At 58.5% G+C, this 56692-nt stretch carries 52 protein-coding genes, 1 tRNA gene, 1 rRNA gene and 2 riboswitches (1 of these 56 cut by a window edge); of the genes, 24 read left to right on the forward strand and 30 right to left on the reverse strand.

The annotated features are described in order from the left end of the window. Window positions 1-114 precede the first annotated feature (114 nt). The 12 genes from rrf (at window position 115) to BMX55_RS13245 (ending at window position 11841) form a co-directional block, all read left to right on the forward strand. Window positions 115-227 (forward strand): 5S ribosomal RNA (gene rrf, locus BMX55_RS13190). A gap of 106 nt (window positions 228-333) precedes the next feature. Next, window positions 334-2415 (forward strand): ribonuclease catalytic domain-containing protein, encoded by a 2082-nt coding sequence (locus tag BMX55_RS13195; RefSeq protein WP_091458488.1) that lies wholly within the window; start codon window positions 334-336, stop codon window positions 2413-2415. 9 nt (window positions 2416-2424) lie between these two features. Beyond that, complete coding sequence (locus BMX55_RS13200) at window positions 2425-3285, forward strand: energy transducer TonB (RefSeq protein WP_091458490.1); 861 nt, start codon at window positions 2425-2427, stop codon at window positions 3283-3285. Next, window positions 3282-4160 (forward strand): shikimate dehydrogenase, encoded by an 879-nt coding sequence (gene aroE / locus BMX55_RS13205; protein WP_091458493.1) that lies wholly within the window; start codon window positions 3282-3284, stop codon window positions 4158-4160. Before BMX55_RS13200 ends, aroE begins: the two co-directional genes overlap by 4 nt. Beyond that, window positions 4141-4689, forward strand: coding sequence for a crossover junction endodeoxyribonuclease RuvC (gene ruvC / locus BMX55_RS13210; RefSeq protein ID WP_091458494.1), 549 nt, complete (start codon window positions 4141-4143; stop codon window positions 4687-4689). The genes aroE and ruvC overlap by 20 nt, the downstream gene beginning before the upstream one ends. Before the next feature lie 117 nt (window positions 4690-4806). Further along, window positions 4807-6444 (forward strand): methyl-accepting chemotaxis protein, encoded by a 1638-nt coding sequence (locus tag BMX55_RS13215; RefSeq protein ID WP_091458497.1) that lies wholly within the window; start codon window positions 4807-4809, stop codon window positions 6442-6444. Window positions 6445-6548: 104 nt separating this feature from the next. Then, the gene (locus tag BMX55_RS13220) at window positions 6549-6947 is read left to right on the forward strand and encodes a MerR family transcriptional regulator (RefSeq protein ID WP_091458499.1); all 399 of its coding nucleotides are present in this window, start codon (window positions 6549-6551) and stop codon (window positions 6945-6947) included. Window positions 6948-6981: 34 nt separating this feature from the next. Next, on the forward strand, window positions 6982-7449 hold the full coding sequence (locus BMX55_RS13225) for a PaaI family thioesterase (protein WP_091458501.1): 468 nt from the start codon (window positions 6982-6984) through the stop codon (window positions 7447-7449). A gap of 52 nt (window positions 7450-7501) precedes the next feature. Beyond that, window positions 7502-8692, forward strand: a complete 1191-nt coding sequence (locus BMX55_RS13230) for an isovaleryl-CoA dehydrogenase (RefSeq protein ID WP_091458503.1) — start codon at window positions 7502-7504, stop codon at window positions 8690-8692. Window positions 8693-8784: 92 nt separating this feature from the next. Further along, entirely contained in the window at window positions 8785-9447 is a 663-nt protein-coding gene (gene can, locus BMX55_RS13235; protein WP_091458505.1) for a carbonate dehydratase, read from the forward strand. Between the two features lie 47 nt (window positions 9448-9494). Further along, entirely contained in the window at window positions 9495-10688 is a 1194-nt protein-coding gene (locus tag BMX55_RS13240; RefSeq protein WP_091458506.1) for an acetyl-CoA C-acyltransferase, read from the forward strand. 22 nt (window positions 10689-10710) lie between these two features. Continuing rightward, window positions 10711-11841 (forward strand): acyl-CoA dehydrogenase family protein, encoded by a 1131-nt coding sequence (locus tag BMX55_RS13245; protein WP_091458508.1) that lies wholly within the window; start codon window positions 10711-10713, stop codon window positions 11839-11841. 56 nt (window positions 11842-11897) lie between these two features. Here the strand turns inward: BMX55_RS13245 and BMX55_RS13250 are convergent, their stop codons facing one another. The 4 genes from BMX55_RS13250 to BMX55_RS13265 form a co-directional block, all read right to left on the reverse strand. Then, the gene (locus BMX55_RS13250) at window positions 11898-13694 is read right to left on the reverse strand and encodes a methyl-accepting chemotaxis protein (RefSeq protein ID WP_177172908.1); all 1797 of its coding nucleotides are present in this window, start codon (window positions 13692-13694) and stop codon (window positions 11898-11900) included. Between the two features lie 107 nt (window positions 13695-13801). After that, window positions 13802-14293: an ImmA/IrrE family metallo-endopeptidase gene (locus BMX55_RS13255; protein ID WP_177172909.1), complete on the reverse strand. Its 492-nt coding sequence runs from the start codon at window positions 14291-14293 to the stop codon at window positions 13802-13804. A 14-nt stretch (window positions 14294-14307) separates the two neighbouring features. Beyond that, a complete protein-coding gene (locus BMX55_RS13260; protein ID WP_091458513.1) occupies window positions 14308-15096 on the reverse strand; it encodes an rRNA pseudouridine synthase in 789 nt (262 codons plus the stop codon). Then, window positions 15089-16750, reverse strand: a complete 1662-nt coding sequence (locus BMX55_RS13265) for an MBL fold metallo-hydrolase (RefSeq protein ID WP_091458515.1) — start codon at window positions 16748-16750, stop codon at window positions 15089-15091. Before BMX55_RS13265 ends, BMX55_RS13260 begins: the two co-directional genes overlap by 8 nt. An 85-nt stretch (window positions 16751-16835) precedes the next feature. Here BMX55_RS13265 and BMX55_RS13270 point away from each other — a divergent pair, with 85 nt between their 5' ends. From BMX55_RS13270 to BMX55_RS13280, 3 genes are read left to right on the forward strand one after another with little or no spacing between them, the layout of a single operon-like run. Beyond that, window positions 16836-17873, forward strand: a complete 1038-nt coding sequence (locus tag BMX55_RS13270; RefSeq protein WP_177172910.1) for a metallophosphoesterase — start codon at window positions 16836-16838, stop codon at window positions 17871-17873. 43 nt (window positions 17874-17916) lie between these two features. Further along, window positions 17917-18798: a diaminopimelate epimerase gene (dapF, locus tag BMX55_RS13275; RefSeq protein WP_091458520.1), complete on the forward strand. Its 882-nt coding sequence runs from the start codon at window positions 17917-17919 to the stop codon at window positions 18796-18798. Then, window positions 18795-19493: a DUF484 family protein gene (locus BMX55_RS13280; protein WP_091458522.1), complete on the forward strand. Its 699-nt coding sequence runs from the start codon at window positions 18795-18797 to the stop codon at window positions 19491-19493. The genes dapF and BMX55_RS13280 overlap by 4 nt, the downstream gene beginning before the upstream one ends. On the opposite strand, the gene BMX55_RS13285 is transcribed toward BMX55_RS13280, so the two are convergent. The 3 genes from BMX55_RS13285 to BMX55_RS13295 are packed head-to-tail and all read right to left on the reverse strand — an operon-like array spanning window position 19494 to window position 22446. Beyond that, complete coding sequence (locus tag BMX55_RS13285) at window positions 19494-21266, reverse strand: sensor histidine kinase (protein WP_091458524.1); 1773 nt, start codon at window positions 21264-21266, stop codon at window positions 19494-19496. A 38-nt stretch (window positions 21267-21304) separates the two neighbouring features. Continuing rightward, window positions 21305-22072, reverse strand: coding sequence for an HD-GYP domain-containing protein (locus BMX55_RS13290; RefSeq protein ID WP_091458526.1), 768 nt, complete (start codon window positions 22070-22072; stop codon window positions 21305-21307). 5 nt (window positions 22073-22077) lie between these two features. Next, the gene (locus BMX55_RS13295; RefSeq protein ID WP_091458528.1) at window positions 22078-22446 is read right to left on the reverse strand and encodes a response regulator transcription factor; all 369 of its coding nucleotides are present in this window, start codon (window positions 22444-22446) and stop codon (window positions 22078-22080) included. 153 nt (window positions 22447-22599) lie between these two features. On the opposite strand from BMX55_RS13295, the gene BMX55_RS16485 reads away from it, so the two are divergent. The 4 genes from BMX55_RS16485 (at window position 22600) to BMX55_RS13310 (ending at window position 26549) form a co-directional block, all read left to right on the forward strand. Next, complete coding sequence (locus BMX55_RS16485) at window positions 22600-22770, forward strand: hypothetical protein (protein ID WP_177172911.1); 171 nt, start codon at window positions 22600-22602, stop codon at window positions 22768-22770. A gap of 52 nt (window positions 22771-22822) precedes the next feature. After that, window positions 22823-23839: an LLM class flavin-dependent oxidoreductase gene (locus BMX55_RS13300; protein ID WP_091458530.1), complete on the forward strand. Its 1017-nt coding sequence runs from the start codon at window positions 22823-22825 to the stop codon at window positions 23837-23839. Window positions 23840-24386: 547 nt separating this feature from the next. Further along, the gene (gspF, locus tag BMX55_RS13305; RefSeq protein WP_091458532.1) at window positions 24387-25616 is read left to right on the forward strand and encodes a type II secretion system inner membrane protein GspF; all 1230 of its coding nucleotides are present in this window, start codon (window positions 24387-24389) and stop codon (window positions 25614-25616) included. An 18-nt stretch (window positions 25617-25634) separates the two neighbouring features. Continuing rightward, on the forward strand, window positions 25635-26549 hold the full coding sequence (locus BMX55_RS13310; RefSeq protein ID WP_091458533.1) for a 5'-nucleotidase: 915 nt from the start codon (window positions 25635-25637) through the stop codon (window positions 26547-26549). Between the two features lie 2 nt (window positions 26550-26551). Here the strand turns inward: BMX55_RS13310 and BMX55_RS13315 are convergent, their stop codons facing one another. From BMX55_RS13315 to BMX55_RS13335, 5 genes are all read right to left on the reverse strand, one after another. Further along, window positions 26552-26989, reverse strand: a complete 438-nt coding sequence (locus BMX55_RS13315) for a hypothetical protein (protein ID WP_091458536.1) — start codon at window positions 26987-26989, stop codon at window positions 26552-26554. A gap of 158 nt (window positions 26990-27147) precedes the next feature. Then, window positions 27148-27513: an iron-sulfur cluster insertion protein ErpA gene (gene erpA, locus BMX55_RS13320; protein WP_091458538.1), complete on the reverse strand. Its 366-nt coding sequence runs from the start codon at window positions 27511-27513 to the stop codon at window positions 27148-27150. Window positions 27514-27687: 174 nt separating this feature from the next. Continuing rightward, window positions 27688-28080 (reverse strand): 30S ribosomal protein S9, encoded by a 393-nt coding sequence (gene rpsI, locus BMX55_RS13325; RefSeq protein WP_091458539.1) that lies wholly within the window; start codon window positions 28078-28080, stop codon window positions 27688-27690. 9 nt (window positions 28081-28089) lie between these two features. Beyond that, complete coding sequence (gene rplM / locus BMX55_RS13330; RefSeq protein WP_091458541.1) at window positions 28090-28518, reverse strand: 50S ribosomal protein L13; 429 nt, start codon at window positions 28516-28518, stop codon at window positions 28090-28092. A 210-nt stretch (window positions 28519-28728) separates the two neighbouring features. Further along, the gene (locus BMX55_RS13335; RefSeq protein ID WP_143059682.1) at window positions 28729-30582 is read right to left on the reverse strand and encodes a serine/threonine protein kinase; all 1854 of its coding nucleotides are present in this window, start codon (window positions 30580-30582) and stop codon (window positions 28729-28731) included. Between the two features lie 83 nt (window positions 30583-30665). Here BMX55_RS13335 and BMX55_RS13340 point away from each other — a divergent pair, with 83 nt between their 5' ends. Beyond that, the gene (locus BMX55_RS13340) at window positions 30666-31559 is read left to right on the forward strand and encodes a 23S rRNA (adenine(2030)-N(6))-methyltransferase RlmJ (protein WP_091458622.1); all 894 of its coding nucleotides are present in this window, start codon (window positions 30666-30668) and stop codon (window positions 31557-31559) included. Here the strand turns inward: BMX55_RS13340 and BMX55_RS13345 are convergent, their stop codons facing one another. The 17 genes from BMX55_RS13345 to BMX55_RS13425 form a co-directional block, all read right to left on the reverse strand. Next, window positions 31560-32174, reverse strand: coding sequence for a septal ring lytic transglycosylase RlpA family protein (locus tag BMX55_RS13345; protein WP_245751454.1), 615 nt, complete (start codon window positions 32172-32174; stop codon window positions 31560-31562). A gap of 121 nt (window positions 32175-32295) precedes the next feature. Continuing rightward, window positions 32296-32910 (reverse strand): OmpW/AlkL family protein, encoded by a 615-nt coding sequence (locus BMX55_RS13350; protein ID WP_091458543.1) that lies wholly within the window; start codon window positions 32908-32910, stop codon window positions 32296-32298. A 111-nt stretch (window positions 32911-33021) separates the two neighbouring features. Further along, complete coding sequence (gene metF, locus BMX55_RS13355; RefSeq protein WP_091458545.1) at window positions 33022-33879, reverse strand: methylenetetrahydrofolate reductase [NAD(P)H]; 858 nt, start codon at window positions 33877-33879, stop codon at window positions 33022-33024. Further along, window positions 33876-34874 (reverse strand): TlyA family RNA methyltransferase, encoded by a 999-nt coding sequence (locus BMX55_RS13360; protein WP_091458547.1) that lies wholly within the window; start codon window positions 34872-34874, stop codon window positions 33876-33878. Before BMX55_RS13360 ends, metF begins: the two co-directional genes overlap by 4 nt. Before the next feature lie 24 nt (window positions 34875-34898). Next, window positions 34899-36332, reverse strand: a complete 1434-nt coding sequence (gene ahcY / locus BMX55_RS13365; protein WP_091458549.1) for an adenosylhomocysteinase — start codon at window positions 36330-36332, stop codon at window positions 34899-34901. 74 nt (window positions 36333-36406) lie between these two features. Next, window positions 36407-36487: riboswitch (S-adenosyl-L-homocysteine riboswitch) on the reverse strand. Continuing rightward, a complete protein-coding gene (locus BMX55_RS16870) occupies window positions 36444-38120 on the reverse strand; it encodes a methyl-accepting chemotaxis protein (RefSeq protein ID WP_177172914.1) in 1677 nt (558 codons plus the stop codon). It overlaps the preceding riboswitch by 44 nt. Before the next feature lie 12 nt (window positions 38121-38132). Next, a riboswitch (S-adenosyl-L-homocysteine riboswitch) is annotated at window positions 38133-38214 on the reverse strand. A gap of 8 nt (window positions 38215-38222) precedes the next feature. Continuing rightward, the gene (gmhB, locus tag BMX55_RS13375) at window positions 38223-38849 is read right to left on the reverse strand and encodes a D-glycero-beta-D-manno-heptose 1,7-bisphosphate 7-phosphatase (RefSeq protein WP_091458551.1); all 627 of its coding nucleotides are present in this window, start codon (window positions 38847-38849) and stop codon (window positions 38223-38225) included. A gap of 8 nt (window positions 38850-38857) precedes the next feature. After that, window positions 38858-39475, reverse strand: a complete 618-nt coding sequence (locus tag BMX55_RS13380) for a hypothetical protein (protein WP_091458553.1) — start codon at window positions 39473-39475, stop codon at window positions 38858-38860. Window positions 39476-39488: 13 nt separating this feature from the next. Then, the gene (gene glyS / locus BMX55_RS13385; protein ID WP_091458555.1) at window positions 39489-41627 is read right to left on the reverse strand and encodes a glycine--tRNA ligase subunit beta; all 2139 of its coding nucleotides are present in this window, start codon (window positions 41625-41627) and stop codon (window positions 39489-39491) included. Window positions 41628-41694: 67 nt separating this feature from the next. Further along, window positions 41695-45630, reverse strand: coding sequence for an Eco57I restriction-modification methylase domain-containing protein (locus BMX55_RS13390; protein WP_091458557.1), 3936 nt, complete (start codon window positions 45628-45630; stop codon window positions 41695-41697). A gap of 16 nt (window positions 45631-45646) precedes the next feature. After that, the gene (gene glyQ / locus BMX55_RS13395) at window positions 45647-46552 is read right to left on the reverse strand and encodes a glycine--tRNA ligase subunit alpha (RefSeq protein WP_091458625.1); all 906 of its coding nucleotides are present in this window, start codon (window positions 46550-46552) and stop codon (window positions 45647-45649) included. A gap of 213 nt (window positions 46553-46765) precedes the next feature. Next, the gene (locus BMX55_RS13400) at window positions 46766-47839 is read right to left on the reverse strand and encodes a type II asparaginase (RefSeq protein ID WP_091458559.1); all 1074 of its coding nucleotides are present in this window, start codon (window positions 47837-47839) and stop codon (window positions 46766-46768) included. Window positions 47840-48086: 247 nt separating this feature from the next. Beyond that, window positions 48087-49307, reverse strand: a complete 1221-nt coding sequence (gene fabB, locus BMX55_RS13405; protein ID WP_091458561.1) for a beta-ketoacyl-ACP synthase I — start codon at window positions 49305-49307, stop codon at window positions 48087-48089. Next, window positions 49304-49828, reverse strand: a complete 525-nt coding sequence (gene fabA, locus BMX55_RS13410) for a 3-hydroxyacyl-[acyl-carrier-protein] dehydratase FabA (protein ID WP_091458563.1) — start codon at window positions 49826-49828, stop codon at window positions 49304-49306. Before fabA ends, fabB begins: the two co-directional genes overlap by 4 nt. Before the next feature lie 77 nt (window positions 49829-49905). Continuing rightward, the gene (gene lnt / locus BMX55_RS13415; RefSeq protein WP_245751456.1) at window positions 49906-51495 is read right to left on the reverse strand and encodes an apolipoprotein N-acyltransferase; all 1590 of its coding nucleotides are present in this window, start codon (window positions 51493-51495) and stop codon (window positions 49906-49908) included. A gap of 8 nt (window positions 51496-51503) precedes the next feature. After that, entirely contained in the window at window positions 51504-52379 is an 876-nt protein-coding gene (locus BMX55_RS13420) for a CorC family transporter (RefSeq protein ID WP_091458564.1), read from the reverse strand. Window positions 52380-52470: 91 nt separating this feature from the next. Next, the gene (locus BMX55_RS13425; RefSeq protein ID WP_091458566.1) at window positions 52471-53196 is read right to left on the reverse strand and encodes a GNAT family N-acetyltransferase; all 726 of its coding nucleotides are present in this window, start codon (window positions 53194-53196) and stop codon (window positions 52471-52473) included. 113 nt (window positions 53197-53309) lie between these two features. Between BMX55_RS13425 and BMX55_RS13430 the strand changes: the two genes are divergently transcribed. Together BMX55_RS13430 and BMX55_RS16765 are read left to right on the forward strand one after the other, a co-directional pair. Beyond that, window positions 53310-53386, forward strand: a tRNA-Arg gene (locus BMX55_RS13430). 188 nt (window positions 53387-53574) lie between these two features. Further along, window positions 53575-53883 (forward strand): Arm DNA-binding domain-containing protein, encoded by a 309-nt coding sequence (locus tag BMX55_RS16765; RefSeq protein ID WP_245751458.1) that lies wholly within the window; start codon window positions 53575-53577, stop codon window positions 53881-53883. Here BMX55_RS16765 and ychF read toward each other — a convergent pair. Next, complete coding sequence (gene ychF, locus BMX55_RS13440) at window positions 53873-54967, reverse strand: redox-regulated ATPase YchF (protein ID WP_091458570.1); 1095 nt, start codon at window positions 54965-54967, stop codon at window positions 53873-53875. The two genes, BMX55_RS16765 and ychF, sit on opposite strands and share 11 nt — an antisense overlap. Before the next feature lie 87 nt (window positions 54968-55054). Between ychF and BMX55_RS13445 the strand changes: the two genes are divergently transcribed. Both BMX55_RS13445 and BMX55_RS13450 read left to right on the forward strand, forming a co-directional pair. Then, window positions 55055-56182, forward strand: coding sequence for an FAD-dependent monooxygenase (locus BMX55_RS13445; protein WP_091458627.1), 1128 nt, complete (start codon window positions 55055-55057; stop codon window positions 56180-56182). A gap of 39 nt (window positions 56183-56221) precedes the next feature. Then, window positions 56222-56692, forward strand: partial view of a DsbC family protein gene (locus tag BMX55_RS13450; RefSeq protein WP_091458571.1) — the 5' portion only. 270 nt of this gene lie beyond the right edge of the window; the window shows 471 of its 741 coding nt (coding positions 1-471); it begins with the start codon at window positions 56222-56224; its stop codon lies off the right edge, out of view.

Raw genomic sequence — 56692 nt, forward strand, 5'->3', positions numbered from 1 at the left:
AAAGAACCATCAAGGTCTGTTATGCCAAAAAAAGCGCAATCAAAACAAAAAAGCTGATAAGACTCTATGAATTTAGCTGTATTGCCTATAAAGCGATACAGCGCACAGTTTAAGCCTGATGACCATAGCAAGTTGGTACCACTCCTTCCCATCTCGAACAGGACAGTGAAACGACTTTGCGCCGATGATAGTGCGGGTTCCCGTGTGAAAGTAGGTCATCGTCAGGCTAATATTAAAGCATCCCCCTCTGATCCTATCGGTCAGAGGGGGTTTCGCTTTGGGGAAACCTTATAAAATGCTGCCTTTTTCACCAGTGCATGGGAAAATACGGCCATGCATGCATTGTTTGAAGATTCCGGCAAATTCTTCGCCGGTCGTATCCTGTCTGAAACCGATACTTCTGCCCAGGTAGAGCTGGAGTCGGGTAAACGGGTCAAGGTCAAGGCCACCCACCTTTTGTTGAAGTTCGACAAGCCCAGTCCTGTCGAATTGCTCTCTCAAGCGCAGCAGGTGGCCTCCAGCATTGAACTGGACTTGGCTTGGGAATTTGCCCCCGAAGAGGAATTTAGTTTTGTCGATCTGGCACGAGACTATTTTTCTGCGCAGGCGACGCTAGTGCAGCAAGCGGGAGCGCTGCTTTGTATGCAGGATGCTCCTCACTATTTTCGTCGCGCTGGCAAAGGGCGGTTTAAGAAGGCTTCAGCGGAGGTGTTGCAACAGGCCTTGGCGGCGATTGAGAAAAAGCAAGCCATCTTGCAACAGGTAGCCGATTGGGCCCAAGCCTTGGGTCAGGGGGATTGCCCGCAAGCGATCCGCGATCAGCTCTATAAAATTTTGTTTAAACCGGACAAAAATGCGCCGGAGTACAAGGCGGTGGTGGAGGCCAGCCGGGCTACGCACAAGGCACCGTTGGATTTGTTGCAGCAAGCGGGAGCGATTGATTCTGCGTACCAATTTCATTGGCAGCGCTTTTTGTTTGATAACTTTCCCAAGGGCACAGGCTTTCCCACACTGGAGGCACCCCTGCCGCCAGAAGACTTGCCACTGGCCCCGGTGCAAGCCTATTCGATTGATGATTCGCAGACCACCGAAATTGATGATGCCTTGTCGGTACAGGGGCTGGGTAGTGGGACGGTGGTGCTGGGCATTCACATTGCTGCTCCCGGCTTGGCGATAGTGCCCGGCACGCCACTAGATCAGTTGGGGCGCAACCGTCTATCGACGGTGTATATGCCAGGATACAAGATTACTATGCTGCCCGATGCGGTGGTGCAGATTTATACTTTGGATGAAGGGCGTGCCAATCCGGCAGTGTCCTTGTATGTGACGATCAACGAAGAGACTTTGGAGATTACCGGCACGCAAACCAAGTTGGAGCGTGTGCCGGTGGCAGCCAATCTGCGCCACGACCGGCTTGACCACATCGTGACCGAGGGTTGGTTGACAGACCCCACCATCGAAGTGCCAGAAACGCCCGAAGTGTTGCTGGGTTTGCGTGCGCAGTTGGCCTTTTTGTACCGCTTAGCCAAGCAACTGAAGGCGCAGCGCGAGGTGGTGCGTGGCAAGCCAGAAAACTTTAACCGGGCCGATTACAACTTCCGTTTGCAGGGCAATGATGGCGCGCAGCCTGATGGTTCGGAAACGGTGCAAATTAGCACTCGCCAACGGGGGGCACCGATGGACTTGATTGTGGCCGAAGCGGCGATTGTGGCCAACAGTACGTGGGGCGGCTGGTTGGCAGAATTGGGTGTGCCGGGTATTTACCGCAGCCAAGCCAGCATGGCACCGGGCGTCAAGGTGCGCATGGGTACCAAGGCTTTGCCTCATGCTGGTATTGGTGTGCAAAGCTATGCGTGGGCGACGTCACCACTGCGCCGTTATGTGGATTTGGTGAACCAGTGGCAAATTATTGCCTGTGTACGCCACGGCAATACGGCAGCACTTGCAGCACCTTTCAAACCCAAGAGTGCCGAATTGTTCTCCATTATCAGTAGCTTTGATGCTACCTATGGTGCTTACAACGGTTATCAGGCGAGCATGGAGCGTTTCTGGACGCTCAAATATCTACAGCAAAACGCTATCACCGAGTTGGACGCCACTGTTATCAAAGATGTGCCTGGAGGTCACTGCTTGGTGCGCGCTGACACTTTGCCGCTGGTGTTCTCGGTGCTGGGAGCGCAGAATTTGCCACGCGGTGCCCGTTTGCGCGTGAAGCTCGGGGCGGTGGATGAGATGGCCTTGGATGTGCATGGCACGCTGTTGGAGCGGCTGGACAATCCTGCTGAGGTCTCTGCGGTGGTGACCGACGGTGAGGAGGATGAAGAAGAAACCGTAGCCGGGCCGATTGCTATTGCGATGGATCTGAATGATACCGATACAGACAACCATGTGCCGCTGGCGCCCAGTGCCGGATAATGGGCCGCTGTGAAATCCCCTGCTTTTTTTTCTTCTTTGAGCGCTTTGCAGTGGGCATTGACGGTCTCGGTGGCCCTGCACGCTGTTTTACTGACGGTGCGTTTTGTTCATCCAGAGGCTTTTGAGCGGGTGTTTCAGGATACGCCGCTGGAGGTGATCTTGGTCAATGCGCGCTCGGATGAACGCCCTGACCAAGCGCAAGCCATTGCCCAGTATGCCCTAGCTGGCGGCGGTGAGGCTGCCCAAGGGCGGGCCAGCAGCCCTTTGCCGTATTCGGCGTTGACCAAGGTGGGGGATGACTACGAGGAGGCCCAGCGCCAGCTCGATGCCTTGCAAATGCAGCAAATGCGGCTGTTGGCCCAGTTGCGTCAGCAGTTGGCGGCTTTGCCACCCTCCGACCCCCAAAATGCCGTGGTGTCTCGGGCCGCACAAGAGCAGGAAGAAAAGCGCCGCCAGCTGCTCAAGCTGTTGGCTGAGATTGAAAAGCGTATCAACGATGAAAACGCGCGGCCCAAAAAGCGCTACATCAGCCCTGCCACCCGCGATGAGGTGTATGCCGTTTATTACGATGCCATGCGTCGCAAGGTGGAAGATAAGGGGACGGCTAATTTCCCAGAAAAAAATGGGCAAAAAATCTATGGTGAGCTGACGATGATTGTGACTGTCAACCACGATGGACAAGTGTTGGACACTGAAGTGGTGCAGAGTTCAGGCAATTTGCTGCTCGACCGCCGTGCCCAAGCTATTGCCCGTGCTGCGGGGCCTTTTGAGCCTTTTGGTCAGGCTATGCGCCGCCAAGCTGACCAGATTGCCGTAGTGTCACGCTTTAAGTTTACCCGCGACCAGACTTTGGAGACCAATGTGCAATGAGTGGCTGTACTGATCTTTATGCTGTCATGGGCCATCCGGTGGAGCACAGCCGCTCACCGTGGATTCATGCCCGGTTTGCACAATTGACGGGTGAGGCGCTGCGCTATGAGCGTCGATTGGTGCCACTCGATGGCTTTACCCAAGCGGTGCATGATTTTGCTGCCACGGGTGGCCGTGGTTGCAATGTGACGGTGCCGTTCAAGCTAGAAGCGGCTGCGCTGGCCAGCCACTGCAGTGAGCGCGTGTTGTTGGCTGGTGCCGCCAATACCCTGAGCTTCAGTGCAGGTGCTATCGTTGCTGACAACACGGATGGTTTGGGCTTGGTGGCAGATTTGACGCACAACGCCGGTGTGGTGCTGGCGGGGCGCGATGTGCTCTTGATTGGCGCTGGGGGGGCTGCTGCAGGGGCCTTGGGGCCGTTGCTGGCGTGTGGGCCACGTCGGGTGGTGGTGGCCAATCGAACCTTGGGGCGCGCCCAAGTGCTGGTGGCCGCCCATGCTGCGTTGGCCTCGTCGCATCATGTTCAATTGCTGGCTACGACACCACAAGGATTAGAGGCCGATTTTGACGTGGTGATTAACGCTAGTGCTAGCAGTTTGGCGGGTGATGCCGTGCCCGTGGCCGCTACAGTGCTGCGCCCTGGTGCGTTGGCCTACGACATGATGTATGGCGCTGCTGCCCAAGGTTTTTTGGATTGGGCCAGCGCCCACGGTGCGCAGGCCCGCGATGGTTTGGGCATGTTGGTAGAGCAGGCCGCTGAAGCCTTTGCTATCTGGCGTGGCGTGCGTCCGCCCAGTGCGCAAGTGCTGGCCGAATTGCGTGCGCTGCTGGAACCACCGCCCTCTGTGCCCAACCATGCGCATTCTGGGCATTGATCCGGGCTTGCAAACCACGGGTTTTGGCGTCATTGATGTGCAGGGCCAGCAACTGGACTATGTGGCCAGTGGCACTATTCGCACGACCAAGTTGGCCTTGGGCGATTTGCCGGGGCGCTTGAAGGTGCTGTTTGAGGGCATCACTGAGGTGGTAGCGCGCTACGAGCCGGATACCGCAGCGGTGGAGATTGTGTTTGTCAATGTCAATCCGCAATCGACGCTGTTGTTGGGGCAGGCCCGTGGCGCTTGCATCACGGCTTTAGTGGCTCGTGATTTGCCGGTGGCCGAATACACGGCACTGCAAATGAAAAAAGCCGTGGTGGGCCATGGCCGGGCAGCCAAGTCTCAGGTGCAAGAGATGGTGCGGCGTTTGCTGCAATTGCCCGGTTTGCCCGGTACCGATGCTGCCGACGCACTGGGGCTGGCCATTACCCATGCCCATGCGGGTGCTGCGATGGCGCGGCTGGGGTCTAGCACCACGTTGCAGCGCCGCCAACATGCCATGTTTAAGGCTGGGCGCAGTTACTGAGGTGGTTTTGTCCTTGGTGTTTGCACGGTTGACAAAAAAGAGTCACAGGGTATGGGCATAGTTGCCGAGTAGGCTGCCACTGGGTGGCCGCTCCCATCCCCCTGAACGGCTTCTCTCATGTACTCTACTCTAGGCACACCCGAAACGCGGCGCGGCAGTTTGGGACGTCGTTTGCTTTCTGCATTTTTGCTGGTGCTGTTGCTGGGCCTGATGGGGACTTTGGTGGGCCTGTGGTCACTCAGCCGCATCAATGATGCCACCACCGACATGGTGCAACACGGCATGGCCACAGAGCGTTTGGTGGCTGATGCCTACCGCGCCCAAGCCATTAATTCTGAACGCTACAAAGCTGTGGCTTTGAGCTCTGAGCCTGAGGTGGGCGAGATTTTGGGGGCAGACATTGTCAAGGCGCAGGCCAGCTACGATGGCCTGATGGTGCAACTGGATGCGCAGCTAAAATCGCCTGAAGAGCGTGAGTTGCTAGCGCGTATCCACGCCAGCGCCAAAGATTTTACGCTGGCCCGCACGGAGCTGGTGGCCGCGCGCGATTCGGGCCTGACCGAGCGTATTCGTCTGGTCTATAACAATCGTTTTTTGCCAGCGGCCAATGGATTGCAGACTGCTCTAGGGGCACTGACCCAATGGCAGCGCAATACGATTGATGCCCGCCACCGTGAGATTGCGCAGTGGAGTGACTGGGCGCGGTTGGCCCTGATGGGGTTTACCGCTTTGGCCTTGGTGCTGGGCGGCACTTTGGCACTGTGGCTCAGGCGCAGTATCACGCAGCCCATTGCCACGGCCAGCGCCACTGCTGACCGGGTAGCCAACTTGGATTTGCGCCAAGAAATACAAGGCCACGCCCGTGATGAAGCAGGGCAGATGCTCACGTCTTTGGCGGTAATGCAAGACGCTTTGCGCACCCTGGTCGCGCAGGTGCGCGATTCAGCGCAGAGTATTCGCACGGCTACTTCGGAGATTGCTGTGGGCAATGGCGATTTGTCGGCCCGCACAGAAGAGACGGCCTCCAATCTGCAAGAGACGGCTGCTTCACTGGAGCAAATTACTGGGCGTGTGGCGCAATCGGCAGCGGCGGCACGGCGGGCCGAGGCATTGGCCAGCACGGCAGCCACCGTGGCTGAAGAGGGAGGCATGGCAATGACCGAAGTGCAAAACACTATGCATGGGATGCAAGAGTCATCTCGCAAAATTGTGGACATCATCAGTGTGATTGATGGCATTGCCTTCCAAACCAACATTTTGGCTTTGAATGCTGCGGTAGAGGCGGCACGGGCTGGTGCAGAAGGGCGCGGCTTTGCCGTGGTAGCCAGTGAGGTGCGCTTGCTCGCTACCCGTTCTGCTGAGGCGGCCCAGCAAATTAAGGGCTTGATCGAGACCTCGGTGGGCCAGGTGCAAAGTGGCGCTGCATTGGTCAGTAATGCCAGCCAAACGATGGTGCGTACCGTGGCATCTATCCGTGAGGCGGCCCAAGCCATGAGCGAGATCAGCACCGCTGCTTTGGCTCAAAACGAGGGCATTGGCCAGATCAATGTGGCCGTGGCCCGTATTGACCAAATGACGCAGCAAAACTCGGCATTAGTTGAAGAGTCAGCCGCTGCCTCTGAGAGCTTGCAGCACCAAGCCCAAGAGCTGGCGCAGTTGATTAGCCGCTTTGTGTTGCCCGACTCTGTGCTGCTGGAACCTAGCAGGCTAGAGGCTGTGCCTGCCCTGCAACTGAAGATGTCGCCGGGCCTTTGAGTGCGCAAAGGGCTATTTGGCGGGGGGTGCTCCCGTGCCCGGTATAGAGTAGGATTGACGTGAACGTTAAGGCCCTATGCCCCGGCTTTGTAGCACACACCACTATGGCCATCACCTATACCATCAGCGACCTTGCCAAAGAGTTTGACCTCACCACCCGCGCTATGCGGTTTTATGAAGACGTGGGCTTACTCCAGCCCGAACGCACCGGCCCCGGAGGGCGCAGCCGTATTTACAGTGCGCGTGACCGGACGCGGCTCAAGCTGACCCTACGTGCCAAGCGTTTGGGGCTGTCCCTGTCCGAGGCCAAAGAGATTATTGACATGTACGACAGCCCGCGTGATACCGGGGTGCAGTTGCGCAAATTTCTGACGGTGCTGGCCGGGCACCGACGCCAGCTAGACGAGCAGATGGCTGACTTACAGGCCAACCTAGACGAAATCAAAGAGCACGAAAAAGAAGCCCGTGCCCTGCTGGCAAAGATGGAAAAAAATCAGCCATAATTGACGTTTACGTAAACGTAATTCAGGAGCTGGCATGGCAGTAAGTGCGACCGTTTTTGAACCGCGTAACCCGCAATACTTGCCACGGGTGCATGAAAGCTTTGCCCGCCAACAAGCCATGCACACCTTGGGGGCGCGCTTAGAGAACGTGACCCCCGGTGCCGTGGATATCGGCTTGGATTGGGCGGCTGCCCTGACGCAGCAGCATGGTTTTTTGCACGCGGGCATGGTATCGGCGGCACTCGATTCTGCTTGCGGTTATGCCGCCTTTACGCTGATGGCCCCTGAGGCCGAAGTGCTGACCATCGAGTTCAAGATCAATCTGCTGGCCCCAGCACGGGGCGAACGCTTTCGCATGGAAGGCCGGGTGCTCAAGCCGGGCCGCACCATCACCGTGGCCGAAGGCCGGGCTTACGCCTTGGCCGACGGCCAAGAAAAGTTGGTTGCCACCATGCACTGCACCTTGATGGCCGTGACAGGCCGCGAGGACGTGCGCAGTTAACTGGATTTGCGTTTTTTCTTTCCTTCATAACAACACACTAGGAGACATCCCTATGAGCCTTCCCTCCAACCTGCCCGGCCTGAACTTCCAATTGGGTGAAGACATTGACGCCCTGCGCGATGCCGTGCGTGACTTTGCCCAAGCCGAGATTGCCCCCCGCGCTGCCGAAATTGACCACACCGACCAGTTTCCGATGGAGTTGTGGCGCAAGATGGGCGATTTGGGCGTGCTGGGCATTACGGTGTCTGAAGAGTACGGCGGTGCCAACATGGGCTATCTGGCGCACATGGTGGCGATGGAAGAAATCTCCCGTGCTAGCGCCTCGGTGGGCTTGAGCTATGGCGCGCACTCCAATTTGTGCGTGAACCAGATCAACCGCAATGGCAATGCCGAACAACGGCAAAAATACCTACCCAAGCTCATCAGCGGTGAGCATGTGGGTGCCTTGGCGATGAGCGAGCCGGGTGCAGGCTCTGACGTCATCAGCATGAAACTCAAGGCCGAAGACAAGGGCGGTTACTACCTGCTCAACGGCAACAAAATGTGGATCACCAACGGCCCCGATGCCGATACGCTGGTGGTGTATGCCAAGACCGAGCCAGAGCTGGGCGCGCGTGGTGTGACGGCCTTTTTGATCGAAAAGGGCATGAAGGGCTTTTCGATTGCGCAAAAGCTCGACAAACTGGGCATGCGCGGCAGCCACACCGGCGAGCTGGTGTTTGAGAATGTTGAAGTGCCCGCGCAGAACATTTTGGGCAACGTCAATGGCGGTGCCAAGGTGCTCATGAGCGGCCTAGACTACGAGCGCGCTGTGCTGACTGGTGGCCCGCTGGGCATCATGCAAGCGGTGATGGACAACGTGGTGCCCTACATCCACGACCGCAAGCAGTTTGGCCAAAGCATTGGCGAGTTCCAACTCATCCAAGGCAAGGTGGCCGATATGTACACCGTGCTGCAAGCGGGGCGCTCTTTTGCTTATACCGTAGCCAAAAATTTGGATATGTTGGGCACCGACCACGTCCGCCAAGTGCGTAAAGATTGTGCCAGTGTGATTTTGTGGTGTGCCGAGCAAGCCACCAAAATGGCAGGCGATGGCATTCAGATTTTTGGTGGCAATGGCTACATCAATGAGTACCCCTTGGGCCGTTTGTGGCGCGATGCCAAGCTCTATGAGATTGGCGCTGGCACCAGCGAAATCCGCCGCATGCTGATTGGCCGCGAGCTGTTTGCTGAGACCTGTTAACGCTCAACCTTGAAGGAACTTCTTGGTTGAACATGAGACCCATCTTCGATTTGCCCAAACCTGTTAACTCTCAACCTTGAAGGAGTCCCGTGATGAATAACCCCTCCATTAGCCAACTGTTCGACAACAACCGTGCCTGGGCAGCGCAGATGGAACGCGATCGTCCGGGGTTTTTTACCAACCTGCTGGCGCAGCAAAAGCCGCGCTATATGTGGATTGGCTGCTCCGATAGCCGCGTGCCAGCCAACCAAATTACTGGGCTGGAGCCGGGTGAAGTATTTGTCCATCGCAACATTGCCAATGTGGTGGTCCCTACTGACCTCAATTGCTTGTCTACCATCCAGTATGCAGTCGATCAGCTCAAGGTGGAGCACCTGATGGTGGTGGGCCACTACGGTTGTGGTGGCGTGTTGGCAGCCTTAGAAGATGCTCGTGTGGGCTTGGCTGACAACTGGATTCGCCACGTCAAGAAAGATGTGCGCGACCGCCACCGTGAACTGCTGGCCCGAATGGCACCCCAATGGCGTCACGATGCGCTGTGCGAACTCAATGCCATTGAGCAGGTAGTCAACATTGCCCAGACTACGGTGTTGCAAGATGCTTGGGCGCGGGGCCAAAACGTGACGCTGCATGGCTGGTGCTATGGTCTCAAAGATGGGCTGATTAACAACCTGCACATGTCTATCAGCGGCAACGATGGCTTAGATGCCCTGTACCGCGCAGCGGTGGCTGGGGTGGCCGAAGGGCGCTGCTAAAAGCGCCAAACCTAATACCAAAACTCAATATCACAGGAGACAAAACCATGACATCAACGAACGCAGATTCCATCGTTATTTTGGGTGCAGCCCGTACTCCAATGGGGTCGTTTCAGGGCGATTTTTCTGGCCTCGCCGCCCATGATTTGGGTGGCGTAGCGATTGCCGCAGCCGTGGCGCGTGCAGGTGTGGCCCCGGCCACCGTGGGCGAAGTGTTGTTTGGCAACTGCCTGATGGCAGGCCAAGGCCAAGCCCCAGCGCGCCAAGCGGCCTTCAAGGGTGGTTTGCCCAAAGAGGCCGGGGCCGTGACGCTGTCCAAAATGTGCGGTTCTGGCATGAAGGCCGCGATGTTTGCCCACGATATGCTGCTGGCAGGTACGCACGATGTGATGGTGGCAGGTGGCATGGAGAGCATGACCAACGCCCCCTATCTGTTGCAAAAAGGCCGGGGCGGCTACCGTATCGGCCACGACCGCGTTTTTGACCACATGATGCTCGATGGCCTAGAAGACGCTTATCAGGCCGGCCGCTCGATGGGTACCTTTGGTGAAGATTGTGCTGCCAAGTATGGCTTTACCAAAGAGCAGCAAGACGCCTTTGCTACCGCCAGCGTGCAGCGTGCCCAAGCAGCCATTGCTTCGGGGGCCTTTGTGGCTGAAATTGCCCCAGTGATGGTCAAGACCCGTAGCGGAGAAGTGGTGATTTCGATGGATGAAGGGCCGGGCAAAATCAAGCTTGAAAAAATTCCGCAGCTCAAGCCAGCCTTTAAGAAAGACGGCACGATCACGGCAGCGTCCAGTTCCAGCATCAACGATGGCGCTGCCGCGCTGGTGTTGGCGCGGGCCTCCACCGCCGCGCAGTTGGGTGCTAAACCGCTGGCGCGCATTGTGGCCCATGCCACCCATGCCCAAGAGCCAGAATGGTTTGCCACTGCACCCTTAGGGGCTACGCAAAAAGCACTTGCCAAAGCGGGCTGGAACGCGGCAGATGTGGATTTGTGGGAAATCAACGAAGCCTTTGCCGTGGTACCGATGGCACTGATGCACGACTTGAATCTGCCACACGACAAGGTGAACGTGAACGGCGGCGCTTGTGCTTTGGGTCACCCCATTGGTGCTAGTGGTGCGCGAGTCATGGTGACGTTGATTTACGCTTTGCAGGCCCGTGGCCTGAAAAAAGGCGTGGCAACGCTGTGCATTGGCGGTGGTGAGGCCACGGCAGTGGCGATTGAACTGCTTTAAGCCCTAAGCCCAGGAGAACCCCATGCTGCTGACCCAAGATCAGGAAATGATCCGCGACGCTGTGCGCGACTTTGCCCAGCGCGAACTGTGGCCCCATGCCGCCCGCTGGGACAAGGAGCACCATTTCCCTAAAGAAGCGCACCAAGGGCTGGCCGCATTGGGGGCTTACGGCATTTGTGTGCCCGAAGAACTGGGTGGTGCCCAGCTCGACTATGTAACGCTGGCGCTGGTGCTGGAAGAAATTGCCGCTGGTGATGGCGGCACCAGCACCGCCATTAGCGTGACTAACTGCCCGGTCAATGCCATTTTGATGCGTTATGGCAACGCCCAGCAGCAACGCCAGTGGCTGACGCCGTTGGCCCGTGGTGAGATGCTGGGGGCGTTTTGCCTGACCGAGCCCCATGTTGGCTCTGATGCTTCTGCTTTGCGCACCACGGCCACCCGTGATGCGGATGGCTACGTCATCAATGGTGTGAAGCAGTTTATTACCAGCGGCCAAAATGGTCAGGTAGCCATCGTGATTGCCGTGACCGATAAAGCCGCAGGCAAAAAGGGCATGAGCGCCTTTATTGTGCCCACCAACACCCCCGGCTATGTGGTGGCCCGCCTAGAAGAAAAACTCGGTCAGCACAGCAGCGATACGGCGCAAATCAATTTTGACCAGTGCCGCATTCCAGCAGAAAACCTGATTGGCACTGAAGGCGAGGGCTACAAAATTGCGCTGTCGGCGCTAGAAGGCGGGCGCATTGGCATTGCTGCACAAAGCGTGGGCATGGCGCGCAGTGCATTTGAGCTGGCCGTGCAGTATGCCAAGCAGCGCGAGAGCTTTGGTACGGCCATTATTAACCATCAGGCTGTGGGTTTTCGGCTGGCCGATTGCGCCACGCAACTAGAAGCGGCGCGCCAGTTGATTTGGCATGCTGCCAGTTTGCGCGATGCAGGCCGCCCCTGCCTGAAAGAGGCGGCCATGGCCAAACTCTTTGCCAGCGAGATGGCCGAGCGCGTGTGCAGCGCTGCCATCCAAACGCTGGGCGGTTATGGCGTGGTGAATGATTTTCCAGTCGAGCGCATCTACCGTGATGTGCGGGTGTGCCAGATTTATGAAGGCACCAGCGATGTGCAAAAAATCATCATTCAGCGGGCGCTGGCCTGACAGGCCAGCCGATGGTGGCGAGGCCACGGTAGTGGCCACCACCATCCTTTGTGCAATCAAAGGCGAAATGCTGCCATCAGGGTAGTTAGGCGACTGGCCTGTTGTCCCAAGTCGGCAGCCACCGAGGTGCTTTGCTCCACCAAGGAGGTGTTTTCCTGCGTGACGGTATCGAGTTGCGCTACGGCGCAACCAATCTGTTCTAGTCCTTGGCTTTGTTCTTGGCTGGCCTGACTGATTTCTTGAACCAGTTGATCCATCTGGGAGACTTGGCGCAGGATGTTGTCCATAGAACTGCCAGCCCCTTTGGCTTGTTGAGAACCTAAATTGACAGTTTGCACATTGGCCTCGATGAGTTCTTTGATTTGCTTGGCAGCTTCCCCTGAGCGTTGGGCCAGCATACGCACCTCTGAGGCCACCACAGCAAAGCCCCGGCCTTGCTCTCCGGCGCGGGCTGCCTCTACGGCTGCATTAAGCGCCAATATGTTGGTTTGAAATGCAATGCCGTCAATCACCCCCGTGATGTCGGTAATCTTGGACGATGTACCATTGATCTCTGTCATGGTCTGGATTACATGGCCCACCACCTGGCCGCCTTGCTGCGCTGCTTGGGTGGCCTGATTGGCAATTTGGGCTGCGTGTTGTGAGGTGGCTGTGTTGTGGTGCACAGTGGCAGTGAGCTTTTCCATAGAGGCGGCTGTGCGTTGCAGATTTCCCGCTTGCTCATCCGTTCGTTGGCTTAGGTTGACGCTGCCAGTGGCAATTTGGGTGGCATCGGTGGCAATCAGTTGGGCGCTGTGGCGCACATCTCGCACCAGGGTAGATAGCGCATCGACCAGACGGTTAATGGCTTGGCCCAGTTGGCCTATTTCATCTTGGGTGTTAGCAGGAATTCGATGGGAGAGATCGCCATTGGCAATTTCGGCCAGCAAGCTCACTGCATGTTGTATAGGTGCTGCAATGGCACGGCTGACTACAAAGGCCACAGCAACGGCTGCGGCACCCCCGATCAGCAAGGCTATCAAGCCTGCAACGCGAACAGCCTGCAAGATGGGCCCAGTGAGTTCGGATATTGGAACTTCGGCAATCACATAGGCTTGTAATTCAGGAATAGGGGCAGATACCATGATGTAGTCATTGCCCTCTTTTTGGTAGCGCACTTGACCAAATGCCTGCTGGCCCAAAAGCTGGCTGGCCATTGTGGCATCCAGACCGGGCATATCCTTGAGGTGGTGTTTGCCATCAATGAGTGCTTTGTCTTGGTGCATCAGGATGGAACCATTGGCACGTACCAGATAAACCACCCCACTATCGGCAATTTTGTATTGGGCAATGCTCTGTGCTACGGCATCTACCGACAGCGCAAGGCCAGTGACGGCCCGCTGCCCAACGGGGCCATCAACGCGCACATTGATGAACATCATGTAGTTTTGAGCTGCAACATCTAGATCAAGGTTGAGTGCGTAGTCCACCTTGGAATTGAGTGCTTCTGAAAACCAAGTTTCTGTGGGCAAGATGGTGCGGGTAGAGCCATCGTCTTTTTGGTACTTCATGCCGCTTTCAGAACACCAAAAAACCCCTGCTGCTGACTGTTGTTTTTTGATGGCGTTGGCATAACGCAACCAAGTGGCATGTCCCGATTCAGGCATACCTGCCCGGTCCCAATCGATCAAGAAGGCGTTATCGGCCATGCCCCGTGCGGCATTGATAGAGGGGGCCAGCTGGCGCTGAATGTCGGAGCGGATGCCTTGTACCAGTGCAGGTAGTTCTTCTGTAAAAGCGCGTTGGTGGATTTCCTTAGTAATCATGCTGCTACTGATGGTGGCAGAGATGGCACTAAAAAGGATCAGGGACAAAACTAGACTGCCAATCGATTTGGTACTGATGGATAAATTCTTAAAGTGGTGCAACATGGGCAATAAGGGAGTGCTTAACGAGGCGCTAGAGAGTTATTATTTGGAAGTCAGTGGCGTGGCTTAGGCATAGGCATAGGCCAGTCCATCAGACGCCAGCCCATGAGCGCGGCTGGTACATCAAACAGATGGGCCAGCTCTAGTATGTCTAGCATGGCCATGTCTTGAACGCAGTAGCGCAAGACTGGCTCCGGGATGAGCAAGCGCAGGGCAAACTGCTGGGCTTCGCGCTCGGTGCGGCTGGGGTCGTCTAGCGCAAAATCTTCTGTGACCACGATGCTGCGCTCCAAGCCGGGGCGCAGGTGGTGCAAGGCCAGATGGCCCAAGGCTTGTGCGGTGGCATAGCGCTGTAGCGCTGGGGCATGGTGCTGGCACAGGGTCAGGCTGGGCTGGTTTTGTGCGTTGATCTGCAATTGCGCGCAGGTAGCCAAGCTGCTACTGTGGCGCACGGCCATGCCCATGCGCTGGGCAATGTGCGCCACATCCACGGGCACCGATTGATCCCAGTGGAGTTTGAGAACGCCCTCTGCAAACATCACCATGCCTGCATTTTCAATCAGAACTTTTCCCAGTCGTGCAGGTAGCGCCATTGGCCTTCGGGCACCTTTGCCAGCGGCACCCGGCCTAGGCGGATGCGCCGAATCGCCAGCACGCGCAAACCCACTGCTTCGCACATGGCCGGGATTTGTCCGGGGCGGATGCCCTTGAGGGCAAAACGCAGCCGGGTTTCATTTTGCCAACTGACCTTGATGGGGGGCAGGGGGCGTCCATTGAAACTCAGGCCGTGGCAGAGTTTTTGTAGCCCGCCTTCGACAATTTGACCGGCCACTTCGACAATACACTCTTGCTCTAGGGTTTCGATGTCTTCGGCCAGTTTGCGGGCGATGCGCGGGTCTTGGGTATAGACCACCAAACCACTGGCGGGCGTGGGCAGCGGCGTAAAGCATTGCAACTGCTTGAAATGGCGCAGCAACACTTGGATGCCTGAGGCATCTTCGGGCATGTGTGAGGCTGCATTGAGCAGCGTGACTGCCTGCGGCGCGCCTTGGCTGCGGCTGCCGTGGGCGGCAGCGCCAGCCTCTAGGCCCAAGCCTGCTTCAAAGCCGGGCGGCTTGTGCAGCAGCAAGGTGATGGGGGCCAAGTCCAGCAGGCTGGCATTGGGTGCCAGTGCTACGGTTTGCTGCGGTGCCACGCGGGCACCCGGCAGCTCTACGACCTTGCCATCGACGCTGACCAAGCCGCCTTCAATATATTGCTCGGCCATGCTGCGTGAGCAGCCCAATTGCTGTGCCAAACGTTTGGCTAGGCGTACCAGTCCGGTGGGGGTGTGGGTGGGTTCAGTCATTGCCCGGCTCCATGCTTTGAATACGTTCGACATGGGCCAGCAAAGAGCGCTGGGCCACGGGCCACAACCTTGGTGGTACATCGGCATAGGCGTGAGCCGCCCAGTCTTGTACCGTGCCTTCGGGCAGGGCCTGCATGGCGGCCAGCACCTTGGCTTCGCGGGCCAGCCGGTGGGCTTTGAGTTGGGCAATGGCAGCGCGTGCGCTGTGCAGCACATAGCCGTGGGCAGGCAGAATGAAATCAACCTCGTATTGACCGCACAGGGCATCGAGCCGATCGAGCGAATCGAGGTAGTCGGCCATGTTGCCATCGGGCGGGTCAATCACTGTGGTGCTGCCGTTGAGGATGTGGTCGCCAGAGAACAGCAGGCCATCTTCTTCGAGCAGAAAGCACAGGTGGTTGGCGGCATGGCCGGGAGTGTGTACCACTTGCAGGGTGTGGTGCACCTCGCCTGCAGGGCTTTGCCCGGTGAGTGTGAGCCGCTGGCCGTGTTGCAGCACTTCATCGGGGCTAAAGGCGCTGGCGGCGCGGGCGGTGGGCGCGGAGGGCAAACCAAGAATAGGCGGGGTGGCGCGCCCGGCTTGGGTGCAGAGGGCCTGCAAGGGGGCCGCACCGGGTGAGTGGTCGGGGTGGGAGTGGGTGCAGACAATGGCGCGGATATCGCCCCCAGCGGCACGCCACAGTTTATCGAGGTGCTCGTGGTCAGCCGGGCCGGGGTCGATGGCGATATAGCCGGTGCTGGGCTCGCCCACCAAATAGCTGTTGGTGCCGGGGCCAGTCATAAAGCCGGGGTTGGGGGCCGTCAGGCGCTGCACATTGCGCAGTAGCGGCACTGGGCTTGCGCTTTGCCAGTCTAGTGGGTGCAGAGCTTCGCCATTGGGGCAGACCAAGGCCAGCTCGCCAAAGGGGTGCTCGTCTTCCATGTAATGGACTTCTTTGCCCGCCAGCAGGCCACCACGCGGGCAGCTGACCCACAGTGGCTGCTCGTGGGCGACAGCGGCCAGTACTGCATCGGCGTTGGCAAAACGGGCCAAACGCTCTAGGGTGCGGATGGTCGGAAAGATCATGAAGAACTGCCCCGCAGCATGGCGCTCTAGCGCTTGCTGCGGTGAGACCCAAACTGGCTCAAACTGCTCTTGTTCATCGGCCACGGGGGTTTGGCCTTCGGGCATACGGGCCACCAAAAAGGGCACGGCAAAGCGCTTGCTCAGTTCGCGCGCGCCTGTCCAATGCGCCAGCACATACACCGTGTCGGCGGCCAGCGTCAGGCCCTGTGCGGCACATTGGGCGGCAAAGGGGGCATGGCGGCTCAGGCGGGCAATGTCTTGGTCATCGGCCATGCGGCCATCGGCGTGGCGGGCTAGCAAAATGCCCAGTTCTTCAAAACTCTCGCGGATGGCGGCAATGGCTTGGGTCAGGTGCAGGTCGCTTTGTGTGGGGCGTCGGGCAGCCACAGCGTGCGATTGCGCATCCAGTGCATCAATGCCTCCACCGGGAAAGACGTAAGCCCCCGGTGCAAAGCTGGCATGGTCGGAGCGGCGGGTCATTAAAACTTGCAAGCCTTCGGGGCTGTCGCGCAAGAGCAGCACGGTGGCGGCATCGCGAATGGCAGCAGGGGTGCGTGGGGGATGGAGAAGCTGGCTGGGGCGGATCATGGCCTGCATTATGGGCAAGGCGGCGCGGCGGTGCTGGCATACGATATCTGCCTGTTTGTTTTTTGCCGCTTTCTGCGCTCAAGCGATGCTGTCATTTTCTTTATGGATGCCTGCCCGTGGGCGTTGCGTGGCTGCAGCGGCGTACCGTGTTGGTGCAGCGTGGTGTCTGCTGGCAGCGTTGCTGGCGCTGTGGGATGTGCAGGGGCGTTGGATTGAGCCAGGGCGGGCGGCGGTGGTCTGGTTCAAGCTGTGGCTGTTCTGGGCAGGGTGGGCGCTGTTGCCTTGGCTGCTGGGCTGGTTGCTGGAATTGCGTCAGGCGGTGGGCCTGCGGGGGCGGTATTTGCTGGGGCTGGTAGTGCTGGTGGTGGCGGCTTGGGGGGCCTTGGTAGAGCCGCGCCTGCTGGTGGTGCGTACCCATCCGCTGGCCTTGCCCGCAGGCAGCCCACCCTTGCGGCTGGCGCTGGTGGCTGATCTGCATGTGGGCTTGTTTGTGCGGTCTTGGCAGTTGGAGCGTTTGGTCGATGTGCTCAATGCCCAAGAGGTCGATGCCGTGGTGGTGGCCGGTGACTGGACTTATGACCCACCATTGGATGTGCAAGCCGCCTTAGCCCCGCTGGCCCGGCTGCACCACCCAGTCTGGGCGGTGTTGGGCAACCACGATACGCAGGCCCCCGGCCCACCACTGACCGCCGCGCTGCGCACGGCCTTGCAAACCCACGGCGTGCAGGTGCTGGAGGGGCGCAGCCTATCGTTCAAGGGCTGGGAGATCGTGGGTCTGGGGGATTTGTGGGGCGCTGACCCGCACGCCGATATTGCTCGCTTGCTGCCACCGGGGCCAGCGTCCCAGCCTCGGCTGGTGCTGGCCCACCAGCCAGATACCACCGCTTTGCTGCCCGCAGAGTCGGCTACGCTCATAGTGAGCGGCCACACCCACGGCGGCCAGATTACCCTGCCGTGGATCACCCAGCACCTTGTATTGCCCGGCATGAGCACCCACGGCTGGTATGCAGGCCGCTACAGCACACCCGCCGGGACACTCTTTGTTACCACGGGGGTAGGTACTATCGGGCTACCGGCAAGGCTGGGTGTGCTGCCCAGAGTCGATGTGTTGCAACTGCACTGAAGTGCAGTACACAGCAGCCAAGCCTACAACGATAATTGCCGCCATGCAGATCCGCTTTACCAAGATGCAGGGTGCGGGCAACGACTTTGTCGTGCTCGACGAAACCCAAGGCCGTCTGGGCCTGACGCCAGCGCACTACCGCCTGTTGGGCGACCGCCACTTTGGCGTCGGTGCCGACCAAATCCTTACCGTGCGTCCCTCGCCGGGGCCGGGCATTGATTTTGAATATGTCATCCACAACGCCGATGGTGGCGAGGTAGAGCAATGCGGCAATGGTGCGCGCTGCTTTGCCCGCTATGTGCGCGATCAGGGCCTGACAGACAAAGACACCATCCGCGTGCAAACCCGCGCTGGCATCATTGCTCCCGAACTCACCCCAGATGGCCGTGTCACTGTGGATATGGGGTGCCCGGTGCTGGAGCCTGCCCGTGTGCCCTTTGATGCCAGTGGCTTGCAACCTGAGGCGCAAGGCCAAGGCCAGCGCTGGCCGCTGGTGTTGGGCAGCAGCACAGCCCCGGTTGCCGTGGTGCAGGTTAGTGTGGTGTCGATGGGCAACCCTCATGCCGTGCAGATTGTGGACGATGTAGACACTGCCCCCGTGGCCCAAACCGGCCCGTTGATCGAGCACCACCCGCGCTTTCCGCAGCGGGTTAATGCGGGTTACATGCAAATTGTGGCCCGCAACCACATCCGTCTGCGCGTTTATGAGCGCGGTGCCGGTGAGACCTTGGCTTGCGGCACTGGTGCCTGTGCTGCTGTTGTGGCCGGTATTCGCTTGGGGCTGCTTGATGCCCGCGTGGACGTGGACACCCAAGGCGGGCGTTTGAGCATTGCTTGGAGCGGCCAGCCCAGCGATGCGGTGTTTATGACCGGCCCGGCCACCTCCGTTTTTCAAGGCCAGATCGAACTCCCCGACACCCTATGACTGTCTACGACCCCACCCCTTTCATTGCTCCGATCACCGAAGAAGACATTGCCGACTACCTCATGCAGACGCCGGGGTTTTTTGAGCGCCATGCCGAGCTGCTGACCAGTGTGCAGATCATCAGTCCGCATGGGCACCGGGCCGTGAGTTTGCAAGAGCGCCAAGCCGAGCGCCTGCGCGCCAAAATTGCCGACTTGGAACAGCGCATTTTGGAGATGGTGCACAACGGCCAGCAAAATATGTCGATTGACCAGCGCCTGCACCAATGGGCCTGTGATTTGCAGCGCATGACGCATCCGCCCTCGCTGCCTGAGGCCGTGGTGCAGGGCATTCGGCGTCAGTTTGAGGTGCCCCAAGCTGCCATGCGCGTCTGGGGCGTGTCTCCGGCCTATGCCAACGCACCGTTTGCGGTGGGGGCAAGTAACGATGTGCGCGCTTTTGCCTCCTCCTTGACCATGCCTTTTTGTGGCCCTAATTTGGGCTTTGAGCCGGTGGGTTGGCTGCGCGACGGTGACATGGTGCAATCGTTGGCGCTGCTTCCCCTGCGCGATGGCCCAATGGAGCACGCCACCCCGGCCTTTGGTATGCTGGTGCTGGCCTCAGACGATCCGCACCGCTTTGAGGCCACCATGGGCACCGATTTCCTGACGCGCATTGCCGAAACGGCCAGCGCTGCCTTAGCGCGTTTGCGTTAATCAGGTATTGGCTGGGGCTGGGGTCGGTGTGCTGCCGTGCTGCACCAGAGGCAGCGAGAGCGTAAACCGTGCGCCCTGCCCCGGTGCCGACTGTAGTGTCAGGGTGCCGCCCAGTAGCTGCGCCAGCCCCCTAGAAAGACCCAGCCCTAGGCCAGTGCCGCCGTATTCGTAACTGACACGTGCATCGCCCTGGCGAAAGTACTCAAAAATGCGCTCGTGCAATTCGGGGGCAATGCCCGGCCCGGTATCGCTGACCTGCAACAACACTTGCTGCCCGGTCAGGTCGAGTTTGACCTGCAAAGCAATATGGCCCTGCTCGGTAAATTTGACCGCGTTGGACAGCAAATTGTTCAAAATCTGTTTCAGTTTGAGCGGGTCGGTGTGAATGTGCTCAGGCACGTTGGGTTCTACTACCAAGTCCAAAGTCAGGGATTTGGCCACTGCACTGATCTGAAACAGCGCTGTCACTTCATTGACTAGCGTGCGCAAGGGCACCGTTTCGGGGAGGGTAGGCATGGCCTTGGCTTCAATGCGGGCCAAATCCAAAATCTCGCTTAGCAAGCTGTTCAGGTGGGTGGCTGCGCGGTTGATCAGGTCGGCTTGCTCGGCAGTGACGGCATCTTTGCTGCGCATAGCAATCAGTTCGGAAAAGCCCTTGATGCTGGTCAGTGGCGTGCGCAATTCATGCGACATAGCTGCCAGAAACTCGCTTTTGGCTTGGTTGGCCTGTTGGGCTTGGGCCTCGCTGCGTACCAAGGCTTCATGGCTTTGTGCCAGCTCGCGCACGCTGCTACGAAACAGCCACAAAAAACCCCCTACACATAGGCTAGACAAGGTGGACATTACCAACAGCATATTGCGGTTGGTGCGCCAGCGGGCAAATGCCTCTTGTACAGTGGTGCTACTAACTACCGTGAGTGGGTAATTGCCCACCCGACTGTAGCCCACAAGGCGCTCGACGCCATCGTGGCCCATGCTGATCATGGTGCCGTCCAAGTTTTCTAGGGTGGCTGCTGCCAGCGCTGTAGCCACACGCTCGCCCATGCCAGAGCTCATGCCATCTATCACCTGCACCCGGATAACCTCGTCCAATCCGGACAACATCAGTCCTGCTCCAGGGCTCAGTTGCACATTGCTATAAACGTTGGACAGATGCACGGGGTTCATTGAGGCCACCACCACGCCCAGGGTGTGTCCATCCAGTCCCATCACTTTGCGTGAGAGCTGGATGCTCCATTGTCCTGATACTCGGCCCAGCAGGGGCTTGCTGATGAACAAACCATCATCCAATAATTGGCGCGAGGTGTGGTCGGCTTCACCCCTGTGCAAATGCACCCGAATGTGTTCCCTGTCTTTGAGGGAGACATGACCACTGCGCTTGCCATCGGGGTCGAGGTTGCTGCCCTGAAAATTTCCCTGTGCATCTATAAACGCCAGTTGCGTAATGATGTTGGGTGTCAAACCCGTTTCGTTGGCCGTGCGCAGATAGTCCTGTGGCAGTGGTTTGCGTTCGGTGGCTAGCGTTTGCAAGCGCAAGATGGCCTGATCTATGGTTTCTAGCACCTGCAGGGTGTGCTCTTTGATGGCCCGGGCCATATTGATATTTTGGCGTAGCTCGGCCTCTAGGGTAGCTTGCCATTGCCAGTACAGCACCGTGGCCACCGTAGTCCAAGCCATAACCAAGGCAAGAATACTAAAGCCATACACGATACCCGCATAGTGGTGCGGGCGGTGCTTGTTGGTGGCAGGTGCCGAGGATGAGGAGGCAGTCAAAGCGATGTGGGTGAAAGGTCAAAGATCCTCGTGGGTGTTCAACGCGCTAGGGGCTTGTCGTGAACCAAATCAGCAAAAGTCATCCGATGGATAGTGACGTGCTGGCGCATGGCCTCTAGCGATGCACTGTGCTCCATAAAGCAGTCCACTACGCTGGGGTCAAAGGCCCGGCCACGCTCGGCCAATAGCATCTCTAAGGCTTTTTCGGTGCTAAAAGCCTCGCGGTACACCCGATCCATGGTCACTGCATCGTAAAAATCAACCACCGTGACGATGCGCCCCGACAGCGGGATATCTTCTCCAGCCAGTCCTGAGGGGTAGCCCTTGCCGTCCCAGCGTTCGTGGTGCGCTAGGGCAATTTCTGAAGCCATCTGGAAAAGGGCAATGCGCGACTTGCCCAGAATATCAGCCCCAATGCCAGGGTGCTGGTTCATAATTTCGCGCTCGGCAGGGTCGAGTTTTCCTGGCTTTTTGAGCACATTGTCTGGAATGCCGATTTTGCCAATGTCGTGCATGGGCGCGGCTTTGCGCAGCAGCGTAGCGTAGGCCCGCGATTGCCCTAGGTGCCGGGCCAAAGCCTCGGCCAAAAAGCCAATGCGCACGATATGCACGCCTGTGTCGTCATCTTTGTATTCCGCCGCCATAGCCAGCCGGAACAACGCCTCATGGTGGGCACGAGCCACCTCTTGTAGCGCCTCATTGCGCTCGTGGTACATCCGCCCCAGATCAGAGATGATGGTCTCCATCTGGTCGGCGGCGGCGGCATCAAACTGCGTCGCCTCAGGCTGATGCTCGGTTTTGGGCATGGGCCTCAATCTTCTAGGCTATTGATGGTTTCGATGAGCTTAAGGGGGCTGAAGGGTTTGAGCAAGTAGGCATTGGCCCCGGCATTCATGCCTGCTTCAACGTCTTGGCTTTGTCCGCGTGCTGTGAGCAAAATAACGTTGGGCCGTCCCAGTGTGGGGTCGGTTTTCACCAAACGACACAAGCCTAAACCATCCATACTGCCGGGCATCATCACATCTAGCAGTAGCAACTCAGGGCCCCACTCACGCACCTGCACCAAGCCCTCATCGGCGTTGGCGGCCTCGCGGATGTCGTGGTCTTCAAACTCGAGGGTCATGCGGATCAGCCGACGAATATCGGCGTGGTCTTCAACAATCAATATACGCTTGCCCATGATGCTTTCTTGGTGGGAAGTGAAAGATTATGCCCAGTTCGCCTCATCCTAGCCCAACGGGGTTATAAAAACTGTTCCATAGTGGGGACTCACTGCTGGGCCATAGGCGGCTAGTGCCTGCGCGTTGGCACTTATTAGTGGTAGATTCGTGCCATGACTGAAAGCACCAACCCCACTCCGCTGCAATCCCAAGCCGAAAAAATTAAGGCTGACCTGTCTGCTATGTTGCTTAAGGCGGCCCAAGCTGGTGCCAAGGCATCATCGCCAGCTTCTTCTACCTCCGACACGGCCCTAGAACCCCAATCCCCCCCGGCTGCTCAGTGATCTGGTAGTGGGCTCATAGTGCCCTGCGTGCAGCAGCCACAATGTGGGTACTATGATTACTTCTCATTGCCCTGCTCTGTCCATGCTGGACTTGGTGGCCGTCCGCGAAGGCGGTACCGTGGCCCAAGCCTTGGACATTGCCCTGCGCACTGCCCAGCACGTTGAGGCGCTGGGCTTTCGTCGCTACTGGCTGGCTGAACACCACAATATGCCCGGCATTGCCAGTTCGGCCACTGCCGTATTGGTCGGTCACATTGCCGCCCACACCCAAAGCATCCGCGTAGGCTCGGGCGGCATCATGCTGCCTAACCATGCTCCGCTGGTGGTGGCTGAGGCTTTTGGCACCTTGGCTGAACTGTATCCCGGTCGTATTGATCTGGGACTGGGTCGTGCCCCCGGTACCGATGGCCCAACCATGCGTGCTTTGCGTCGCGACCGGGTCGAAACCGAAGAAGATTTTCCGCGCGACGTGGCAGAGGTCCAGCGTTTGCTGGGGCCTGCCCAGCCCGGTCAACGCATTACTGCCATGCCCGGAGCTGGCACCCAAGTGCCCATTTGGCTGCTAGGCTCTAGCCTGTTTTCGGCGCAACTGGCAGCGCAGATGGGATTGCCCTATGCTTTTGCTTCGCATTTTGCACCGCGCATGTTGTTGCCAGCACTGGAGTTGTACCGGCGGCTGTTTCGGCCATCGGCCACGCTCAAAAAACCTTATGTAGTGGTGGGTGTACCGGTGATTGCAGCCCCTACTGACGAGGAAGCGCAGTATTTGGCCAGCAGCACTTACCAGCGGGTGCTGGGCATTTTGACGGGGCAACGTGGCCGTTTGCAGCCCCCACTAAAAGATTTTATGGCCCACATTGGTGCCCAAGAGCGCGCAGGCATTGCCGATTTTCTCGCTGCTGCGGTGATTGGCGGCCCCGATACTGTGCGTGCTGGTTTTGCTGCGCTGTGGCAAGCTACGCAGGCAGACGAGTTTATGCTAGTCAGTGATGTGTTTGACCCTGCTTTGCGCCTGCACTCGCTAGAGATTGCAGCCTTGGCTGCTCAGTCTCTTTCACCAATACCCTGATCCCTGATAGCACCATCTTCTCAGGCCCCTTAGGGGCTTGAATTTGCGTTCAGTTTTATTGATTAATAATAAATATTATATAGATAATTGGCTCTGGTGGCATAGATTGCTCCAGAATGGGCAGCTGCGATGGTAGTAAAAATATACCATTACCTGTGTGAAAGAGTTGAAGAAAAAATTGCTGCCACCCTATGCAGTGACCGCTATTATTTCATGTTGCGTGTCCTGCATATAAATGGCATGAGCAAGGCCTATATCAAAAGATTTATGCTGTAAGCCAGATTTTTATTTTTGGATTCCTCTATGTTGGTAAGATCAGCATGGGGTTGCGTTGGGCTTTTGTTATAAATGCACAGTGCTGTCCTGCGCCGTGCTGCACGCACCAAGCCAGCAAGCCCGCTGCACTGATGGATGAAGCCATCCCCCAGTACAACGGGAGCTGAAGACGACAGGCAAAGCTTCTAAATACGACGTGGCCGGTGGGTGGGCGGTTCAGCAGCTACCATGCACGGCTTGATGCTGTGCTCTGAACGCCCGATTGCTGCCTATGCCCGCTTTTTCTTTTGAAGCCCTCGATGCCCAAGGCCAGACCCGCAATGGGGTGCTGGAAGCCGATACGGCCAAGGCGGCGCGCAGCCAGTTGCGTGCCCAAGCCTTGGTGCCATTAGCGGTAGCACTGGTAGAGGCTGGTTCTGCTGGTGGCAGTGCGCCATCGTGGAGTCAGCGCCTGCTGATGCGCCCAGTGTTTAATGCCACGACATTGGCGGTGTGGACACGCCAATTGGCCGGGTTGGTGGTCTCAGGTTTGCCGTTGGAGCGCGCCCTGACCGCCTTGGCCGATGAGGCCGAAGACGAGCGCCAGCACCATCTGTTGGCCGCTTTGCGTGCCGAGGTTAATGCCGGTTCTAGCTTTGCCCGCGCCTTGCAACAGCACCCACGGGAGTTTTCTGACATTTATTGTGCCGTGATGGGGGCCGGTGAGGCCAGCGGCAGCCTAGGGTTGGTGCTAGAGCGGCTGGCCGATGATCTGGAAGAGCGCCAAGCCCTGCGCGCCAAACTGATGGGGGCTGCCCTGTATCCTGCCATCGTGACTTTGTTGGCCTTGGTGATTGTGCTGTTTCTCGTCACCTATGTAGTGCCCCAAGTAGCCAGCGTGTTTGCTGGCACCAAGCGCGCTTTGCCCTTTTTGACGGTGGCTATGCTGGCCTTGAGCAGCGCCGTGCGCCAGTATGGCTGGGCGGTGTTGCTGCTGCTGCTCTTGGGGGGGATAGGCTGGCGCTGGATGCTGACGGGCGAAGCCTTTCGGCAGAAGGTGGATGCGGCGTGGTTGCAATTGCCCTTGTTGGGGCGGCTGGCGCGCAGCTACAACGCCGCCCGCTTTGCCAGCACACTGGCCATGCTGGCCGGTGCCGGGGTACCGATTCTCAAAGCCTTGCAGGCCGCCGCTGAAACCTTAAACAACCGGGCTATGCGAGCCGATGCTTTGGAGGCGTTGGTGCTGGTACGCGAGGGCGCGCCACTGGCGTCAGCGTTGGCACAAAAAAAACGTTTTCCGGGGCTGGTAGCCATGTTTGCCCGGCTGGGTGAGCAAACCGGCCAGTTGCCGTTGATGCTGCAACGCGCTGCGCAGCAACTGTCTGCCGAAGTGCAGCGCCGCTCCATGCAGTTGGCCACTATTTTGGAGCCGCTGCTGATTGTGACGATGGGGCTGGTGGTGATGCTGATTGTGCTGGCGGTGTTGTTGCCTATCATCCAACTCAACCAGTTTGTTAAATAACCTTGGCCCGTATCCACCATGAGCGCATCATTACAAAACCGGTTGGTCGTGGCGATCTCCTCGCGGGCTCTGTTTGATTTTGAGGAAGAAAACACCGTTTTCGACCGTGATAACGATGCCGCCTACCGGGCTTTGCAACACCAGCGTTTAGAGGTGCCCGCATCCCCCGGTGTGGCCTTTTCCTTGGTGCGCAAGCTGCTGGCCTTTAACACGCCTGAGCAGGCACGAGTCGAGGTGGTGCTGCTGTCACGCAATGATCCGGTCAGTGGCTTGCGCGTGTTTCGCTCTTGCCAAGCGCACGGGCTGCCCAGCATCCAGCGCGGTGTTTTTACCCAAGGGCGCGAGCCTTTTGGCTATCTGCGGCCTTTGGGCGCGCATTTGTTTTTATCTGCCAATGAGGCCGATGTGCGCCAAGCCCTGCACTTGGGCTATCCCGCCGCGCGGGTGCTGACTGAATCGGCCCAAGCAGGCAACGCCCATCCGCAAGAAGTGCGGATTGCCTTTGACGGCGATGCTGTATTGTTTTCGGACGAGGCCGAGCGCGTGTTTCAAGCGCAGGGCCTAGATGCCTTTCAGCGCCACGAGAGCGATAAGGCGGCCCAACCCCTGCCGCAAGGCCCGTTTAAGCCCTTGCTGGTGGCCTTGCACCGCTTACAGCAAGCCAGCGGCAGCAGTGGTATGCGTATTCGCACCGCGTTGGTCACGGCGCGCAGCGCACCGGCGCATGAGCGCGCCATCCGCACCCTGATGGATTGGAACATTGCCGTCGATGAGGCCATGTTCTTGGGGGGCCTGCCCAAGGGGGAGTTTCTGCGCGAATTTGAACCGGATTTTTTCTTTGATGACCAAACCGGCCATGTCACTTCTGCGGCCCGCCATGTACCGGCAGGCCATGTCAGCAGCGGCATTGCCAATGCACCGCTGGCGGGCTAGGGTTACAAACCGCCGGTGCGTTTGACCTTGGGGTCGGAGTAGGTCAGATCTGGCTCGTTTTTGGCTTGCAGGGCCATGCGCTCTTGCAAGGTCATTTTGTTGATTTCTTGCGCCATCTCGATGGCCGTGCCGCTGGCGCGCCACATGGATTGGATAAAGTCGAGCAACTGTTTGTAGATTGGCTCTGGCTCTGGCTCTGGGGGCAGCTCTGGCACCAGCTTTTTTTCTTCTGGGGTTGTCCAGTCGCGGTTGGGGCCGTCGGTATCCGAGGGCTTGTCTGGCGTCTTGACAATGGCCCCCTCACCGAGCCGGTCCATAGATTCGACTGGATTGGGCGCGTTGATGGGGCGCACGGGCACAGCCCCAGACGCGCCGGTGGTAGACAGATCAGCACTGATCGTGCGCCACGATGGGGATCGGTCAACGGGAGGAATTTGCATGGCGAGGCCCCGTAGCAGTAATAGTAAAACGCAAAAGCCCCACAAAAGGCTTTATGGCTGTCCTATATAACGGCAAACCAACGCAGAAGTGAAGCCTTTTTTCAGGATGGCACTATTGTGATCCGGTGCGCCAAAAATTGCACGCCCTTACCCCGCACTCAGGAGAAGCTCGAACCGCAGCCGCAAGTGCTGGTGGCGTTGGGGTTTTTAATCACAAACTGCGCGCCTTGCAGGTCTTCTTTGTAGTCGATCTCTGCACCCACCAAATACTGGTAGCTCATGGCGTCGATCAGCAGCGAGACGCCATTTTTGGTCATGGTGGTATCGTCTTCATTGACGATTTCATCAAAGGTAAAGCCATACTGAAAGCCTGAGCAGCCGCCACCCTGCACAAATACGCGCAGCTTCAGGTCGGGGTTGCCTTCTTCGGCGATCAAGTCGGCCACCTTGGCGGCGGCGCTGTCAGTAAAGATGATCGGCGCAGGCATTTCTTCGATCTGAGGGGCTTGGGCTACAGCAGTCATGGGGAGAATCTCCGGAATTTTGGGAACTTGCCCGAATACTACTCAAAAACAGTCGGTCATTCAGGCGGGCGGCACTTGCCGCTCATGGGGGTAGGGGCATTATGCAAACCCCAGCAACAACAAAGCCGCCCTAGGCGAACCCTGGGCGGCTTGGGTAGCAGGCAAAAAAGCGGATTAACGCTTGGAGAACTGCTTGGCGCGGCGTGCAGAACGCAGACCGACCTTCTTACGTTCGACTTCACGCGCATCGCGGGTCACGAAGCCAGCTTGGCTCAGGACGGGCTTGAGGGTTGCGTCGTAGTCGATCAGGGCGCGGGTGATGCCGTGGCGGGCTGCACCGGCTTGGCCGGATTCACCACCACCGTGGACATTGATCATCACGTCGAAGGTTTCGACATGGTTGGTCAGTGCCAGGGGTTGCTTGGCGATCATGATCGAGGTTTCGCGACCAAAGTAGGACTGGATGTCCTTGCCGTTGATCGTGATTTTGCCAGTGCCTTTTTTCAGAAATACACGGGCCACGCTGGATTTGCGACGGCCAGTGCCGTTGTTCCATTCACCAATCATCTCGGCTCCTTAGATTTCCAGCACTTTGGGCTGTTGGGCGCTGTGCGGATGCTCGGCACCGCCATACACCTTCAGCTTTTTGATCATGGCATAGCCCAGGGGGCCCTTGGGCAACATACCCTTGACAGCCTTTTCCAGTGCGCGGCCAGGGAACTTGGCTTGCAGGTCACGGAAGTTGGTGGCTGTGATGCCGCCGGGATAACCGGAGTGGCGGTAGTACACCTTGTCCAAGTTCTTGGTACCAGTGACCTTGAGCTTGGCAGCGTTGATGATGACGATGAAATCGCCGGTATCAATGTGCGGTGTGTAAATGGCTTTGTGTTTGCCGCGCAGACGGAGGGCAACTTCGCTGGCTACCCGTCCGAGCACCTTATCGGTGGCGTCAATCACAAACCACTCGTGCTGCACGTCAGCGGGCTTGGCGCTGAAAGTTTTCATGCTGTATTTCTTTCGAGGGTTTGACCAGCCTGAACAGGGGCTGGCGTCCTGGGAACTCTTTTCCACGGTCGGTGTTTCTCTGAAGGAAACCTCTTAGGTGGTGTTGGCAGCAGGTGTTTGTGGCTACTGGCTGCCCTTCGTCGCGGAGTTGCGCAATCGCTGCGAAGCCTGCGATTATATAACGGCCCCCATTTTGGCGGGGGGCATTTTTTAGTTGGACGAGCGCACTTCTAGCGGCTCCATTTGCTTACGGAACTCGACACACACGGGCAGGTTGGCGGAGGCGGGCAGGCGGCATTCGCTGCGAAGGCACATGCTGCGCGTGAGCGCGCTGCTGTCGGCGCACAAGGTGGGGGCCGCCGGTTTGGGCGCACTGGTTGGGTGGCTGGCCGGGGTGGGTGGGGTGTTGGGCATGGCCGGAGCTGGCTCTGGCGTGGCTGCCACTGGTACAGGCGCTGGGGGCGGTTTGCGCACCGGTGCCGGTTTGGGCGCCGTTTGCGATAGCGCACGGGGGTCGGTTTTTTCGACAAACGCCGGGGCTGGCGTGTCTGGGGCTGGCTCGGCGCTGGCCGGTGCTGTGTCGACGGCAGCCGCAGGCGGTGCAATGGCTGGCGTTGGCGCAGGCTTGGGGGCTGGATCGGCCATCTCGGTAATGATGTGCTGGTCTGCGTTGGACGCGGCCTTGACCGAGGTGCGGTTGGTATACACCCCAGTGCCTGCTGTGATGACTGCCACCACCGCAGCCACGCCCGCCCATCTGACCCATGGACGTTGGGGTGTAGCGGTGGCAGACGGTGCGGTGGGGGGGGCGGGGCGCATCGAGTGGCGCTCAGGCCAGTTCGATTCTAGGCCGATGGATTCGGGGGATGTATCGCCTTGGATGAGGGTGTCTGGGCCGTGCAGCAGCATCGTGTCTTGCACATCTTCTAGCAGCATGGTGTCTCCGGCATCGGCCACCAAGTAGCTGGGCGATGCTGCCGGGGCAGGAATGGGGCCAGCACTGACGGCTTTGGGCGTGGACAGGTCTACCGTGGGCATGGCCCTAGCGCCGCTGGGTTGGTCGGTGGGTTCGACCCAGATGTCGCCCAACGCTGCCCGAAAATCGAAGCTCTGCATGGGGGCCGGGGCGTTGGGCATTTCCAGCAGTTGTAAAAAAGCCTCAATGCTTTGTGGGCGCTCTTGGGGTTGCAACGCCAGCGCTTGCGTGATGGCGTTGACGAACGCGGGCGAATAGGTTTGACCAAACTCCTGCCCCACGGTGCGGGCAACGCGGGCAAAGGGCACCATGCGGTCGCGGATGGCGCGCAAGGTGGAGGGGTCGGGCACGTCGTTGCACAGGCAGCCATAGACCACGGCGGCCAAGGAGTACAAATCACTCCACGGGCCTTGGGGCAGGTCGGCGTCGCCGCTGGCGTACTGCTCTATCGGGGCGTAATTGACCTTGAGCACAGCGGTGTGCTTGCGCTCGCGGTCACTGATGGCTTGGCGGGCTGCGCCCAAGTCCAGCAGCACAGGCGGGCCAACATCTTGCAAAAAGATGTTGTCGGGCGAGATATCACGGTGCAGGGTGTTACTGTTGTGCAGGGTACGCAAGGCCCCCAGCACCGACCACAGCACTTGGCGCAGCCATGCTTCGGGCGGCGGGGAGCGCATTTGCAGCCGCGCTTGCTTGAACGTCATGCCGCTGTACAGGGGCATGACCATATAGGCGGTGTGGTGGGCCTCCCAAAACCGAAACACCTTGACCAGCGATGGGTGATCGAATTGCGCCAGCATGCGCGCCTCGCCGATAAAGGAGCGCAGCCCGGCTTCAAAGGCTGGCACATCGGCCAGCGCCCGCACGGCCACCGACAAATCGGGCGTGCGCCCCGCCAAGCTGGCTGGCATATATTCTTTGATGGCTACTGAGCGGTGCAGGGAGTGGTCAAAAGCTTGGTAGACCATGCCAAAGCCACCCACGCCAAGCAGGGCAAGCACTTCAAACTCGCCCAAGCGCGCCCCTGAGGGCAAGGCATCCGCATGGTAAATGGCAGACACAGGGGTACCGTAAGAAGATTCGGACATGGCGCGGCTGACAAAAAGACGCCATCATCGACGATAAAGATGAAAAAATGCTGATCCAGCGCAGCGATCGTTACCATAGCACCATGTTCAGTTACCGCCATGCCTTCCACGCAGGCAACCATGCCGATGTGCTCAAGCACACCGTACTGATTGCCACTTTGCAACACCTGACCGAGAAAGACGCCGCGCTGATGGTGCTGGACACCCATGCTGGTGCCGGTTTGTACCGGCTCGATGGCGACTATGCCAAGACCAGCGCCGAGGCCGCTGATGGCATTTTGCGCCTCACGGTGCCTGGGGCCGCCCATGTGCCGCTGGCACCGGCATTGCAAGCCTACATTGACTTGGTGCGTTCGTTTAATGCGGGCAGCAACACCAAAATTTACCCCGGCTCGCCCTTTATCATCCAGCGCTTGCTGCGCAGTCACGACAAGCTCAAGCTGTTTGAACTGCACCCCTCGGATATGCGCTCTTTGAGCGGCAATGTGGCCCAACTAGAAGCAGGCCGCCAGATCGCTGTGCTGCACGAAGATGGTTTTGAGGGCCTGAAGAAATTTTTGCCCCCGCCCTCGCGCCGCGCGCTGGTGTTGTGCGACCCCAGCTACGAGATCAAAACCGATTACGGCAAAGTGCTCGATATGGTGCAAGACAGCCTCAAGCGCTTTGCCACTGGCACCTATGCCGTGTGGTATCCGATCATTCCGCGCCCAGAGGCACATGATCTGCCGCGCCGGTTAAAGACGATGGCCCAAAAGGCGGGCAAGAGTTGGCTGCATGCCACCCTTACCGTTAAATCGAGCAAGATCACCGAAACGCTCGAAGGCCAAACCAAGCGCCCCGGCTTGCCCGCCAGTGGCATGTTTCTGATTAACCCGCCCTATACCTTAAAGGCAGAACTCAAGGATGCGCTGGCCCAGATGGTGCAATTGCTGGGGCAAGACCGCAACGCTACCCACACGCTAGAGTCGGGCAGCTAATCAGTTGCCGGGGCACACGCTGTCTTCATCGGGCAAGGTGTGCAGCGTGACGGGTTTGGTGCCCAGCTGCACTATGCCCAGTGCCTCGGCAGCAGCGCGGCTGATGTCAATCACGCGCTTGCCACCGTGTGGCCCCCGGTCATTGATGCGTACCACCACCTCACGCCCAGTCAGGGCGCTGCGTACGCACACCCGTGAGCCAAAAGGCAGTGTGGGGTGGGCGGCAGTGAAGTCGTGCATATCAAACGGCTCGCCGCTGGCGGTGCGTTTCTTGTGCTGTTTAGCGCCATACCAAGAGGCCAAGCCATATTCTTGCGGAAACTGCAAATCAACTTGGGGCAGCCCGGTATCCTCTGATGCCGTAGTGCTGGCGCTGTCGGTGCTGAGAAGGTCGCTTTGTACCGGTACGGCCAATAATGCACTGGCGTTGGGCGCTTTGAGGCCCAGAGACGGCGCTGGCGCTGGTGCTGCCGTGGTGGTGCTGTCTTCCTCCAGCACTGGCGGGGGGGCGTCGTTGGCGCTGGCGATGCTGGCTCCTAGGCTCAGGATGGCAGAAATTAGCGTGTGCGCGGGGCGGCAGCGCCGCCATGAAACCGTTGGCAACAGAGGCATCATGTGCCAGAGCCTTTCCAAAAAAGCAGGGGCGCTGATGTTAGCGCAGTGCCTTTAGGCCCAGTACAAAAAAAATCCCGCACATGGCGGGATGATAGTAGAGCCAAGCAGCGCGCGCTGGATTTTAGAAGCGCCAGCCCAGACCAATACCGACCAACACGGGGTCTACGCGGAACTCGCCCACCTTGCGGCCAGACGAGGCCACATCGGTACGAATTTGCACTTTTTTGACGTCCAAATTCAGATACATATTGTCTTTGAGGTGAATATCGACACCGGCTTGGATGGCCAAGCCCCAGCTATTTTTGTCTACCGAAGGGTGCAGGGCAGCGACCACAGCTGGCGAGAAGTTCACATTAGACAGGCGGGTGTAATTGACACCAGCACCCAAGTAAGGCTTGAACGCGCCCAAATCGGTAAAGTGGTATTGCGCCGTCAGGGTGGGGGGCAGGTGCTTGAAGGTGCCGATAGCGCCACCGTTGGAGTACAGGGTGTGCTTTTGTGGCACGGTCAGGATCAGCTCGACCGCCAGATTCTTGGTGTAGAAATAACTGATATCGACTTCAGGCAGCCACTTGTTGTTAGTGGTCAGGCCCAGAGGCGTGGAATCGCCGTTGCTGCTTTCCAGATGGACGGCACGGGCGCGCACCATCCAAGAGCCTTCAGTAGCTTGCTGCGCAAATGCAGAAGACGACAAAACAGCACCCAACAGGGCAGCAGCCAGAACAGTTTTTTTCATCACAAAAATCCGGAAAATTCAGGGGACATTCCCAAGTCCTTATTAACCACCTTGTCGCCAGGGCCATGCTTGATATGCGTCAAGGGGCCACGCCAATGTGGTGCAAAAACATCACCCCGCCAGCCCCAGACGTTTGCAAATTTCTAGTGTGGCAGTGTTCTGGTTCATGGTGTAGAAATGTAGTGCGGGCGCGCCACCTTGGCGCAGTTGCTCGCACAGTTGGGTGACTACATCCAAGCCAAAGGCTTTGATGCTGGCGGTATCGTCGCCATAGGCTTGCAGACGCAGGCGAATCCAACGCGGAATCTCTGCGCCACAGGCGTCTGAAAAGCGCAGCAACTGGGTGGAGCTGGCAATGGGCATGATCCCTGGTACCACCGGCACGTCAGCCCCCAGTTTGCGCGCATCTTCTACAAAGCGAAAATAAGCATCGGCGTTGTAAAAATACTGGGTGATGGCTGAGTCGGCCCCGGCGCGCACCTTGGTGGCAAACGCCTGCAAGTCAGCCTCAGGCGATTTGGCTTGTGGATGCACTTCGGGGTAAGCGGCCACTTCAATCTGAAAGTCTTGCCCAGTCTCAGCGCGAATAAAGGCAACCAAATCGCTGGCGTAATTAAATTCACCGCCCAAGCCATAGCCGCTGGGCAAATCGCCGCGCAGGGCCACGAGGCGGCGCACGCCCATCGCTTTGAGGGTAGCCAGTTGCTCGCGCACGGTGTCGCGGGTGGCACCAATGCAAGAAAAGTGCGAGGCTGCATCCATGCCTTCGGCCAAGATGTCGCGCACGGTGGCAAAGGTGCCCTCGTGCGTGGAGCCGCCCGCGCCGTAGGTGACGGAGCAAAACTCTGGGCGCAGCGCATACAGCTGCTGGCGCACGGCTTGCAGCTTGCTGGCCCCTTCGGGGGTTTTTGGGGGAAAAAATTCTAGGCTCACCGGCAAGCCGGTAGCTGATGCAGTGGCAGCAGTCATGCGGCGCTCCTTGCCAAAACAAAAAATTCACGGTTGCCGTCACCGCCCGCAATCGGGCTGTCCAGCCAAGTTTGCACGGCCAGGCCCAAACCGGCGCAGCAGTCGCGGATGCGCTGCTCTACCACGGGGTAGAGCGCTGCGTCGCGCACGATGCCACCTTTGCCAACTTGGCCCGGCTGCAATTCAAATTGCGGCTTGACCAGCATCAACAGCGTGCCACCGGGGGCCAGCAGGGGCACCAGTGCGGGCAGTACCAGCGTTAAAGAGATAAAAGACAGATCGCCAGTAATGACGTCAAATGAGGGCGTGATATCCACGCCTTCTAGCCCTGCACGGCGACGGCGTTGCACCGGCAACGTGCCCGCTTGGCGCGCTTGCTGCTTGGCGGCGCGCTCGGCCTTGAAGGCTTCGATGTCTTGCTCTTTGGCGTCGTCACTGTCGTCGTATTCTTCATCGACCAAGCCGCCATTGCGCATCCAGCTATAGGGGGCGACGGGCTGGGTGTCGTTGTCTTCGGCTTCTTCGATCACTTCAGACAATGCCAGTTCGCAGGCGGCCTGCAAATCGGCTGCAGTCATGCTGCGGGCGTTAAGACCCTCCACACACACCACGCGCCCATCTTGGCGCAAGCGCTCATGCAACTGGCCGTGGCCTACATCGACGCCAATCACCTGTGTCGCCCCTTGCTGGAGCAGGCAATCGGTAAAGCCGCCCGTACTTTGGCCTACATCCAAGCAGCGCAAGCCGCTCACTTGCAGCCCAGTGGCAGCCAGCGCCCCTTCGAGTTTGAGACCGCCGCGCGAGATGTATTTGGCCTCGGCACCATCGAGCAGCCGCAACTCGGCCATGACCGGGATTTCATCGCCGTTTTTGGCTACTTTTTGCCACGGTGCGAATGACGACAAGCGCCACTCGACCCCGGCAGTAATCAGCCGCTGCGCTTGGGAGCGCGTGGCCGCATGGCCCTTTTCTACCAAAAAAACATCTGCACGCATAGCGGATCACATTCTCAAGTTGGCTTAGTAGCGGTAGCTATCGGCCTTGTAAGGGCCGTTTTTGGGTACGCCAATGTAGGCGGCTTGGGAGTCAGTCAGCTCGGTGAGCATGGCACCGACCTTCTTCAGGTGCAGGCGGGCCACCTTCTCGTCGAGGTGCTTAGGCAGCACATAGACCTTGCCGTTTTGGTATTGGTCGGGCTTGGTGAACAGCTCGATTTGGGCGATGGTTTGGTTGGCAAACGAGGCGCTCATCACAAAGCTGGGGTGGCCGGTGGCGCAGCCCAAATTGACCAAACGGCCCTTAGCCAGCAAGATAATTTTCTTGCCGTCTGGGAACTGGATGTGATCGACTTGGGGCTTGATCTCTTCCCACTGGTATTTTTCAATCGACGCCACGTCGATTTCGTTGTCAAAGTGGCCGATGTTGCAGACGATGGCCTGGTCTTTCATGGCGGCCATGTGCTCGTGGCGAATGACGTCGCGGTTGCCGGTGGTGGTCACGAAGATGTCGGCCTTGTCGGCAGCGTATTCCATCGTGACTACTTTGTAGCCTTCCATTGCCGCTTGCAGGGCGTTGATGGGGTCGATTTCAGTCACCCAAACTTGGGCGCTCAGGGCGCGCAGCGCTTGGGCCGAACCCTTACCCACATCGCCATAACCGGCCACACAGGCCACTTTGCCTGCAATCATCACGTCGGTGGCGCGCTTGATGCCATCGACCAAAGACTCGCGGCAGCCATAGAGGTTATCAAACTTGCTCTTGGTGACCGAATCATTGACGTTGATGGCGCGGAACAGCAGCGTGCCCTTGGCCGACATTTCGTTCAGGCGGTGAACGCCGGTGGTGGTTTCTTCGGTCACGCCAATGATTTCCGCCGATTTGCGCGTGTACCATGTGGCATCCACGGCCAGTTTGGCGCGGATGGCGGCAAACAGGATGGTTTCTTCTTCGCTGGTGGGCTTGTCGAGCACCGACAGGTCTTTTTCAGCGCGCTGGCCCAAGTGCATGAGCATGGTGGCATCGCCGCCATCGTCCAAAATCATGTTCGGGCCTTCGCCGGGGGTACCGGCTGCGCCAAACTCAAAAATGCGGTGGGTGTAATCCCAGTAGTCGGACAGTGATTCGCCCTTGACGGCAAATACCGGCGTGCCACCATCGGCAATGGCGGCAGCGGCGTGGTCTTGGGTGCTAAAAATGTTGCACGAAGCCCAGCGCACTTGCGCGCCCAGTGCTTCCAGAGTTTGGATGAGCACGGCGGTTTGGATGGTCATGTGCAGGCTGCCGGTGATGCGTGCGCCTTTGAGGGGCTGGCTGGCGGCAAACTCTTCACGGATGGCCATCAGGCCGGGCATTTCGGTCTCGGCGATGCGGATTTCTTTGTGGCCCCAAGCGGCCAAGGCGATGTCAGCAATCGCGCAATCGGCGTTAACGAAGGTGGAAGAAGGTGCATTCATGGGCGGCTCCAAACAGGGGTGAACAAGCCACTTGCCGACACAGGATTGCCAAAAAAAAAGCTCACCGCACGGAAAGTGGATGAGCGTCGTTGCTAGGGTGGGTTCCGAGCCTCACGCCCCGCTATGCTGGGGACGCTGCAACGCTCCTCGGAAGGAAGGATTATACGAAACTTGGCTGGGTTTGCCGCTGGCGATCGTGTCGATAGCGGGGCGACTCACTACACCCACCACAACGTCTTCTGTTGGATGTGATGACAGTTTGAAAACCGCCACTGTTTCTACCAACTCTTGGGCTTGGTTTTCTAAACTGCTCGCAGCAGCGGCCATTTCTTCGACCAACGCTGCATTTCGTTGGGTGGTGTGATCCATCTGTGTGACGGCTTCACCCACTTGTGCTACCCCTTGGCTTTGCTCGCTACTGGCAGCACTGATTTCACCCATGATGTCGGTCACGCGGCGAATGGAGCCGACCACTTCGGTCATGGTGTCCCCGGCTTGATCGACCAAGATAGAGCCTTCTTTGACCCGTTGGACACTGGCATCGATCAGGATTTTAATTTCTTTGGCTGCCTCGGCAGAACGTCCCGCTAAAGAGCGAACTTCAGAGGCCACCACCGCAAAACCACGGCCTTGTTCGCCTGCCCGTGCAGCTTCGATTGCGGCATTCAAGGCCAAAATGTTAGTTTGAAAAGCAATTCCATCAATTATGCTGGTAATGGCTGCGATTTTTTTCGATGAATCATCAATCTCCTTCATGGTTCCCACCACTTGGGCCACCACTTCGCCGCCTTTGATCGCTACGTTACTTGCACTTTTTGCCAATTGATTGGCTTGGCGGGCGTTTTCGGCATTTTGTGTGACGGTAGAACCGAGCTCTTCCATTGCGGCAGCAGTTTCTTCTAGTGCACTGGCTTGTTGCTCAGTTCTGGTTGACAAATCATTATTGCCTTGCGATATTTGGGCGCTGGCTGTAGCCACGCTCTCTGAATTTTGACGGACGTTATACACCACACTAGACAGTGAGGCTTGCATCTGTGCGACGGCTGCCATGACACTGACGGTATCGTTACTGCGAACCTGTAAAGGAGTGTCTAAATCACCTTTGGCTACACGATTCACTGCTTCTGACAACTCAGAAGGCTCTGCCCCCAGTGCGCGTAACAAATCACGAGAAATAATCAAACCGACCAATGAGCCAATAACAAACATTAATATAGCCATGCCGGTCATTAGGCTGACGGAAGTGCGGGCCAATTCTGCGGCTTCCCCTGCGATCTTTTCAGATAGTTCTTTTTGTAGCTTGCGGGAGTCATCCGTAGCTTTAAAAACAATGTTTTGCAGAGCAAGTGTTTCGTTAAAAAGTAAACGCTCGGCTTCGGCTTCATCACCTTTTTCAGTGAGGGCTATTACACGATCAATGCTGCTGTTATAAATGCCACGGTTGTCGGTGATAATTTTTAAAAGGTTACGCGCTTGGGGTATTTTTAAGGTTTTATCAAGTTTTTCGAGTAATTCGCTGTTTGCTGCGCGCAGGGTGGCGATTTTTTTCTTTTCTTCGCTATGCAAAGCGACATTTTCACTTATTACAATATTGCGGGTAAGTAGGCCAATCGAGTTAAAGTTTTCTTTGAGTTCTGTGAACTGAGCCACCTTGACCATGCGGTCGTTGGCTACCTGATCAAGATCAGTTGCTAGTTCGCTCATTCGGAATGAGCCAATGATGGTAATCAAAATGCCTATCGTGGCAACGATACCAAAGCCCAGTGCTAGACGAGTAACAACTTTCATGAAGTTCTCCTAACATTTTGAGCGTCGTTGTGGTGGTGGATTCCGAGCCTCACGTACCCCTGTGCTGGGGGCGCGCTGCAACGCTCCTCGGAAGTGGCCGGATCATCCGGAGTTGGTGGTGGCCAGTGCAACCGATGTTAGGGGGGCACACGCAGCCATTGCGGTAGGCACTGGCGTGGCCGGGGCCAGTAATTGATCGACCAACGCGACCATACTGGCGTGGGTTTGTATGCCTGTGGGCCACTCAGGCGGCAACGGCGCTGCTGGGTCTAACTCTGCGGCTTGACCGGTGCAGACCAAATGCAAAATTCCCTTTACCGTGGCACCCGCTTGCATATGCGGTAGGCAACTGCCAATGATGCAGACTTTGCTGGCATCCACACCATAGCGCTCGCAAATTTGCTCTAACAAGCCGGGGGCGGGCTTGTGGCAATAGCAGGCTTCGTCGGGGGTATGGGGGCAGTAAAACACAGCATCAATGCGCCCACCCACGGCAGCCAGTTGCTTGTGCATAGCCCCATGAACCGCATTGAGCGTGGCCATATCGAACAGGCCGCGTCCCAGCCCCGGCTGGTTGGCCGCTACCACCACATGCCAGCCTGCATGGTTGAGCCGGGCAATGGCATCCAGCGCACCGGGCAGGGGTTGCCAATCGGTGGGGGAGGTGATGAACTCATCTTCGCCCAAGGCGTTGATGGTCCCGTCGCGATCAAGAATGGCGAGTTTCATGATCACAATTATGGAAGAAAAGCCTCCGGTGTGCTGGCTGTTGGCGCTGCGCTGGGCAGGGCCTGCCAGCCAGTGACAAACAGGCCACTGTGGCGGCCCCGTGCCCATTGCAATTGCAAAGTTTGCCCCGGCTGCCACTGCGCCGCCTGTGGATCGTCGATCAGTATTTGCTGCAAAGGCTCTAGGGTGGCAACGCGCAACACCAGTTCGGTGCCGCCCGTGCTGCGCAGATTGGGCATTTTGGTATGGTGGCCCAACACTTGCGCTTGCACAGGGGGCAAGGCTTGCAAGCCTTGCAGGTTGTAGGGCCGCCACAGCAAGGCTGCACCGCCACCCAAACAAACGGCCACCCACAAGCCCAACAAAATGCGCTGCACCGTAGGCCAACCCCAGCGCCGCCGCACCCACCACAGGCCCAGTGCCAGCACCAGCAGGGCCAGTAATGGCCCCGCCACTTGCCAGAGCATGGCGGATAAGGGTTGTGCCCCAGCAAACGGCGACAGTGGCAGCACCGTAGAGGCAGGGCCGCGCCCCTCTTGCCATTGCAGCAGCCAGCGCAGCCCGGTGAGCAACGCGGGTGGCGCAAACAGCCACCATGCCGTGCGTTGCTGTGTGGTCAATGCCATGCTTGCGAGGCGTTCAAGCCGCCAGACGTGACAGATCGGCCACGCGGTTCATCGCTTCGTGCAGGGTTTTGAGCAACCCTTGGCGGTTGAGGCGCAAATCCATTTCTTCGGCGTTGACCATCACATCGTCAAAGAAGGCATCGACCGGCGCGCGCAGCACGGCCAGCGTTTGCAGGCTGGTGGTGTAGTCTCCCGCGTCAAACTGGGCATTGGCTTCGGGCACAAAGCGTTGCAAGGCGGCAAACAAGTCTTGCTCGGCTTGCTCTTGCAACAGCGCTGCGTTGACGTGGGCATCGACTTCGCCTGCCTTTTTCAGGATGTTGCCCACGCGCTTGTTGGCGGCAGCCAAGGCTGGTGCTTCGGGCAGGGCGGCAAAGGCACGCACGGCTTCTAGGCGTTTGGCCACTTCGGCCAGACGCTGGGGGCGCAGGGCTAGCACGGCATCCACTTCTTGGGCGCGGTAGCCTTGCTCGCGCAGTGCACCGGCCAAACGGTCGTAGATAAAGTCGGCCAGCGCGGGTGTTGCGTCTGTAATTTTGTCGCCAAAGGCCGGGACGGCACTGGCCAACAATGTGCCCAACTCCAGCGGCAGGTCTTTTTCGACCAACATGCGAATCACGCCCAAGGCGTGGCGGCGCAGCGCGAATGGGTCGCGGTCGCCGGTGGGCAGGTTGCCAATGCCGAACATACCGACCAAGGTTTCGAGTTTGTCGGCCAGTGCCACCACCACGCCGGTTTGGTTGCGCGGCAGGGTATCACCGGCAAAACGCGGCTTGTAGTGGTCTTCAATGGCGTCGGCCACATCGGCGCTCAATCCGTCATTGAGTGCGTAGTAGCGGCCCATGATGCCTTGCAGCTCTGGAAACTCGCCCACCATGTCGGTGACTAGGTCGGTTTTTGCCAGCAAGGCGGCTTGGTCAATCCACTGGGGCAGGGCGGTATCGCCTAATTGCCCGGCAATAGCGTGGGCAATGGCGCGCACGCGCTGCACGCGCTCGCCTTGGGTGCCCAGTTTGTTGTGATAGACCACTTTGCCCAGCCCCTCAACGCGCGAGGCCAGCGTTTTTTTGCGGTCTTGGTCAAAGAAGAATTTGGCATCGGCCAAACGTGGGCGCACCACGCGCTCGTTGCCTTGTACCACCGCACTGGCATCGTCGGGGCTGATGTTGCTGACCACCAAGAACTGGTGTGTGAGCTTGCCAGCGGCGTCGAGCAGCGGGAAGTATTTTTGGTTTGCCTTCATCGTCAAGATCAGGCATTCCTGCGGCACGTCGAGGAATTCTTTTTCAAACTCGCATACCAGCACATTGGGGCGTTCGACCAGTGCAGTCACTTCGTCCAGCAGTGCGGCATCTTCAATCGGGCGTACGCCATTGCCAATGCGCTCTGCGGCGGCGGCCAATTGGCGGGCGATGTCGGCGCGGCGCTTGGTAAAGCTGGCAATCACGGCACCATCACGCGCCAGTGTGGCGGCGTAGCTGTCGGCGTCGGTAATCACCACTGGTGATACCGCCGCCTCAAAGCGGTGGCCTTGTGTGGTGTGGCCTGCTTGCAAACCCAGTGCCTTGACGGGCACCACGGTGCTGCCATGCAGCGCCACCAAACCGTGGGCCGGACGCACAAAATGCACGCTGCTCCAGCCGGGCAACTCGCAGTCGCGCTCCAATTGGTAGGTCATGACCTTGGGGATGGGCAACTTGGCAATGGCTTCGTCCAGCGCTTTTTGTAGGCCCACGTCCAGCGTAGCGCCAGTGACGAGGCTGTGATAGAACAAAGCCTCGGCCTTGCCATCGGGGGCGCGGTGCAGGCTGGCGGCTACGGCGGCTGGATCGGTCGGGTCGATGTCGGCACCCAGAGCGGCGAGTTTCTTCAGCAGTGCGGGGGTGGCGTGGCCTTGGGCATCCAGCCCCACGGCGACTGGCATGAGTTTGACTTGCACCGGCTTGTCTTCGGCCTTGAGCCAGATATGGCTGATGTGGGCGGCCAAACGGCGTGGCGAGGCATAGGCCGTTGTCACGGTGTCCGCCGAGGTCAACCCTTGGGCTTGGAGTTGTTCAAACAGCACGCCTGCAAAGGCGTCGCCCAGCTTTTGCAGGGCTTTGGGGGGCAGTTCTTCTACGAACAGTTCAACCAGCAAATTTTTTGTCGTCATAGCGGTGCTCTTGGAATAGCTAAAAATGAGGGCGGATTTTGGCGGACTGTGGGTGGGCCAGCGCCGCTTAGGCGCTGATGCCAAACAGGGTCAGGTATTCTGGGCGCTTGGCCGCCATGACCTTAAAGCTGTGCAGCACATGCAGCAGCTCGTCGTGGCCCAAACCGTACAGGCGGGCCACGCGCTGGTCAATGTCGGCGCGCAGTTTGTCTTGGGCTTTGGCGGTGGCGGGCAGGTCTTTTTTGGCGATGCCCAAGGCTTTCATTTGCGGGGCCAGGGTGCTAGCAAAGTCGTCCCAACTGGCGGCCAGTGTGAGCAGCAGGGCATTTTTAGCCAGCGCTGTGTAGTCGGGGTTTTGCAGGATTTCCTCGTCGCTGGGCTGGGGCATGGGCAGGCGGTAGAGGTAGGTTTGGCTCACGTTGATTTGCACCATAAGGCGTGCTAACCAATCCATCGGCAGACTGTTAAACCATGCCAACGCAAACAGCAGGCGCAGGTATGAAACAGGCTGCACGGTAACGCGTTGTTCTTGCTTGTTGCCATTAGCACTTGCAGGGGGCGGCAATGCGTAATGTTTGGGCACAGTTGCAAACATCGAGTGGCCCGTACCGCAGTCTTGGGGTAATAACGCAAAAACTAACGTTCGCTCATTGGTGTCACTGGCAATGACGCGAAACGCCAAACGCACAAACTCACGATCAAAACGCACAGCACTGGCATATTTCGTTACCTGTGCTTTGGGTACCCCCAAATCCTGCGCCATGCGGTACAGCTCTTTGCTGTGTAACCGCGCATCAAAAGCCGCAGGCTCTAGCCAATACTGTGCCGTGTCAAACAAGTGTTTGTATTGCCAGATCATTTTGCCCTCGTACAAAGGCAAAGCGCTAGGCGTGGCACGCTCCAAGAATAAATCCTTGTCGTGCGTCATGTGCAACTCGCGCCGGAAGTCCAGCCAATCAGCCGACAGTGGCGCAAAGGCGGCGTGGCACTTGCCCAAGATGGGCAAATCGGCAGCATCGCGCAGTTCCATTAGCGCCCATTGTTGTGGCGACAAGGTTTTGAGCGTTGCCAGCGGGTAGGGCACATGGCGCGCGGGGTCGTCTAGCTCTGCGGCATCCAGCACATAAAACGCGGTGTCGATGGTGGCTACTTTGGCTGCCGCTTTTTTGCCTTTGGGTGGTGGTACGTTAAGTACCTGCATCAGGGCAAATTTATAGCTGCGATGGACGTCTGGGAAGATGCCTTTGTTGTTCTCAAAGCTGTAAAAGAACGGCATTTGGCAGTGCGTCAGGATGTGCCGGCGCAGTGCCAGCGAGCCTTCTTCAAACATCAAGGCACTGGGCAGCACATAGTTGAGGCTGCCGCCGGGGGCCAGCAGGCGCAGGTTGCGTTCTACAAACAAGCGAAACAGGTTGCCATCAATAGCCCCCTTGTTCAGCGGAAACAGGTCTTTTTCTTTGTAGTAGGCATCAAGCGCCCCTGTCTTGCTCTGTGCTTCGTCGTATGCCGCTTGAATATGTGCGCTGCCCAACAGCCGCTGTTGAATGGCTGCCTTTTCGGTATTTTTGGCGCTGCGGTAGCGGCTGTGGTACTGCGGGAAAAAGTCGGTATCGCTGAACTTGGTTTTGTCCCACGGCGGGTTGCCCAGCACGACATCAAAGCCCGATGCACTGCCGCCAAAGGCTTCGGGAAAGGCCACTTCGTAATGGAAGAAGTGGTAGCGCCGGGCGTAGTCTTCAATCTGCCGCAGCACTTGCGTGGGCGCGCTGCCGTTTTCGTCAAACAGTTGTGCTAGCAGGTCGGGGGTTTTGTCCAGCGCTTCGCATTCTGGCGCTTTGCCTTCGGCCAACAACATGCGCCGCGTGGTCATAAAGCTCAAGGCGCGAAACAGCGGGCGCAGTTGGGGCGTGATGCTGTTGCGCCACAGGGCTTTGCTTTGGGCTACTTCGGCGGCGGTGGTATCGCGCATGGCGTCTAGTTCGTGCATGACGCTGCGCAGGGCGTCAAAGCGGGCAGCAATGCCTTGCACAAACAAGTCGTCTTGTGCGCCGGTGGTGGCGTTGTAATTTTCGCAATCTTGCACCGTGGCACCCACCAAGGCGTTGCCGTGCTGAATGTGGTGCTCGATAAATGACAGCGGTGTGCCAAAAATAAAGCTGTCCATCCACAGGCTTAGGCGGGCCAGCTCCACGGCAAAGGGGTTCAGATCGACGCCATAAATGCAGCGCTTGAGCAGCAGGCGTTTCAAAATCTGGCCGTCGTCGGGGGTGTACGGCAAGTTGAGCGCCGCAAACTGCTGGGTGATTTTGGCGCGTTCCTCGTGGAGCAGTTGTGCCAGTGGGGCGTCGTGCTCTAGCCGCTGCACAGCCATATCGGCCAAGCAGGCCAGTGCCTGCACCAAAAAATGGCCGCTGCCGCAGGCGTTGTCCAAAATTTTGAGTTGGGCCAGTGGTTTGCCTGCCTCCAGCGCCCGCTCAATGCTCGCTTGCACCAGCCGGTCGGACAGACTGGCGGGCGTGTAGTAGCTGGCGCTGGTTTTGCGCGAGTTGCTGGCGCTTTTCAGGTACACGGCCCCGGCCTGCACGCTCAATTCGCGCAGCACCTTAAAGCCTTTTTCTTTGCGCAGTTGCGCTACGTCATAGGCGTCAAAGTAGGCTTCTACGCTTTTGCCTGCGGTGCTGCTGCTTTGGTATTCGAGGTAGGTGGCGGTTTCAGGTGCGCACTCAAAGCGAAATTCAAGCAAACCTTCGTAAATGCGGCCCAAATGGGTCACATTCATGTTTTTGAAGTCGCGCCGGGTGTCAAACAGCGTATTGCCCCGGTGGCTTTTGAACAGCAGTTTGTCCAAAATCGACAGCAGGGTGCGGTTGTCAAAGATTTTTGCTGCTTTGAGCAGCGGCGCACGTTGCGGGTCAAACAGGCCACCGTTGAACAGTGGCACGTCAATGTCGCCTTCGCCTTCGTCCAGCATCCGAAACAGTTGGCGCAATGCCAACATACCGTTGTGCTGCTGCGGGCGTTGGGCCATATCACGGCGCAACTTTTGGTGCAGGGCTTGCAAGCTGTGTTCGTTGTAAAACGGGTGCAGGGCTAGCAAGTCGCGGTTTTTGTCTTCAAAATAAACCACGAACAGCAAGCGAAACAGCAAGACAATGCTGTTTTCGTAGACCGCCTCTAGGGTGGGGGGCTGCGGTTGGGCGTTGGCTTGGTAAATGGCCTTGCCAATCAGCTCAAACAAAGAGTCTTCGCCGTCGTAGCCGTAAATCACGGCTTTGAGGTTTTCTTCTACCGCCACCGTGAATGCGCTGGAGTCAGCAATCGCCTGTTCCATTGCATTGCCGGTGGGTGCGGTAGCTGCCGGAGCGTAGGTGTCGCGGCTAAAAAAGAAGGTAAATAACGCCAGCGCCTGCTGCTGCTCATCGCCAGCAGGCAGGGCCAAGATCTTTTCTAGGTCAAACTCAATGAACGATTTTTTGGCGGTGATTTTGTCGGTGTCATAGACCCGCCAACACCGGCCATTGGTCAAAAAGCCAAAGCGCACGCGCAGGGTGCTGAGGTAATCCTGCAATTGGTGGTGCGGGTTGTCTTGGCGCGCCTTGCCGGTATCGAGGGGCTTGTCCCAGGCTTTGGATTCGCAAATGGCAGCAATCAGCCGGTGGCCTTCGCTTTGCTGGGCCATCAGGGCTTGGGCTTGCTCAGGTTGCAACAGCAAACACCAATCGGGCTTGGCGGTTTTGCCTTGCACCACCAGCACTTGCTGCGGCACGCTCACCCAGCCCAGTTGTTTGAGCAATGGGCTGATAAAGCAGTCTTCTAATTGCGCCTCATTGCTGGCGGCCAACTGGCTGGGTTGAAACTGCTGCTGCAACCACGCCAACCACCCCGACGGCAGGGGCTGTGCTGCCAGTTCCCGGCTTTTTTGCTGCAAAAAGCTGGTGTCCAGCAGGCTGTTGTTCAGCCACGGCGCAGCAAACAGTTCTAGGGTGGTGGTAGGTGTAGGCATACTGCAGCAATCGGGCTCAGGCGGCTTTTTTCTGGATTTGTGCAACCCACTCGCGCGGGGCCATCGGAAAGCCCAAGCGTTCGCGGCTTTCGTAGTAGCTTTGTGCCACGGCCCGCGCCAAGTTGCGGATGCGGCCAATGTAGGCGGCGCGCTCGGTCACGCTGATAGCGCCGCGTGCATCCAGCAGGTTAAAGCTGTGCCCGGCCTTGAGCACTTGCTCATAGGCGGGCAGGGCCAATTGCTGCTCCATCAGGTATTTGGCCTGCTTTTCATGGGCATTGAAGGCGGTAAACAGAAAATCGGCGTCGGAGTGCTCAAAGTTGTAGGTGGATTGCTCCACTTCGTTTTGGTGGTACACATCGCCGTACTTGAGCGTGTCTGTCCATTGCAGGTTGTAGACGTTGTCCACGCCTTGCAGGTACATGGCCAAGCGCTCTAGGCCGTAGGTGATCTCGCCGGTAGCGGGCTTGCAGTCAATGCCGCCCACTTGTTGAAAGTAGGTGAACTGCGTCACTTCCATGCCGTTGAGCCAGACCTCCCAGCCCAAGCCCCAAGCGCCGAGGGTGGGGTTTTCCCAATCGTCTTCGACAAAACGGATGTCGTTCTTTTTCAGGTCAAAGCCCAGCGCCTCTAGGCTGCCCAAGTACAGCTCTAGGATGTTGGCTGGGGCTGGTTTGAGCACCACTTGGTATTGGTAGTAGTGTTGCAGGCGGTTGGGGTTGTTGCCATAGCGGCCATCTTTGGGGCGGCGGCTGGGCTGCACATAGGCTGCTTTCCAAGGTTCGGGGCCAATGGCGCGCAAAAAGGTGGCAGTGTGCGAGGTGCCAGCGCCCACTTCCATGTCGTAGGGTTGCAGGAGTGCGCAGCCCTGGGCATCCCAGTAGGACTGCAACTTCAAGATGATTTGCTGGAAGGTCAACATGGCTTTGAGAGGCTCGCTGGCAGGGCCAGGGCCGGGCAATAAGAAAGGATAAAAAGGCGCGCGAGGAGGATGCCACCGCGTGTGCAGCCCATGATTTTAGGGGGCCAGTGGCACAGGTGCCGATTGCACCGCTCCAAACAACAAAGGCCAGCACCCTTTGGGGGCACTGGCCTGGTCAAATGGCGCATTCAGGGCGCGCAGCCCCTTAGAAGATCAGTATTCCCAGAAGATGCGTTGCAGTTCTTTGCTGTCATTGGTCTTGGTCAGGGCGACCATCGCCAAGATGCGGGCCTTTTGGGGGCGCAAGTCGTGGGCGACTACCCAGTCGTATTTGTCGTCAGGCTGCTCGGCATTGCGCAGCACAAAGCCATCGGGCACACGGGCCGAGCGCACAATTTGTACGCCTTCGGCGCGCAGGGCCTTGAGCGAGTCCACCGCTTGTGCGGCCACCGAGCCATTGCCGGTGCCTGCGTGCACCAGCGCCTTCACGCCTGCTTTGCCATAGGCGTTGATGGCCGTGGTATTCATGTTGCCGTAGCCATAAACGATATCCACGGCAGGCAGGGTTTTGATGTCGTCGATGTTGAATTCAGAATTCATGGTGTGGCGCTTGACTGGAGCGCGGAACCAGTAGTTCTTGCCCTCTACCACCATGCCCAGCGGCCCCCATTGGCTCTTGAAGGCTTCGGTCTTGATGTTGATGGTTTTGCTCACATCACGGCCACTTTGAATCTCGTCGTTCATCGTGACCAGCACGCCCTTGCCTGTGGCATCTTTGCTGGCAGCCACGCTCACGGCGTCATACAGATTGAGGGCACCGTCTGCCGACAAGGCCGTGCCGGGGCGCATCGAACCTACCACCACAATGGGCTTGTTGGTGTGTACCACCAGATTCAAGAAGTAGGCGGTTTCTTCCAGCGTGTCGGTGCCGTGGGTGATGACGATGCCATCGACATCAGCTTGCTTGCTCAGGGCCGAGACGCGCTGGCCCAGCTTGAGCAGATGCTCGTTGGTAAAGCTCTCAGAGGCGATTTGGAACACCTGTTCACCAGAGACCTTGGCGACGCTGGAGAGTTCGGGCAGGCCCGCCAGCAGTTTGTCTACGGGTACTTTGGCGGCGGCATAGGTGGCGCTGTTGGCTGCTGATGCGCCTGCACCAGCAATGGTGCCGCCGGTGGCCAATACGACCACATGGGGTTTGGCAGCTTGGGCCATAGCGACAGCCGACATGGCCGACAGCACGACGCCAGCAAACCAGCGGCGCGAGATGGGAGAGGAAATGTGCATAAGTAAGCTTTCCAGATGATGGTTCAGGCCCCGCCGGTTGGGCAGATGACCCCTGTCCGCCTGTTGAGCGGTACACCATCTTATGAGAAGTTAGCACCTACATAGATCAAAATCTGGTTGAATTTTGATGAAACTATCGTTTACCCCAAGCCACTGGGGTTGAGCGTGTTGCCAAAAAACAAAAAGCCTGCCTGCGCACTGGTACGCAGGCAGGTTATCGCAGTAGAGGCCGCACAATCTCAGCGGTTTATGGCTCCCAGCGGCGCAGCACCAAGCTGGCATTGGTGCCACCAAAGCCAAAGCTATTGGACAAGGCGGTGCGGATCGGGGCGTCGCGCGTCACTGTTACCAGCGGCATGCCTTCGGCGGCAGGCTCTAGGGTCTCGACGTTGGCCGAACCGGCAATAAAGCCGTCTTGCAACATCAGCAGGCAATAAATGGCTTCTTGCACCCCCGTGGCGCCCAGCGAGTGCCCGGTGAGCGACTTGGTGGACGAGAACGGCGGAATGGCATCGCCAAACACGGCGCGGATGGCCCGCAGTTCGGGCACGTCGCCCACTGGCGTGGAGGTGCCGTGGGTGTTGATGTAGTCGATGGGCACGTCCAAACCCTCAATGGCTTGGCGCATACAGGCAATCGCGCCCTCGCCGGAGGGGGCCACCATGTCTTCGCCATCAGAGGTGGCACCAAAGCCGACCACTTCGCCCAAAATAGTGGCACCACGGGCCAAGGCGTGCTCTAGGCTTTCGAGCACCACGGCACCGCCGCCACCGGCAATGACAAAACCATCGCGATTTGCATCGTAGGCGCGCGAGGCTTTTTCGGGGGTCTCGTTGTACTTGCTCGACATCGCACCCATGCCGTCAAACAGCAGCGCCATGCCCCAGCTCAGTTCTTCGCCGCCACCGGCAAACATCACATCTTGCATACCCCACGCAATTTGCTGCGCAGCCGCACCAATGCAGTGTGCCGAGGTGCTGCACGCCGAGGTGATGGAGTAGTTGATGCCCTTGATGGCAAAGTTGGTGGACAGGCAAGCCGACACCGTAGAGCTCATGCAGCGCGTGACTTGGTACGGCCCGACGCGGCGGATGCCCTTGCTGCGCAAGATGTCAGCTGCTTCGATCTGGTTGGCGGGGGAGCCGCCGCCCGAACCCATAATCAAGCCGGTGCGTGGGTGCGAGACCTGCTCAGGCGTCAGGCCCGCTTGGGCAATGGCCTCTTGCAAAGAGATGTGCGCGTACGCTGCGGCATCGCCCATAAAACGCAATTGCTTGCGGTCAATGCGCTCTTCGAGGTTGATTTGTGGAATGCCTGCCACTTGGCTGCGCAGCCCCAGCTCGGTAAAGGCAGGCATGGCGCGGATGCCTGAGCGGCTTTCGCGCAGGGATTGCACCACCGTGGCCCGGTCGTTGCCAATGCACGAGACAATGCCTGTGCCCGTAATCACTACCCGTTTTTTGCTCATGCTGCCAACTCCTTGCCATCGCCCTCACGCATGAACAAGCCTACACGCAGGTCGTTAGCGACATAAATTTCTTTGCCATCGGCCAACAGGCGGGCATCGCCAATGGCCATGTTGAGTTTGCGCTTAATCACGCGCTTGATGTCAATTTCGTAGGTGACGCGTTTGACGTCTGGCCCGACTTCACCGGTAAATTTGACTTCACCCGCGCCCAAAGCGCGGCCTCGGCCCGGCAGTTGCAGCCAAGTGAGGTAAAAGCCAATCAGTTGCCACATCGCGTCTAGCCCCAAGCAGCCGGGCATGACCGGGTCGCCCTGAAAGTGGCAAGCAAAGAACCACAGGTCGGGTTTGACGTCTAGCTCGGCCACGATGCGGCCCAAGCCGTGGGCTCCGCCATCGGCATCGATATGGGTGATGCGGTCAAACATCAGCATGGGCGGCAGCGGTAGGCGGCCACTGTCGGGGCCGAACAGCCGTCCTTCGCCCGAGGCAATCAGTTGTTCATAGGAAAAGGAATCTGCCATGTTCAATCGTGCTCCACAACAGCGGCGCTGCCGCTTCGGTTTTTTGTAGTCCGCCTGCGGGCGGTGTCAACCCTCGATTATCCCGCTACTACGGGCCTTGCGGCAGACCGTTGTGCGTGCCATGTCAGCAATAGCACCAGAGCGGCTAGCAACCACATGGGCCACAGCCCCCAACGCGCCACCCAAAAGGCATAGGGCGTGGGTGGGCCATCGTGCCCTCGCACCTGTGCAATCAGTACGGCGCGGGTGTGGCGTGGTAGCTGGTGCGTGACCACGCCCCGGTGGTCAATCACAGCGGTAGCGCCGGTGTTGGTGGCCCGCACCATCGGGCGTTCAAACTCTAGCGCGCGCATCCGGCTGATGTGCAAGTGCTGGTCAATCGCCAAACTGTCACCAAACCAAGCAATGTTGCTGAAGTTGACAAAAATAGTAGGCGCTTGCGCCGGATCAATAAAGCGGGCGGCCAGTTCTTCGCCAAACAAATCTTCGTAGCAGATGTTGGGGGCGATGCGTTGCCCGCGCCAGTGCATGGGCGGTTGGGCCAAGGCCCCCCGGTTAAAGTCGCCCAGCGGGATGTTCATCATCTCCGTAAACCACTTGAACAGTGGTGGGATGAATTCGCCAAAAGGCACCAGATGGTGTTTGTCGTAGCGGTATTGGGCCTCTGGGCCGGGCAGCCAGCCCAGCACCGAGTTGGTATAGCCTTGGCGCATATCGCCTAGCGGGATACCCAGCAAGGCTGCTTGCGGCCCGGTGCGGTAGTGTTGCTCTAAGCCTTCTAAGTAGCCGGGCAGCAGTTGCTGTGGCAGCAAGGGGATGGCGGTTTCTGGGGCAATGACCAAATCTGCCTGGGCGCGCTTGAGCTCTTGGGCATACCAGCGCAGCGCCAGTGGCACGCCACTGCCGGGCTGAAACTTCTCATCTTGGGGAATATTGCCTTGCAACAGGGCTAAGGTGAGTGGCTGGGTGGGCGGCTGTAGGGGAGGAGCGCACTGCTCCAAGGCGCAGTGGCGTTGCCAACCCAGCAGCGCCAAGCCACCCAGCAGGGCCACGCCCAGCAGCCCCGTGCGCAGGCGGCGCAGATCACCCCGCTGGGCTTGCACCGCCAGCATGGCTAACGTAGCTGCTACAAAACCAATGCCATACACGCCCACCGTGCGCGCCAACACGGCCAGTGGGCCATCGACATGGGCATAGCCGCTGGCCCCCCAAGGAAAGCCCGTCCACCACGTGCCACGGGCCAACTCGGCCAGCAGCCAAGCCGCGCCAAAACTAACGGCCACTAGCCCCCGGCTATTGCGTGGTGCCAGCCAAGCAAACAGCGCCAGCGCTGCCGCGTAATAGCTGGCTAAAAAACCGGCCAGTGCCAGCACTGCCAGCACCGCCAGTGGTGCATCCAGCCCGCCATAGGTGTGCATGGAAATAAATAGCCACCAGAACGTGCCCACCAACCAAGCGCTGGCAAATACACCGCCATACCAAGCTGCCAGCCGCCACGGCACAGGCGGGCGCACCAACCACGCCAGCACGGCTATAGACACCCATTGCAGCCCCCATAGGGGCTGGCCGCTGCTCGGCCACGCTAGCGAGGCCGCTTGTGCAAAACCTGCCAGTACAGCCAGTACACCGCCGCGCCACGGGCCTTGCAGCGCCGTGGGTATTGTCACTGGCGCTGTCACCGGGGTGTGGGAGAGGTGTTTGCCAGGGCTACCTTGAGCCAACGCACGGCCCCGCCCCGGGTGTGCAGCACAGAAAATTGCAGGCCGCACAGCTGTATCTGCTCGCCGCGCCGGGGGGCATGGCCCATTTCGTGGGCGATCAGGCCGCTGATGGTCTCGAAGGACAAATGTGCATCGCTGCTGCACAGTGGCAGCCCCAAGGCTTGGGCTAGCCTGTCTACCGGGGTATCGCCACTGACGCGGTAGGTTTTGTCGGGCAAGCCCAAAATATCGCCTTGGTCTTCAGGCAGGTCAAACTCGTCTTCGATCTCACCGACGATCTGTTCTAGCACGTCTTCAATGGTGAGCAATCCGGCCACACGGCCAAACTCGTCAATCACGATGGCCATGTGGTTGCGGTTGCCCCGAAACTCGCGCAGCAGATCATTGAGGCCCTTGGTTTCGGGCACAAACATGGCTGGGCGCAGCAAGTCGCGCATTTGCAGCTGTGGGTTGTGTTGCAGCTTGAGCAAATCTTTGGCGATCAGCACGCCCACAATGTTCTCTCGTTCGCCTTGGTACACCGGAAAGCGCGAATGCCCTACCCCAATGATGGTGGGCAGCAGGGCATCGAGTGTGGCATCTACCGGGAGCATGTCCATGCGTGGTGCGGGCACCATCACGTCGCCTGCTCGCACATCGGTTAGACCAATGACGCGCTCTAGCATCAGGCGCACTTCGGCGTCAATCAGGGCATTGCTTTCGGCCTCGGTGAGCACTTCCAGCAGCTCGGCCCTAGAGTCTGGCCCAGGGTGAATGAACTCGACCAGCTTTTGCAGGAAGGTGCGTTTATCTTCCCTGTCGGGCCAACGCGCAGAGTGTGGATCGGACACAGCCTTGGATGCAGGACGTGCAGTAGTAGTGAAAAGGATGGGTAGGATACCGGATGGCTGCTGTTTCGGGTATCTTTTGCTGCACGCCCGTTTATTCTGGCGATTGGTGGCGCGCTGCTTGCACCCCAGCCAAAAAGCGCCAAAACCGCTGCGCTTGTTGTTTGAGTCGGTAGTCCAGCTCGGCCCATTGCTGCTCTACTAGCTCGGTCATGCGCGAGTCTAGGGTGGCGGGGGGCAGAGTGAGGTAGGCTTCGGACTCGCAGCCGTCTTGTGTAATCACGGCCCCAGCATGGCGCACGATGTTGAGCATCGCACGGTTTTGCGTTAGTGCATGGATAAAAATCATGCGTACACCAGCGTTGCGGGCATGGATAGTGGCCCGTTCAAACAAGCGCGTGCCCAAGCCTTGCCCGCGCCCCTTGGGGAGCACCGAGACACCAAACTCAGCGCATTGCTCGTGCCCAGGGTTTTGTGCCAGCGCCAGATGGGCCATCGCAATCAGCTCTAGACGTCGGTTATAGACGCCAAAAATCTCATCCTGCTCAAAATTGAGTTGATTTACATAGCGGTGGATATGTTCGTCACCGGCGTAGTAGCCAAAACGCAGATAGCGGTCTGCTGGCTCTAATGCCAGCAGGTGGGTCGCGATGCGTTCGCGGTAGGTGGGGCCTAGCGAACGTATGGGCACCACCAAGGTGGGTTGGGGCAAGGGGTGGGAGGGGGGAAGGGCATCGTCGGTTTCCCGGTTGCTCACGGGGCGCAGCAGATCTATGCCAGCGTTCCAGGATGCCTTGAGCCAGTCTTTGGTCGGGATCATGCCTGTGACTTTAGGGGTTTTGCCACAACTCTTCAAGCATTTTTTGTTGCAGTGCAACAATTTTATCTATCTGAGCCAAGCACGGCGCTAAAGCCTTAGAATCTTGCCTGCTTGCGGCGTTAACTCAGCTGGATAGAGTACCCGGCTTCTACCCGGGCTGTCGGGGGTTCGAGTCCCTCACGCCGCGCCAAATCACCATCTCACAGCATTTCACGCCATATCAAAAGCCCCACCCTTCAGAGAGAGCGGGGCTTTTTTGTTGTCTCACGTCACTTTATAGGGCACCATGACAGACCAACAAATTGTTGGTTGTTTTGTTGGTTCCTCAGACCCGTGGCACCAACAGGAACCAACAAACACTCATGGGGATGGCGTACCGTGGCACTGACTGACAGTTTCATCAAGAATACTAAGCCCGGCGGTAAGCCTGCTGGGGACAAGCACAGCGATGGCGGGGGGATGTTCCTGCGTGTCAAGGCATCGGGCAAATACTGGCGCTACGCTATCTACGGTAAGCGCATTCTCCCCACTATGCTCACGGGAAAAAATCCCGCGCATAGCACCACTACAAAAACCTTAGTTACCAAAGCGCCCGTAATCAGGAAGCACTTTTCTTTTTTACGGTACTTTTGTAATTTTTATGCGGTTTTCATTGGGGAGCGTGAACCCCTTGTGCTCAAACGTTGAACAAGAAGTTCAGTACGTCGCCATCTTTAACGACGTATTCTTTGCCTTCAGCGCGCATCTTGCCCGCATCCTTGGCACCTTGCTCACCCTTGTACTGGATAAAGTCATCAAAGGCGATGGTTTGGGCGCGGATAAAACCGCGCTCAAAGTCGCCGTGGATCACGCCAGCCGCTTGCGGGGCTGTATCACCGACGCGGATCGTCCAAGCGCGCACTTCCTTCACGCCTGCGGTAAAGTAAGTTTGCAGGCCCAGCAGCTTAAAGCCAGCGCGGATCAGGCGGTTGAGGCCCGGCTCGGTTTGGCCCATTTCAGCCAGGAACATATCGCGGTCTTCGTCGCTCATTTCGGCCATTTCGGCTTCCATTTTGGCGCAAATAGCCACTACGGGGGCATTTTGGCTGGCAGCGTACTCTTGCAGACGTTCCAAGTAGGGGTTGTTCTCAAAGCCGTCTTCGGCCACGTTGCCGACAAACATGGCCGGCTTGGCGGTAATCAAGCAGAAGGACTTGAGCAGGGGCTGGTCTTCTTTACTCACCTCGACTGAGCGCGCGGGCTTGCCCTGATCGAGTGCCGCTTGGATGCGCGTGAGCAAGGCCACCAACTTGGCAGCATCTTTGTCGTTGCCCGATTTGGCTGCCTTGCTGTAGCGGTTGAGGGCTTTTTCTACCGTGCTCAGGTCGGCCAAACACAGCTCGGTTTGGATGACTTCAATGTCGGCAATCGGATCGACGCGGTTAGCCACGTGAATCACGTTGTCATCATCAAAGCAGCGCACGACATTGACGATGGCATCGGTCTCGCGGATGTGTGCCAAGAATTGGTTGCCCAAACCTTCGCCCTTGGAGGCTCCGGCCACCAGCCCGGCAATGTCCACAAACTCGACAATCGCAGGCACGATGCGCTCAGGGTCGATGATTTTGGCTAGGTCTTGCAAACGGGGGTCGGGCACCTCGACCACGCCGGTATTGGGCTCAATGGTGCAGAAGGGGTAGTTCTCGGCGGCAATGCCGGCTTTGGTCAGCGCGTTAAAAAGGGTGGACTTGCCAACATTGGGCAAACCCACGATGCCGCATTTGAGGCTCATGGCAAGGCTTTCAGGTAATCAGGGGAAACAGAAGTGGCGATTTTAGAGTCCCGCCACAAAGGCGAGTGCGCCTCCTACAATCGCCCCATGCCGCAAACCTTTGATGTCTGTATTCGTGGTGCCGGTGTGGTTGGTCACACTTTGGCGCTTTTATTGGCGCGCGAGAGGCTGCGCGTGGCGCTGGTCAGCAGTGCGCCGCCCTGTGGCCCTGACGTGCGGGCCTACGCGCTCAACACGGCCTCGCGCCAGTTGCTCGAATCCTTGCGCACTTGGCCCGATGCTGTTCATGCCAGCCCGGTGCTGCGCATGCAGGTGCAGGGCGATCAGGGCGGCGAGGTGCTGTTTGACGCCGCCAGCCAAGGCGCCGAGGCCCTGACTTGGATTGTCGATGTACCGGCGCTAGAGACGCGCTTGGCCGAAGCCGTGCGCTACCAGCCCCAAGTGGAACGTGTCTCAGCCCCAGTGCCTGCGGCCCTCACCGTTATCTGCGAAGGCCGCGCCAGCCAAACCCGCACTGAATTGGGCGTCGATTTTGAAGTAACGCCGTACGCGCAACACGCCATTGCTACCAGGCTGGTGTGCGAACTGCCCCACGGCCAAACGGCGCGGCAATGGTTCCACCAAGGCAGCATCTTGGCCTTGTTGCCGTTGGATGGTGAAGGAGGCCACAAAGTGGCCGTGGTTTGGTCAGTACCGGCAGAACAGGTGGCCGAGCTGCTGGCGCTGGACGACGACAGCTTTACCCAAGCCCTAGAGGCCGCCAGCTACGGTGAACTGGGTGCATTGCAATTGTGTGCAGCCCGTGCTGCGTGGCCGTTGCAACAAGCGCAGGCCAGCCGCTGGTGCGGCCCGGTGTTGCACCACGGCCAGCCCAGTACCGAGAGCTGGGTGCTGGCCGGTGATGCCGCGCACAACGTGCACCCGCTGGCAGGCCAAGGGCTGAACCTAGGGCTGGGCGATGTGCAGGCGCTGGCGCAGATTTTGAGTCAACGTGAAGAATGGCGCAGTGTGGCCGATTTGCGCCTGCTGCGCCGCTACGAGCGCGAACGCAAGGCCGCCATCTTGCCCGTGGGTTTGCTGATGGATGGCTTGCAGCAATTGTTCTCGCGCCCCGAACCGCCCTTGCAGGCCCTGCGTAACTGGGGCATGAACAGCTTTGAACGCAGCGGCCTGCTCAAAGACTGGATGGCGCGCCGTGCGATGGGTACGCGCTAAGACCCTGCTTTCCCCCGATACCCTTTTTTAAATCTGAATATGACCCTGATTCGTACCCTGCTGGCTGCGGCCAGCTTGGGCGTGGCTTTGACTGCCACCGCCCAAGAACCGGCAGCCATCCGCAAGACTTTGGTCGAGCGCATTCCGCAACTGGAAAAAATCGACGAAATTCGACCCACCGCGATGAAAGGGCTGTACGAAGTGCGTGTCGGCACTGATCTGTTTTACACCGACACCAAGGGCAACTTTCTGATTCAGGGCGAGCTGATCGACACCCAAGCCAGGCGCAACCTGACCGAAGACCGCATTAAGCAACTGACGGCGGTGGACTTTAATGCGTTGCCACTGCAAGACGCCTTTGTGACCGTGCGCGGTAACGGCAAGCGCAAGCTGGTGGTGTTTGCTGATCCCAATTGCGGCTATTGCAAACGCTTCGAGCGCGACCTTCTCAATGTGGACAACATCACCATCCACACTTTCCTCTATCCCATCCTCAGCCCCGAATCGGCA

Source organism: Giesbergeria anulus (assembly GCF_900111115.1).
Taxonomy (GTDB): Bacteria; Pseudomonadota; Gammaproteobacteria; order Burkholderiales; family Burkholderiaceae_C; genus Simplicispira; species Simplicispira anulus.

Bases quoted from the DNA above. Each gene is read 5' to 3' on its own strand.
- BMX55_RS13335 (WP_143059682.1), bottom strand. From the start codon at position 30,582: ATGTCCGAATCTTCTTACGGTACCCCTGTGTCTGCCATTTACCATGCG.
- BMX55_RS13300 (WP_091458530.1), top strand. From the start codon at position 22,823: ATGATTACTTCTCATTGCCCTGCTCTGTCCATGCTGGACTTGGTGGCC.
- glyQ (WP_091458625.1), bottom strand. From the start codon at position 46,552: ATGTTGACCTTCCAGCAAATCATCTTGAAGTTGCAGTCCTACTGGGAT.
- BMX55_RS13260 (WP_091458513.1), bottom strand. From the start codon at position 15,096: ATGACTGAACCCACCCACACCCCCACCGGACTGGTACGCCTAGCCAAA.
- rpsI (WP_091458539.1), bottom strand. From the start codon at position 28,080: ATGATTGGTGAATGGAACAACGGCACTGGCCGTCGCAAATCCAGCGTG.
- fabA (WP_091458563.1), bottom strand. From the start codon at position 49,828: ATGGCAGATTCCTTTTCCTATGAACAACTGATTGCCTCGGGCGAAGGA.
- aroE (WP_091458493.1), top strand. From the start codon at position 3,282: ATGAGTGGCTGTACTGATCTTTATGCTGTCATGGGCCATCCGGTGGAG.
- BMX55_RS13315 (WP_091458536.1), bottom strand. From the start codon at position 26,989: ATGCAAATTCCTCCCGTTGACCGATCCCCATCGTGGCGCACGATCAGT.
- BMX55_RS13345 (WP_245751454.1), bottom strand. From the start codon at position 32,174: ATGATGCCTCTGTTGCCAACGGTTTCATGGCGGCGCTGCCGCCCCGCG.
- BMX55_RS13350 (WP_091458543.1), bottom strand. From the start codon at position 32,910: ATGAAAAAAACTGTTCTGGCTGCTGCCCTGTTGGGTGCTGTTTTGTCG.
- BMX55_RS13245 (WP_091458508.1), top strand. From the start codon at position 10,711: ATGCTGCTGACCCAAGATCAGGAAATGATCCGCGACGCTGTGCGCGAC.
- erpA (WP_091458538.1), bottom strand. From the start codon at position 27,513: ATGACTGCTGTAGCCCAAGCCCCTCAGATCGAAGAAATGCCTGCGCCG.
- BMX55_RS13380 (WP_091458553.1), bottom strand. From the start codon at position 39,475: ATGGCATTGACCACACAGCAACGCACGGCATGGTGGCTGTTTGCGCCA.
- BMX55_RS13225 (WP_091458501.1), top strand. From the start codon at position 6,982: ATGGCAGTAAGTGCGACCGTTTTTGAACCGCGTAACCCGCAATACTTG.
- can (WP_091458505.1), top strand. From the start codon at position 8,785: ATGAATAACCCCTCCATTAGCCAACTGTTCGACAACAACCGTGCCTGG.
- BMX55_RS13310 (WP_091458533.1), top strand. From the start codon at position 25,635: ATGAGCGCATCATTACAAAACCGGTTGGTCGTGGCGATCTCCTCGCGG.
- BMX55_RS13295 (WP_091458528.1), bottom strand. From the start codon at position 22,446: ATGGGCAAGCGTATATTGATTGTTGAAGACCACGCCGATATTCGTCGG.
- BMX55_RS13240 (WP_091458506.1), top strand. From the start codon at position 9,495: ATGACATCAACGAACGCAGATTCCATCGTTATTTTGGGTGCAGCCCGT.
- BMX55_RS16870 (WP_177172914.1), bottom strand. From the start codon at position 38,120: ATGAAAGTTGTTACTCGTCTAGCACTGGGCTTTGGTATCGTTGCCACG.
- BMX55_RS13400 (WP_091458559.1), bottom strand. From the start codon at position 47,839: ATGCACATTTCCTCTCCCATCTCGCGCCGCTGGTTTGCTGGCGTCGTG.
- gspF (WP_091458532.1), top strand. From the start codon at position 24,387: ATGCCCGCTTTTTCTTTTGAAGCCCTCGATGCCCAAGGCCAGACCCGC.
- glyS (WP_091458555.1), bottom strand. From the start codon at position 41,627: ATGACGACAAAAAATTTGCTGGTTGAACTGTTCGTAGAAGAACTGCCC.
- BMX55_RS13195 (WP_091458488.1), top strand. From the start codon at position 334: ATGCATGCATTGTTTGAAGATTCCGGCAAATTCTTCGCCGGTCGTATC.
- BMX55_RS13290 (WP_091458526.1), bottom strand. From the start codon at position 22,072: ATGCCCAAAACCGAGCATCAGCCTGAGGCGACGCAGTTTGATGCCGCC.
- BMX55_RS13265 (WP_091458515.1), bottom strand. From the start codon at position 16,750: ATGATCCGCCCCAGCCAGCTTCTCCATCCCCCACGCACCCCTGCTGCC.
- fabB (WP_091458561.1), bottom strand. From the start codon at position 49,307: ATGAGCAAAAAACGGGTAGTGATTACGGGCACAGGCATTGTCTCGTGC.
- rplM (WP_091458541.1), bottom strand. From the start codon at position 28,518: ATGAAAACTTTCAGCGCCAAGCCCGCTGACGTGCAGCACGAGTGGTTT.
- BMX55_RS13360 (WP_091458547.1), bottom strand. From the start codon at position 34,874: ATGCGTGCAGATGTTTTTTTGGTAGAAAAGGGCCATGCGGCCACGCGC.
- BMX55_RS13425 (WP_091458566.1), bottom strand. From the start codon at position 53,196: ATGATCCCGACCAAAGACTGGCTCAAGGCATCCTGGAACGCTGGCATA.
- BMX55_RS13270 (WP_177172910.1), top strand. From the start codon at position 16,836: ATGCTGTCATTTTCTTTATGGATGCCTGCCCGTGGGCGTTGCGTGGCT.
- BMX55_RS13445 (WP_091458627.1), top strand. From the start codon at position 55,055: ATGCCGCAAACCTTTGATGTCTGTATTCGTGGTGCCGGTGTGGTTGGT.
- BMX55_RS13390 (WP_091458557.1), bottom strand. From the start codon at position 45,630: ATGCCTACACCTACCACCACCCTAGAACTGTTTGCTGCGCCGTGGCTG.
- gmhB (WP_091458551.1), bottom strand. From the start codon at position 38,849: ATGAAACTCGCCATTCTTGATCGCGACGGGACCATCAACGCCTTGGGC.
- ychF (WP_091458570.1), bottom strand. From the start codon at position 54,967: ATGAGCCTCAAATGCGGCATCGTGGGTTTGCCCAATGTTGGCAAGTCC.
- BMX55_RS13220 (WP_091458499.1), top strand. From the start codon at position 6,549: ATGGCCATCACCTATACCATCAGCGACCTTGCCAAAGAGTTTGACCTC.
- BMX55_RS13340 (WP_091458622.1), top strand. From the start codon at position 30,666: ATGTTCAGTTACCGCCATGCCTTCCACGCAGGCAACCATGCCGATGTG.
- BMX55_RS13280 (WP_091458522.1), top strand. From the start codon at position 18,795: ATGACTGTCTACGACCCCACCCCTTTCATTGCTCCGATCACCGAAGAA.
- BMX55_RS16485 (WP_177172911.1), top strand. From the start codon at position 22,600: ATGACTGAAAGCACCAACCCCACTCCGCTGCAATCCCAAGCCGAAAAA.
- ruvC (WP_091458494.1), top strand. From the start codon at position 4,141: ATGCGCATTCTGGGCATTGATCCGGGCTTGCAAACCACGGGTTTTGGC.
- BMX55_RS13215 (WP_091458497.1), top strand. From the start codon at position 4,807: ATGTACTCTACTCTAGGCACACCCGAAACGCGGCGCGGCAGTTTGGGA.
- metF (WP_091458545.1), bottom strand. From the start codon at position 33,879: ATGACTGCTGCCACTGCATCAGCTACCGGCTTGCCGGTGAGCCTAGAA.
- ahcY (WP_091458549.1), bottom strand. From the start codon at position 36,332: ATGAATGCACCTTCTTCCACCTTCGTTAACGCCGATTGCGCGATTGCT.
- dapF (WP_091458520.1), top strand. From the start codon at position 17,917: ATGCAGATCCGCTTTACCAAGATGCAGGGTGCGGGCAACGACTTTGTC.
- BMX55_RS13255 (WP_177172909.1), bottom strand. From the start codon at position 14,293: ATGGTGATGTTTGCAGAGGGCGTTCTCAAACTCCACTGGGATCAATCG.
- BMX55_RS13230 (WP_091458503.1), top strand. From the start codon at position 7,502: ATGAGCCTTCCCTCCAACCTGCCCGGCCTGAACTTCCAATTGGGTGAA.